Annotated in this window: 35 protein-coding genes and 1 pseudogene (1 of these 36 running past the window's edge); 19 read left to right on the forward strand and 17 right to left on the reverse strand. The window is 70.0% G+C overall.

The annotated features are described in order from the left end of the window. From glgA to BLQ76_RS04395, 9 genes are all read right to left on the reverse strand, one after another. Nucleotides 1-486, reverse strand: partial view of a glycogen synthase GlgA gene (gene glgA / locus BLQ76_RS04355; RefSeq protein WP_170842472.1) — the 5' end (the start) only. Its footprint begins 960 nt before the window's first position; the window shows 486 of its 1446 coding nt (coding positions 1-486); it begins with the start codon at nucleotides 484-486; its stop codon lies beyond the left edge, outside the window. Beyond that, the gene (glgC, locus tag BLQ76_RS04360; protein WP_090669272.1) at nucleotides 486-1757 is read right to left on the reverse strand and encodes a glucose-1-phosphate adenylyltransferase; all 1272 of its coding nucleotides are present in this window, start codon (nucleotides 1755-1757) and stop codon (nucleotides 486-488) included. The genes glgA and glgC overlap by 1 nt, the downstream gene beginning before the upstream one ends. Before the next feature lie 153 nt (nucleotides 1758-1910). Continuing rightward, nucleotides 1911-4385 (reverse strand): glycogen/starch/alpha-glucan phosphorylase, encoded by a 2475-nt coding sequence (locus BLQ76_RS04365; protein ID WP_090669274.1) that lies wholly within the window; start codon nucleotides 4383-4385, stop codon nucleotides 1911-1913. Between the two features lie 6 nt (nucleotides 4386-4391). Next, nucleotides 4392-6044 carry a glucose-6-phosphate isomerase gene (gene pgi / locus BLQ76_RS04370; RefSeq protein WP_090669276.1) on the reverse strand — a complete coding sequence of 551 codons (1653 nt, stop codon included), beginning with the start codon at nucleotides 6042-6044 and terminating at the stop codon, nucleotides 4392-4394. Nucleotides 6045-6214: 170 nt separating this feature from the next. Then, entirely contained in the window at nucleotides 6215-6442 is a 228-nt protein-coding gene (locus tag BLQ76_RS04375) for a hypothetical protein (RefSeq protein WP_090669278.1), read from the reverse strand. 82 nt (nucleotides 6443-6524) lie between these two features. Next, nucleotides 6525-11888, reverse strand: coding sequence for a translocation/assembly module TamB domain-containing protein (locus BLQ76_RS04380; RefSeq protein WP_090669281.1), 5364 nt, complete (start codon nucleotides 11886-11888; stop codon nucleotides 6525-6527). Then, on the reverse strand, nucleotides 11888-13867 hold the full coding sequence (locus tag BLQ76_RS04385; RefSeq protein ID WP_244519463.1) for an autotransporter assembly complex protein TamA: 1980 nt from the start codon (nucleotides 13865-13867) through the stop codon (nucleotides 11888-11890). Before BLQ76_RS04385 ends, BLQ76_RS04380 begins: the two co-directional genes overlap by 1 nt. 298 nt (nucleotides 13868-14165) lie before the next feature. Then, nucleotides 14166-14642, reverse strand: a complete 477-nt coding sequence (locus BLQ76_RS04390; protein ID WP_090669290.1) for a BA14K family protein — start codon at nucleotides 14640-14642, stop codon at nucleotides 14166-14168. Between the two features lie 170 nt (nucleotides 14643-14812). Beyond that, complete coding sequence (locus BLQ76_RS04395; protein ID WP_090669292.1) at nucleotides 14813-15238, reverse strand: BA14K family protein; 426 nt, start codon at nucleotides 15236-15238, stop codon at nucleotides 14813-14815. Between the two features lie 236 nt (nucleotides 15239-15474). Here BLQ76_RS04395 and BLQ76_RS04400 point away from each other — a divergent pair, with 236 nt between their 5' ends. Both BLQ76_RS04400 and BLQ76_RS04405 read left to right on the forward strand, forming a co-directional pair. Next, entirely contained in the window at nucleotides 15475-16704 is a 1230-nt protein-coding gene (locus BLQ76_RS04400) for a putative DNA modification/repair radical SAM protein (protein ID WP_090669664.1), read from the forward strand. Between the two features lie 2 nt (nucleotides 16705-16706). Next, nucleotides 16707-18185: a UdgX family uracil-DNA binding protein gene (locus tag BLQ76_RS04405; RefSeq protein ID WP_090669295.1), complete on the forward strand. Its 1479-nt coding sequence runs from the start codon at nucleotides 16707-16709 to the stop codon at nucleotides 18183-18185. Between the two features lie 3 nt (nucleotides 18186-18188). Here BLQ76_RS04405 and BLQ76_RS04410 read toward each other — a convergent pair whose 3' ends face one another. The 4 genes from BLQ76_RS04410 to BLQ76_RS04425 form a co-directional block, all read right to left on the reverse strand. Then, nucleotides 18189-18800: a LysE family translocator gene (locus BLQ76_RS04410; protein ID WP_090669297.1), complete on the reverse strand. Its 612-nt coding sequence runs from the start codon at nucleotides 18798-18800 to the stop codon at nucleotides 18189-18191. A 67-nt stretch (nucleotides 18801-18867) separates the two neighbouring features. Then, nucleotides 18868-18975: a DUF2474 family protein gene (locus tag BLQ76_RS04415; RefSeq protein ID WP_139183925.1), complete on the reverse strand. Its 108-nt coding sequence runs from the start codon at nucleotides 18973-18975 to the stop codon at nucleotides 18868-18870. 5 nt (nucleotides 18976-18980) lie between these two features. Continuing rightward, nucleotides 18981-19994: a cytochrome d ubiquinol oxidase subunit II gene (cydB, locus tag BLQ76_RS04420; protein ID WP_090669301.1), complete on the reverse strand. Its 1014-nt coding sequence runs from the start codon at nucleotides 19992-19994 to the stop codon at nucleotides 18981-18983. Nucleotides 19995-20006: 12 nt separating this feature from the next. Continuing rightward, complete coding sequence (locus tag BLQ76_RS04425) at nucleotides 20007-21440, reverse strand: cytochrome ubiquinol oxidase subunit I (RefSeq protein WP_090669303.1); 1434 nt, start codon at nucleotides 21438-21440, stop codon at nucleotides 20007-20009. A gap of 155 nt (nucleotides 21441-21595) precedes the next feature. Here BLQ76_RS04425 and BLQ76_RS04430 point away from each other — a divergent pair, with 155 nt between their 5' ends. Together BLQ76_RS04430 and BLQ76_RS04435 are read left to right on the forward strand one after the other, a co-directional pair. Further along, nucleotides 21596-22282, forward strand: coding sequence for a D-lyxose/D-mannose family sugar isomerase (locus BLQ76_RS04430; RefSeq protein WP_090669305.1), 687 nt, complete (start codon nucleotides 21596-21598; stop codon nucleotides 22280-22282). 404 nt (nucleotides 22283-22686) lie between these two features. After that, nucleotides 22687-24201: a helicase HerA domain-containing protein gene (locus BLQ76_RS04435; RefSeq protein WP_090669307.1), complete on the forward strand. Its 1515-nt coding sequence runs from the start codon at nucleotides 22687-22689 to the stop codon at nucleotides 24199-24201. 12 nt (nucleotides 24202-24213) lie between these two features. Here the strand turns inward: BLQ76_RS04435 and BLQ76_RS21955 are convergent, their stop codons facing one another. Further along, nucleotides 24214-24798 (reverse strand): DUF2585 family protein, encoded by a 585-nt coding sequence (locus BLQ76_RS21955; protein ID WP_170842461.1) that lies wholly within the window; start codon nucleotides 24796-24798, stop codon nucleotides 24214-24216. Between the two features lie 216 nt (nucleotides 24799-25014). On the opposite strand from BLQ76_RS21955, the gene BLQ76_RS04445 reads away from it, so the two are divergent. From BLQ76_RS04445 to BLQ76_RS04460, 4 genes are read left to right on the forward strand one after another with little or no spacing between them, the layout of a single operon-like run. After that, nucleotides 25015-26256 (forward strand): glycosyltransferase, encoded by a 1242-nt coding sequence (locus BLQ76_RS04445; RefSeq protein WP_090669309.1) that lies wholly within the window; start codon nucleotides 25015-25017, stop codon nucleotides 26254-26256. Next, nucleotides 26253-27434 (forward strand): lycopene beta-cyclase CrtY, encoded by a 1182-nt coding sequence (gene crtY, locus BLQ76_RS04450; RefSeq protein WP_090669310.1) that lies wholly within the window; start codon nucleotides 26253-26255, stop codon nucleotides 27432-27434. Before BLQ76_RS04445 ends, crtY begins: the two co-directional genes overlap by 4 nt. Next, nucleotides 27431-28921 (forward strand): phytoene desaturase, encoded by a 1491-nt coding sequence (locus tag BLQ76_RS04455; protein WP_090669312.1) that lies wholly within the window; start codon nucleotides 27431-27433, stop codon nucleotides 28919-28921. Before crtY ends, BLQ76_RS04455 begins: the two co-directional genes overlap by 4 nt. Continuing rightward, nucleotides 28918-29862 (forward strand): phytoene/squalene synthase family protein, encoded by a 945-nt coding sequence (locus tag BLQ76_RS04460; protein WP_090669314.1) that lies wholly within the window; start codon nucleotides 28918-28920, stop codon nucleotides 29860-29862. The genes BLQ76_RS04455 and BLQ76_RS04460 overlap by 4 nt, the downstream gene beginning before the upstream one ends. A gap of 51 nt (nucleotides 29863-29913) precedes the next feature. Here BLQ76_RS04460 and BLQ76_RS04465 read toward each other — a convergent pair whose 3' ends face one another. Continuing rightward, nucleotides 29914-30840 (reverse strand): polyprenyl synthetase family protein, encoded by a 927-nt coding sequence (locus BLQ76_RS04465; RefSeq protein ID WP_090669317.1) that lies wholly within the window; start codon nucleotides 30838-30840, stop codon nucleotides 29914-29916. 197 nt (nucleotides 30841-31037) lie between these two features. Between BLQ76_RS04465 and fni the strand changes: the two genes are divergently transcribed. The 4 genes from fni (at nucleotide 31038) to BLQ76_RS04485 (ending at nucleotide 35249) form a co-directional block, all read left to right on the forward strand. Continuing rightward, entirely contained in the window at nucleotides 31038-32072 is a 1035-nt protein-coding gene (gene fni, locus BLQ76_RS04470; RefSeq protein ID WP_090669320.1) for a type 2 isopentenyl-diphosphate Delta-isomerase, read from the forward strand. 70 nt (nucleotides 32073-32142) lie between these two features. Next, nucleotides 32143-33177 carry a class 1 fructose-bisphosphatase gene (locus BLQ76_RS04475; RefSeq protein ID WP_090669323.1) on the forward strand — a complete coding sequence of 345 codons (1035 nt, stop codon included), beginning with the start codon at nucleotides 32143-32145 and terminating at the stop codon, nucleotides 33175-33177. Nucleotides 33178-33180: 3 nt separating this feature from the next. Continuing rightward, the gene (gene rpe / locus BLQ76_RS04480; protein WP_090669326.1) at nucleotides 33181-33870 is read left to right on the forward strand and encodes a ribulose-phosphate 3-epimerase; all 690 of its coding nucleotides are present in this window, start codon (nucleotides 33181-33183) and stop codon (nucleotides 33868-33870) included. A gap of 302 nt (nucleotides 33871-34172) precedes the next feature. After that, nucleotides 34173-35249 carry a TerC family protein gene (locus BLQ76_RS04485; RefSeq protein ID WP_210285912.1) on the forward strand — a complete coding sequence of 359 codons (1077 nt, stop codon included), beginning with the start codon at nucleotides 34173-34175 and terminating at the stop codon, nucleotides 35247-35249. A 70-nt stretch (nucleotides 35250-35319) separates the two neighbouring features. On the opposite strand, the gene BLQ76_RS04490 is transcribed toward BLQ76_RS04485, so the two are convergent. Continuing rightward, nucleotides 35320-36225, reverse strand: a complete 906-nt coding sequence (locus BLQ76_RS04490) for a PHP domain-containing protein (protein WP_090669329.1) — start codon at nucleotides 36223-36225, stop codon at nucleotides 35320-35322. Between the two features lie 270 nt (nucleotides 36226-36495). Here BLQ76_RS04490 and BLQ76_RS04495 point away from each other — a divergent pair, with 270 nt between their 5' ends. The 5 genes from BLQ76_RS04495 to BLQ76_RS04515 all read left to right on the forward strand — a co-directional run bounded on the left by BLQ76_RS04495 (nucleotide 36496) and on the right by BLQ76_RS04515 (nucleotide 42102). After that, entirely contained in the window at nucleotides 36496-37602 is a 1107-nt protein-coding gene (locus BLQ76_RS04495) for an ABC transporter substrate-binding protein (protein ID WP_090669674.1), read from the forward strand. 83 nt (nucleotides 37603-37685) lie between these two features. Beyond that, nucleotides 37686-38603 carry an ABC transporter permease gene (locus BLQ76_RS04500; RefSeq protein WP_090669332.1) on the forward strand — a complete coding sequence of 306 codons (918 nt, stop codon included), beginning with the start codon at nucleotides 37686-37688 and terminating at the stop codon, nucleotides 38601-38603. Then, entirely contained in the window at nucleotides 38600-39424 is an 825-nt protein-coding gene (locus tag BLQ76_RS04505; protein ID WP_090669335.1) for an ABC transporter permease, read from the forward strand. The genes BLQ76_RS04500 and BLQ76_RS04505 overlap by 4 nt, the downstream gene beginning before the upstream one ends. After that, complete coding sequence (locus tag BLQ76_RS04510) at nucleotides 39421-40539, forward strand: ABC transporter ATP-binding protein (protein WP_090669337.1); 1119 nt, start codon at nucleotides 39421-39423, stop codon at nucleotides 40537-40539. The genes BLQ76_RS04505 and BLQ76_RS04510 overlap by 4 nt, the downstream gene beginning before the upstream one ends. 108 nt (nucleotides 40540-40647) lie before the next feature. Further along, nucleotides 40648-42102 carry an alkaline phosphatase D family protein gene (locus tag BLQ76_RS04515; protein ID WP_244519464.1) on the forward strand — a complete coding sequence of 485 codons (1455 nt, stop codon included), beginning with the start codon at nucleotides 40648-40650 and terminating at the stop codon, nucleotides 42100-42102. Nucleotides 42103-42425: 323 nt separating this feature from the next. Here BLQ76_RS04515 and BLQ76_RS04520 read toward each other — a convergent pair whose 3' ends face one another. Continuing rightward, nucleotides 42426-43343 carry a LysR family transcriptional regulator gene (locus BLQ76_RS04520; protein WP_090669340.1) on the reverse strand — a complete coding sequence of 306 codons (918 nt, stop codon included), beginning with the start codon at nucleotides 43341-43343 and terminating at the stop codon, nucleotides 42426-42428. Nucleotides 43344-43518: 175 nt separating this feature from the next. On the opposite strand from BLQ76_RS04520, the gene BLQ76_RS04525 reads away from it, so the two are divergent. Together BLQ76_RS04525 and BLQ76_RS04530 are read left to right on the forward strand one after the other, a co-directional pair. Then, nucleotides 43519-44325 carry an SDR family NAD(P)-dependent oxidoreductase gene (locus tag BLQ76_RS04525; RefSeq protein WP_170842462.1) on the forward strand — a complete coding sequence of 269 codons (807 nt, stop codon included), beginning with the start codon at nucleotides 43519-43521 and terminating at the stop codon, nucleotides 44323-44325. A 77-nt stretch (nucleotides 44326-44402) separates the two neighbouring features. Further along, nucleotides 44403-44777 (forward strand): annotated as a pseudogene (locus BLQ76_RS04530) (NADPH-dependent F420 reductase); the annotation flags it as partial. Between the last annotated feature and the right edge of the window lie 62 nt (nucleotides 44778-44839).

Here is a 44839-nt window from a genome sequence, read left to right on the forward strand (position 1 = left end):
GATCGTGAGGATCGTGCGCGGACGCTCGCCCTCGCCGAACGCGAGATAGACCGGGGCGAGCGCCGCCTGCCAGTCGTGGGCGTGCAGGACATCCGGCCGCCAGTCCGGCAGGAGACCCTGGCCGATCAGCGCGCCCGCCCGGCCGAGCGCGGCAAAGCGCGCCCAGTTGTCGGGGTAATCGTAGCCGTTCGGGCCGACATAGGGACCGCCCGGGCGGTCGAAGAGATGCGGCGCGTCGAGGAGCAGGATGTCGAGCCCGTCGACGGCCGCGGCGACGAGGCGCGCCGGGCCGCCGAACAGGTCGTCGATCCGCGCGAGCTCCGTACCGGCGCCCAGCGTCTCGGCCAGCGTCGGATAGGCGGGCAGGAGCGTGCGGGTCTCCACGCCCAGGCGCGCCAGGGCGAGCGGCAGCGCGCCGGCCACGTCCGCCAGTCCGCCGGTCTTCACCAGCGGGAAGACCTCGGAGGCGACCGAGAGGACCCGGATCATCGGTTGTGGAGCCGCTCGATCATCGGCTGGGTGACGAGGCACACGCCGCTCGCGGTGCGGCGGAAGCGCTGACCGTCGAGATCGGGATCCTCGCCGATCACGAGCCCGTCGGGAATGATGACGCCCCGGTCCAGGATGGCGCGGCTGACGCGGGCCCCGCGCCCGATATGGCAACCCGGCAGCACCACGGCGTGATCGAGGTTGGAATAGCTGTTGACCCGCACGCCCGTGAACAGGAGCGAGCGATGCACCGAACCGCCCGAGATGATGCAGTCGCCCGACACGAGCGAGGACACCGCCGTGCCGCGCCGGCCGTCCTCGTCGTGGACGAACTTGGCGGGCGGGGTGACGTCGGCATAGGTCCAGATCGGCCAGTCGCGATCGTAGATGTCGAGCTGGGGCACGACGTCGGTGAGGTCGATATTGGCCTGCCAGTAGGCGTCCACCGTGCCGACGTCGCGCCAGTAGGCGCCGTACTCCGCCGAGGAACGCACCACGGACGTGTTGAACGAGTGGGCGTAGGCCGTACCGTGCTTGACGATGTAGGGGATGATATCCTTGCCGAAGTCGCGGCTGGAGTTGGGGTCGGCGGCGTCGCGGCGCAGCTGCTCCGACAGGAAGTCCATCGAGAAGACGTAGATGCCCATCGAGGCGAGCGCCGTGTCGGGCCGTCCGGGGATGGCCGGCGGATCGGCCGGCTTCTCGATGAAGTCGGTGATGCGGTTTTGCTCGTCCACGTGCATGACGCCGAAGCCCACTGCCTCCATGCGCGGGACCTCGAGGCAGCCGACGGTGACGTCGGCGCCCGAGTCCACGTGACTCTGGAGCATGATCTCGTAGTCCATCTTGTAGACGTGGTCGCCCGCCAGGATCACCATGTAGCGGGGCGCGTAGGCCTCGATGATGTCGATGTTCTGGTACACGGCGTCGGCGGTGCCGGCGTACCATTGGTCCTCCGACACGCGCTGCGAGGCGGGCAGGACGTCGAAGCTCTCGTTGCGGCCGGGGCGCAGGAAGTTCCAGCCGCGGTTGAGGTGGCGGATCAGCGAGTGAGCCTTGTACTGCGTGGCGACGCCGATGCGGCGGATGCCCGAGTTGATGGCGTTCGACAGGGCGAAGTCGATGATGCGCGACTTGCCGCCGAAGTAGACGGCCGGCTTGGCGCGATCGTCGGTCAACTCCATGAGGCGGGAGCCGCGCCCGCCGGCCAGGACATAGGCCATGGTGTCGCGCGCGATCGGCGCGGAATGCCTGCTCTTGTCGGCCATCGTCCCTCGACTCCTCCCTTTACGCCTGGGCCTTCGGCCCTTGCCTGCCGCCCGGACCTGCGCCGCGCAGGATTCGTGACGGCCTGAAACATAGCGCCCGCCCGCTGCCGTGGCAGCGGGCGGGCGCTCGACCCACAAAATTTTCCCCCGCGCTCAGGCGTTGGGGCCCGCGCGCCAGATGTCGTGGGCGTATTCGCGGATCGAGCGGTCCGAGGAGAACCAGCCCATGCGCGCCGTGTTGCGCACCGCGATCGCGTCCCAGCGCGCGCGGTCGCGCCAGGCCATGTCGAGCTGGCGCTGCGTGTCCCAGTAGGCGCGGAAGTCGGCGGCGATCATCCACCAGTCGCGGTCGCGCAGCGCCCCCATGAGCCCGGCGTAGCGGTTCGGGTCGTCCTGGCTGAAGACGCCGGCCGAGATCGAGTCGATCGCCGAGCGCAGGAGCGGCTGACGCTCGATCACGCCCTGGCCCGAATGGCCTTCCGCGCGAAGCTTGGCGACCTCGTCGGCTTTCAGGCCGAAGATGAAGATGTTCTCCTCGCCCAGGTGCTCCAGCATCTCGACGTTGGCGCCGTCGAGCGTGCCGATGGTGAGCGCGCCGTTGAGCGCGAACTTCATGTTGCCGGTGCCCGACGCCTCGAGGCCGGCGGTCGAGATCTGCTCCGACACGTCGGCCGCCGGCATGATGATCTCGGCGAGCGAAACGTTGTAGTTCGGGATGAAGACGACCTTCAGGAGGTCGCGCACGCCGGGGTCGGAGTTGATGACGCGCGCCACGTCGCCGGCCAGGTGGATGATCTCCTTGGCCTGCGCGTAGGAGGGCGCCGCCTTGCCCGCGAAGATCTTGACGCGCGGCGTCCAGTCGAGATGGGGCAGCGAGCGGATCTGCTCGTAGAGCGCCACCGTCTCGAGGATGTTGAGGAGCTGGCGCTTGTACTCGTGGATGCGCTTGACCTGGATGTCGAAGATCGCGTCCGGGTTGACCGAGATCGCGAGGCGTTCCTCGATCAGCGTCGCCAGGCGCTGCTTGTTCTGGCGCTTCACGCCCGCGAACCGCTCGCGGAACGCGGCATCCTCGGCGAAGGGGTCGAGCTGCGAGAGCTGCGTGATGTCGTCCTTGAAGCCCCGGCCGATGGCCTCCTCGGCAAGGCGCGTCAGGCCGGGATTGCTCTCGAACAGCCACCGGCGCGGCGTCACGCCGTTGGTCTTGTTCTCGATGCGCGTGGGGTAGAGCTTGTGCAGGTCGCGGAACACGGTCACCTTCATGAGGTCCGTGTGCAGCGCCGAGACGCCGTTCACCGCGTGGCTGCCCACGAAGGCGAGCTGGCCCATGCGCACGCGCCGCCCGTTGCCCTCGTCGATCAGCGAGATGCCGCGGATCGTCTCGTCGTCGAACGTCTGCCCCTGCGTCGCTTCGCGCAGGACGCCTGCGTTGATCGCGTAGATGATCTGCATCTGGCGCGGCAGGAGGCGCTCGAAGAGGTGGATCGGCCAGGTCTCGAGGGCTTCGGGCAGGAGCGTGTGGTTGGTGTAGGAGAAGACGCCGCGCGTCGTCTCCCAAGCCGTGTCCCACTCGATGCCATGAACGTCGACCAGAAGGCGCATGAGCTCGGCGACCGACACGGCCGGATGGGTGTCGTTGAGCTGCACCGCGACCTTGTCGGAGAGGTTCGACAGGTCGGGATACTGCGCGAGGTGCCGGCGGATGATGTCCTGGAGCGAGGCCGAGGAGAAGAAGTACTCCTGGCGCAGGCGCAGCTCCTGGCCGGCCTGGTGCGAGTCGGCCGGGTAGAGGACGCGCGTGATCGCCTCGGCCTTGTTGGCTTCCAGCAGCGCGCCGATGTGATCGCCCGCGTTGAAGGCGTCGAGCAGGATCGGGTCGAGCGACTGAGCGCTCCACAGGCGCAGCGTGTTGACGTGGGTGCCGTGCCATCCGACCACCGGCGTGTCGTAGGCGACCGCGAGCACGCGCTCGGCCGGCCGCCAGACCTGCCGCTGGCGCCCGCCCTCCTCGATCGTCGTGACCTTGCCGCCAAAGCCGATCTCGTAGGAGCTCTCGCGCCGCTCGAACTCCCAGGGGTTGCCGTGCTTCAGCCAGGTCTCGGGCAGTTCGACCTGCTGGCCGTCCACGATCTCCTGGCGGAAGAAGCCATGCACGTAGCGGATGCCGTAGCCGAAGCCCGGAACGCCCGTGGTCGCCATCGACTCCATGAAGCACGCGGCGAGGCGTCCGAGACCGCCGTTGCCGAGTGCGGCGTCCGGCTCCAGGAGCTCCACGAGGTCGAGCTCCACGTCGTAGCGCGCCAGCGCCTCACGGATCGGATCGGTCAGCCCGAGGTTCGAGATCGCGTCGCGCAGAAGGCGACCGATCAGGAACTCCATGGACAGGTAGCAGACCCGCTTCTGCTGCTGCTGGTAGGTGTGGATCGTGGTGCCGAACCAGTTGTCGATGATGCGGTCGCGCACCACCAGCGTCGTCGCCTCCAGCCAGTCGTGCAGCCGGGCCGCGGTGGTGGTCTTGCCGATCGAGTAGGTCAGCTTCTCCACGATCTCGGTGGCGATCGTGTCGGCATCGTTGAGGCGCGGCGTCGGCTTGTCCGCGGCGGCGCGGGCGAGGGTGTCGGGCGTCATGCGGCGTTAGTTCCTGAGCGCGGAGATGGCGGCCACAAGGCCGGCGGTGGAGGAATCGCGGGACGAGGCGTCGCTCTTGCCCTGGACCACGGGCAGGAGCCCCGTCGCCAGTTCCTTGCCGAGTTCGACGCCCCACTGGTCGTAGGCGTTGATGCCGAAGAGCTGCGCCTCGACGAAGACGCGGTGTTCGTAGAGCGCGACGAGCCGTCCGAACCGGAAGGGGTCGAGGATCTCGTGCAGGATGGTGATCGAGGGCCGGTCGCCCGAGAACTCGCGGTGCGGCGCGATGCGCTCGGCATCGGCGGCGGAGCGCCCGGCCTGCAGCAGCTGCTCTCGCGCCTCCTCCATCGTGCGGCCCTTCATCAAGGCTTCCGACTGCGCCAGGCAGTTGGCGATCAGGAGGTCCTGGTGGATCCTCATGGCCTCGCCGTCCTCGTGGGCGCGAGCGCCCAGGATGAACTCCACGGGCACGATGTCGGTGCCCTGGTGGAGAAGCTGGAAGAAGGCGTGCTGGCCGTTCGTGCCCGGCTCGCCCCACACCACGGGGCCCGTCACGGTCGGTGTCGGGAGGCCGTCGAGGCCGACATGCTTGCCGTTGGACTCCATGTCGAGCTGCTGGAGATAGGCGGGCAGGCGGGCCAGGCGCTGGTCGTAGGGGATCACGGCGCGCGTCGGATGGTCCTGCGCCACGCGGTGCCACCAGCCGGCAAGGCCGAGCAGCACGGGAAGGTTCTGCTCCAGGCTCGCGTCCCGGAAGTGGCGGTCCATGTCGCGCGCGCCGGCCAGGAACTCGCGGAAGCGGGTCTCGCCGATCGCGATCATCAGCGGCAGGCCGATCGCCGACCAGATGGAGTAGCGACCGCCCACCCAGTCCCAGAAGCCGAAGGTGCGGTCCTCGCCGATGCCGAAGGCCGCCACCTTGTCGAGCGCCGTGGAGACCGCACAGAAGTGGGCGCCGACCGCCGCCTCGCCGAGCTTGTCGGCCACCGCGCGGCGCGCGGTGCCGGCGTTGGTCATGGTCTCGATTGTGGTGAAGGTCTTGGACGCCACGATGAAGAGCGTCGTCTCGAGGTCGAGCGCCTTCAGCGTGTCGGCCATGTGCGCGCCGTCGATGTTCGACACGAAATGGGCGCGCGGGCCGTCGTGGTAGGGCGAGAGCGCGATCGTCGCCATGGCGGGGCCGAGGTCGGATCCGCCGATGCCGATGTTGACGATGTCGGTGATACGCCGCCCGGTCGAGCCGGCTATCGAGCCGTCTCGGATGCCCTCGGCAAAGCGGGCCATGGCGGCCAGAACCGCTTCGATCTCGCCGCCGATCTTGTGCCCCGCCGTCTCGAAGCCATCCTCGGGCCGCGCGCGCAGCGCGACATGCAGGACGGCCCGTCCTTCCGTCGCGTTGATCGGAGCGCCCGCGAACATGGCGTCGCGCCTGGCCTCCAGCCCGCACTCGTGCGCCAGCGCCAGAAGCGCGGACAGGTCGTCGCGCGAGAGCGCGCATTTCGACAGGTCGAGAAGAAGGTCGTCGTGGCGAAAGCTGAGATGCTCGAAGCGCTGCGGATCGGCTGCGAACAGGGCGCGAATGCCGGTGTCCAGCGCCGTCTTGCCGCGCGCCTGCAGGTTCTCGACCGAAGGGGAGAGGGGCGTCGAGGATGTGTGCACGGGAGATCGGGTCCGTTGTTGCGCCGCAGCAGCCGGCGGGAGACCCGCTACATAGCGGACCTCTCGCTAAACCCAAGTTGACGCAGGACCGACGCCTTCGTCAAATCCGTAGGCGCCCCTAGGAGCCGGCGCGCGCCGTGCTCCGGCCATCCGCCGTGGCACCGGCAAGGCTAGGTGCGAAGGCCCGCCAGGCGCTCGATCGCCTGATCCAGCGTGGAGGCGGTCGGATCGATCCCGTCGGCGCGGTTGTCGGCGTCGACGCGGGCCCGCCATTCCTTCAGGATCGAGTGCTTCTCGTCATGGTCCAGTTCGGGGTGGTCGACCACGGCGTCGGGCGAGGCGTGGCTGCGGCCGTTGCTGTCGTCGAACTTGGCGTATTTCAGGGACTCGGTGCTCATCGTCAGACCTTTCGGGGAGCGAAGCGGGCGCTGCGGCCCGCCTGTCATCACCCCGTCATAACGCCGAACGGTCCGCTTCGGTTCAGGGCTTGGGATCGCCGTATTCGCGCTCGTAGAACACGCCGACCTCGCCGCCGTTCGCCCCCACCGCCGCACGCGCCTTGATGTCGGCGCCCAGTTCGAGATCGATCGACACACGGCCCGTGGAATCGACGCCGACATAGGTGTTGTCGTTGAGATAGCGCCCGACGCCGACCGCCGCCTGGCCATCGGCCGTGGTGCGGATATCGAGGTCGTCCACGCCGAGCTGCGAGCGCAGGTTGTCGAGCAGGCCCGTGGAGCCGCCGACGCCCGCCAGCTGCGCGGCGGCCGAGGCGAGCTGCGCGATCTGGAGCGGCGACAGGTCGGCCGTGCCCTGGCCGAAGATCAGGCGCGCCAGCACCTCGTCCTGCGGCAGCGCCGGGGAGGAGGTGAAGGAGAAGCTCGGCGCGTTGGCGGGACCCGTGATCGCGACGTTGACCGTCACGCCGTCGCCCGTGTCCGAGGAGGCGAGAAGGTCGAGCGTCGGCACCAGGTCGCCGTTGAAGGTCAGCGTCGCGCGGCTGAAGTCGAGACGACGCGACAGGAGCTGGAAGCGCCCGCGCTGCAGCTCGAAACCGCCGCTGACGCCCAGCCCCGAGACGGGTCCCTGGACGCGGATCGTACCGCCGAGCTCGAGATCCAGGCCCCGGCCGCGCACGAAGACGCGGGCCGGCGCGTTCACGGTCACGTCGAGGCGGATGCCGCCGCTCGTGCCGCCGGTGCCGCCCGAGCCGCTGTCGGGATCGATCTCGCGCAGCTGCCGCAGAACGGCGGGCGGCGTGTTGCGCCGCTCCAGATCGATCTGCGCCAGCGAGGTCGGCAGGTTCTCGGGAACCTGGATGTTGATCTCGCTGGCATTCACCGTGCCCGACAGAAGGGCATCGCCCGTCAGCGGGCCGGTGAGGCGCAGGGCCGCATCCAAGCGAACGGTCGCGAACTCGCCGTCCGCGTAGCGCACCTGGTCGCCGGTGATCGTGAGGTCCGCCGGGAAGCCGTTCAGGAAGCCCACGGTCCCCGATACGCGCACCGTGCCGCCGGAGCGGACGTTGGCCGTCACGCTCTGCAGCGTCGCCGACTGGCCGTTCAGCGTGATGTTGGCTTGGATGTTCTCCAGGGCAACGTTGGCGCCGGTGTCGTTGAAGGTCGCGCCGCTGGTCGTGACCGTGCCCGTGACGTTGGGTGCGGCCGCCGTGCCGGTGACGCGTGCATCGACGCGCACCACGCCGCTCACCGAGCGCCCGCCCGTCGCCAGCGTCCGGTTGGCGAGCGCGAGCGGAGCCGTTCCGTTGAGGGCGAGGTCGAAGCTCGGCGTGCCCGCCAGGCCCACCGAGCCGTTGGCGGTGAACTGGAGCCCGTCTCCGCTCAGACTGCCGTCCACGGTGACCCGTGTGCCGGAATAGGTGCCGCGCGCCGCGACGTCGAGCGGGCCGACGCCGGCCTCCCGCGTCGGCTGGAGGCTGAGGCTGGCGACGCGCAGGTCGTAGTCGACGGCCGGGGCCGAGACCGAGCCGGTGGCGCGCACTGTTCCGTTGAGCGTGCCGGTCGGCGCCAGGTCGGGCACCACCGCGGCCGCGAGCGAGACCGGAACGTTGCGGATATCGGCATTGAGGTCGAGCCGCTGGCCGACTGAGCCCGACGCCGTGACGCGGCCCGAACCGAGATCCAGCTGCGCGGTCTCGAGCTGCAGCGTGCCACCGGCATAGGAGCCCCGCGCCACCGCGTCGATCGGCGGTGCGCCGGCCTGGCGGCTCTGCGCTACCGAGACACCGCGCGCCGTGACGTCGAAGCGGGCGCTCGGGTTGTCGAGCGAGCCCGTCGCCGAGGCTTCACCCGACAGCGTGCCGCGCGCTCCCAAATCCGGGCGCACCGCATCGGCGATCGCGAGCGGCAGGCGGTCGAGCGCCAGGCGCAGGTCGAGCGTGCGGCCGAGCGAGCCGGACAGCTGCAGCGAACCCTCGCCGACCTGCACCGTGCCGCGCTCGAAGCGAACGGCGCTGTCGGCGATCGTGCCGGCGAGATCGAGGCGCACCTCGTTGATCCCGGCCTGCCGGAGCGGCGCGGCGGAGAGGCCCTGGCTGGCGAGGTCGAAGCGGCCGCTCGGATCGGCGATCGAGCCGGTCGCCTCGGCGCTGCCGGAAAGCGTTCCGCGCGCGTCGAGGCCTTCCACGAACCCGTTGGCGAGGGCGGCCGGAAGCTCGGAGATCGTCAGGTCGAGGTCGAGGTCGCGGCCGATGCTGCCGGTCGCCTCGACCCGGCCCGATCCGACGCTTGCGAGCGCGCGGTCGAGCCGCACCGTCGAGCCGCGGTAGAGGCCGGCGATCTCGACCTGGAGCGGGGGAACGCCGGCCCGCGCGACGTCGGCGGCGGTGATGTCGGCGCCGGTCAGGTCGAAGCGCACCGCCGGGTTGGCGATCGAGCCGGTCGCGGTCGCCGTGCCGTCGATGCGGCCCGAGGCGCCGAGTCCCTCGCGGAAGCCGTTGGCGAGCGCCACGGGCAGGTTGGTGAGCGCCAGATCGAGGTCGAGGCTCTCGCCCACCGTGCCGCTCGCGTCGATCGTGCCCGAGCCGAGCGAGACGCGGGCCGTCTCCAGCGTCGCGGTCCCGTCGCGCAGGCGGCCCTGAAGGTTGGCTTCCACCGGGGCGAGGCGCGCCTGGCGCGTTTGCGCGGTCTCGATGCCGGCCGCCTGCAGCGAAAAGTCGACATCGGGCGAGGATGCGGGACCGTTCAGCGCGGCCGTGCCGGTGAGAGTGCCCGAGGCGTCGAGACCGGCGACAAAGGGATTGGCGAGCGCGACCGGCAGCTGGCGCAGCGCGAGATCGAGGTCGAGCGTGTCGCCGGCGGAGCCCGACAACTCGAGCGAGCCCGAGCCGGCGTTCAGGAGAACGCGGCTGATCGTGGTGCGCACCGAGCCGAGCGTGACCGTGGCGGGCTCGGCCAAGGCGAGCGGGGCGTTCGGAACAGCGGCGGTGAGACGGCGCAACTCGACGACGGTCCCCGCATCCGTGACGGCGACATCGCCCGACAGCTCGGTCGGCACGCCGTTCAGCCGCAGCGAGGCGTTGATGGCGGTGGCCTGATTGATCGCCTCCAGCGCGGCATCGAGACGGGTGATGGCGAGCGACCCGGCCTCGATCTCGGCGGCGCGGACCGTTCCCGAGACCTGGGGCCGTTCGAGGTAGTCCGTCACGCGCAGCTGGATGCGGGCCTCGGTGAGGCTGTTCGCGTTCAGCGTGACGGTCGGCGCCGTCAGGTCGACATCGGCCGAGGGCGTGCCGCCAGGGCCCACCGCGAGGTTCACGGTGCCGCTCAGCGAGCCCGCGCCCGACTGCCCGGCGAGCGCCAGAAGCGGTGCGGCATCGGGCAGGTCGAGGCGCAACTGGCCGCTGGCGCGGTTCTCGCCATCCAGCGCGACCGTGCCCTCGACGCGGTTGCGGTCCTGGCGCAGCACGAGGTCGCGCAGCTGACGCACGCCGTTCTCGGTGGACAGCGTCGTGGTGAGCTGGAGCGGTGCGCCGCCATAGGTGCCGTTCACGGCGACCGTTCCCGAGGGGGCATCCGGCGCGAACGTGCCCTGGATCCGCGCATCGAGGTCGTCGAGACGCCGGCCCGCGACGTCGAGGCGGGTGGCCGTCGCCCGCAGGTCCACCACCGGCGCGGAGGTGGTGCCGGACGCGTCGAGCGTGAATTCGGCCTCGCCGTCGAGGCCGCTGTTCGCCACCGCCGCCTGGTTGAGGCGGCCCGAAACGGCGGCGGCGATCGTCTCGCCGTTGAGGCTCGCCTGGCCCGACAGGTCGAGCGCGTCGCCGTCGACGCGGAAGTCGTTCAGCGCCAGCGCGCCGTCGGCCGTGCGCGAGGCGCGCCCCGCGACGGCGACGCTCGGTCCCACATAGGGAACGGCGTCCGCGGCGAGCGCCTCGGTCTCGAAGCGGCTCTGGATGTCGAGCGCGAAGGTCGAGAAGTTGAGCGCCGCTTGCCCGGCGAGCGAGAGCTCGGCCGCGCCGGTGGTGAGGTTGGCGTTGTCGAAGCGGATGCCGTCGGCGGTCAGCGCGCCGCCCGCGCGCAGCGCGATCGGGCCTTCGAGCACCCGCGTCGCGATGCCGGCGGGAACGCTGGCGCTTCGCGCATCGGCCTGGAGCTGGAGGGGGCCGGCGAGGTTGTTGATGTCGAAGCCGGTGGAGCTCGCGGACGCCGTCAACTCGTTCACGGCATAGTCGGCATAGCCCGCCGAGCGCGCGGCGGCGGAGAGCTCGATCGCGGCGGCCGAAAACGCCCCGCGCAGCCGCGCGTCGAGGCGCGACAGGTCGATCGCCGTGCGCGATCCCGCCTCGCCGAGGACGATCGGGATCGGATTGCCCTCGTCGGTACGCAGCGCCACCGTGAGGTCGTTGGCGGAGCCCGACCGGTCGAGGACGCCCTGCGCCGTCAGGTCGAGATTGCCCGACACGAGATGGCCCGTGTCGATCGCGATCGCGCCGTCGGAGCGCAGGAGAACGTTGGCCTGAAGGCGCAGATCCCGCCCCACCGTGCCGAGATAGGCTTCCGGCACGAAGGGCGCGGTGAGGGCGGTGAGGTCGGCTTGGACGCGCCGTCCGTCCGCGCCGTTCTGCGTCGAGGCCTGAAGGGTCGCCGCGCGCTCCGTGCCCAGATCCAGCGTGCCGTTCGCCGCAAAGGCGTCGAGCGGGCCGTTGCCCTGGATCGAAAGCGCCACCGGCGGAGCGCCGGGGATCTTGAGAAGGCCCGCCACGAGGCCGCCGGCCGGCTCGCTGGCGTTCACCGCGATCTCCAGACGGTTGTTCGCCGGCTCGAAGCCGAGCCTGAGGTTCACCTCGCCGGGCTGGTCGAGGCGCCGGATCGCAAGGTTCGCGTCAAGAACCGCCGGATCGGCGACGAGGCGCAGCGACCCCTGCGCCGAAAGCCGGGCGGCAACGCCCGCGACCGCTTCGCCGAGCGCGAACTCGTTCACCTGGATATTGCGGATGTTGGCCGTGATCGAGGGGAGCGAGAAGCCGCCCTCGGAGGGCTCGGCCGGGGTCTGGCTCGCCAGCGGCAGGCGAGCGAGCGTGATCTGGCCGGCGGTCAGGTTCTCCACCGAGACGTTCTTGCGCACGAGCGCGAGCGGGGACCAGTCGAGCGCGAGATCGCGCGCCGTCAGCCACACGCCGTCGCGGTCGGAAACGGTCACCTCCTCGATGCGCAGCGCCCCGCTGAAGGCACCGCTGAGGCCCTGGATGCGGACCGTGCGGTCGGGTGTCGACAGGAGGTTCTCGAGCTGGCCCGCCAGAAACTGCGCCTTGGCGGGGGCGGCGGGGGCGAGCCAGGCGAGCGTGAGCGCGACGACGGCGAGAAGGGCTTTGGGAAACCGCATCAGAAGGCCTGCCCGATACCGGCGTAGATCTGGAACGAGGAGTCGCGGGGGCCGGGATCGAGCGGCAGGGCGACATCGACGCGGATCGGGCCGAAACTCGTGATGTAGCGGGCGCCCACGCCCGCCCCCAGCTTGAACTCGCCGAAGTCCGGGGCGAGGTCGTCGCCGACCGTGCCCCCGTCCACGAAGGGCACGATCTGGATGTTCTCGGTGACGCGGAAGCGCAGCTCCGCCGAGGCCTCGAAGACCGACAGGCCGCCGATCGGCGTGTCGACGAAGTTCGGGTTGGTGCCGGGAAAGGCGATCGGCGGCGTGTAGGGGCCGATCGACTGGAAGGCGTAGCCGCGCACCGAGCCGCCGCCGCCGGCATAGAAGCGCCGGTTGTTCGGAATTTCCTCGAGGTCAGCCCCCACGATCGCGCCGTAGCTGACGCGGCCGGCCGCCACGAACCGGCCCGCGTCGTCGAAGGACAGGTAGGCCGACACGTCGCCGCGCGCCTTGGCGAAGAAGGTGCCGTTCTCGATCTCGTAGGCCGGCTCTGCCGAGAGCTTGGCGAGGAAGCCCTTGGTCGGGTTCAGCTCGTTGTCGCGTCCGTCATAGGTGTAGACGCCCGGCACCGAGGCGATCAGGAACTCGTTCTCGCCGAAGTAGTCGCCCACCTTGGCGTATTCGCCGACCACGGCGAGCGTCGCGGTCTGCTGGTCGTCGATCCGGTACTCGACGCCGTTGGACAGGACGATCGCCTCGCGGTCGTAGGCGAGCGGCTGCTCGCGCAGGGCCGACAGCGAGCCGATATAGACCGAGTCGGGCCCCAAGACGCCCGGCTTGCGAAAGGTCGCGCTCGCCGCATAGTCGAAGCCGTCGAGGGGGCGGGAGTTCTCCGACAGCGTTTCGGCGCCGATGCGCGCGACCTTACCCTCGATGCGCAGCGACTCGGCGCGGCCGAAGACGTTGCGGTCCTCCCAGTAGGCGTTGGCGCCGGCGCCTTCCGTATTGGAGAACGTTGCGCCCGCGCCGAACACGAAGCGCTTGCGCTCGGCCACCACGAGCTGGACGGGAAGCGTCCCGTCGTCGGCCTGCGCGTCGCTCGCCTTGACGTTGGCGGTGGAGAAGACGTTGAGCCCGACGAGGCGCTTGCGCGCCTTTTCGAGCGCCGCGACCGAGTAGGTCTCGCCCGGCTGGATGCCGGCCATGTAGGCGACGAAGCCGGGGTTCATCCGGCTCGTGCCCTCGACATAGGTCTGGCCGAAGGGCACGACGCCGCCCGGCGACACGCGCAGCGCGACGTCGATGGTCCGCGTGGCCGAGTCCGCCACGACCTCGCGGTCGGTCAGCGCCACAAAGGGGCGGCCCTCGTCGCGCAGGTCGGTCAGGATGCGCCCCTCGGCGGCGAGGATGCGCACCGATCCCGCGTCTGAGCCCGGCGTCAGACCGTAGGGTGCCGGGTCGATCGGGCCCCGGTCGTCGCCGCTGATCGCCACCCGGCCGATCGTGAAGAGCGGACCCGGATCGACCGTGATCTCGACCGGCACGGTGCGCGAGGTGTCGAAGGTCGCGTCCGGCTCCAGCGTTGCGATGTCGCGGCCGTCCACGCGGATCTGGACGAGCCCGTCATAGCGCGCGGCCTCGTAGAGCGCGGCGACGATGCGACGGCGGTCGGTTCGTGCCTTGGCCAGCAGCCCGAGCGAGCCCGAGACCGGTTCCGCCTCGTCGGCGACGAGCGCGGAGGCGCGCTCCAGCGTGTCCTGCAGGCCGCTCTCGTCGGGCATGACGGTCAGCGTCGCCTCGTAGCGCACGGGGTCGGGAATGCCGGGGTCCTCGACTTCGGGCGAGGTGAACAGGTTGAACGGGTCGAGGAAGCGCAGCGGCGAGGCGGCGGGACGCGTGGGGGCCTGCGCTCCGGCAGGCGCGATGGTCGAAGCCAGCAGGAGCGCCGCGCAGGAAACGCGGAGCCAGGATGCCGTCAGGGTCTGTGCCAACGCGAACGCTTTCCCACCCGATGTCCGGCGCGCGGGATGGTCGGCCGCGTCCGGGCAACCCCAAGCGACCGATCGGCCGGCATTCGGGATCCACTTAGCTCTCAAGATGCCGAGTTGGCGCCCGAAGACAACCGGTCTCCTCGACGCGGAGCCACGCGCCGAAGCTTTTGTGGGACTTGAGCCACACCTTCCGCCGTCCGTCCACAGCAACCCACAGGCTTGGGTCTATGTCGTTGCAAGGGCACGAAAAAAGGCCCCGGATCGCTCCGGGGCCCTCGGGTCTTGATACGCGGTGCGCTCAGAGATTGCAGCGCCGCGCGTAGCCGTCGTAGCCGACGAACGTGTCGGTGCGCGGATCGTAGGAGCGGTAGCGCGCCAGGCAGCGCTCGACGTGGCCGCGCGGCGAGCGGTCGTAGTAGCGGACCGTGCGGGGCGCGGGGTAGGTGTCCTCGTAGGCCGGGGGCTCGACATAGACGGGCACCGGCGCGCGGTAGGCGGGCGCGGCATAGACCGGGCGGCCGTAGTAGGGATCGACATAGGCAGGCGCGGGGCGGGGCTGCGAAAGGGCCGAGCCGAGAAGCGCCCCGGCCGCCAGACCGATCGCGCCGCCCACCAGAGCGTCGCCGCCGCGAAAGCCGCGGTCGTGATGGCGATAGTAGCCGCCGCCACCGTAGTACGGGCCGGGGCCGTAGCCCCAGGGATCGGCCTTGGCGGCCGTGGCGCCGCCGGCGGTGACGGTGAGAACGGCGGCCAAACCTGCAAGAAGCATGCGCATGGCGAAACACTCCGAAGCGTTCGAAAGCGGTCCCGACCGGGTGCGCCCGCCAAGCGGGGTCCGTGGGGTCGTGCCTCGACGTTTATTGTCCGGCACCTGAACGCGCGCTGAACGCTCTGGTTTCAAGGGGATGGCGGGCCGCATCGCGCGATGCGGCCCGCCGGACGCGTTTACAGGCGGCAGACGCGGCGCTCGCCCGCGCTGTTGGCGACATAGGTGTTGGTGCGCGGGTCGTAGGTGCGGTAACGCGCGGCGCAGCGCTGCGCCTGGCTGGAGCTGTAGCCGCCACCGCTGCTGGCGGCGGCCGCACCCAGCGCCGCGCCGGCGGCCAGGCCGAAGATCGCGGCCGTGGTCGCGTCACGACGGTCCTGACGGTAGTTGTCGCGATACCAGCGCTGGTAGCGGCGATTGTCCCACCGGCGGGCGTCGCGGCGGAACTCGCGGCAGTCGCGGGCACCGGGGTTGCGGGCGCAGAAGCGCTCCACGAAGCGCTGCTGCTGGCGGTAGCTCTGGGCCTCGGCCGGAGCGGCGGCAACGGTGAGGCCGCTGGTCGCCAGAAGCGCAGCAGCCAGGAACGACGAGATCGAACGACGCATCAACTCAACATCCTCAAGGTAGGGGCCGGCGCCTTGCGCGCGGCCCGTCAAAACGTCCCACGCGTCTGAAAGACGGCAGTCCGGCAACGGTTCCCGCCGGATCACGGGGTCGAAGCGAAGGTGGACTTACGATCGTGAACCGGACCTGAACGGCAGGGCGCCGTATCCCGCGCATGGTCGGGGATAAAAGCGGGTTCCGCATGGCGGGAACGAAGGCGGAACACTATATAGGCGTCATGGCCCAGATGACGCTCAAGACCAAGCTCGCCATCCTGTCGGACGCCGCGAAATACGACGCGTCCTGCGCCTCCAGCGGGACCGCCAAGCGCGACTCCACCAAGACCGGCGGCATCGGATCGACGGAAGGCTCGGGCATCTGCCACGCCTATGCGCCGGACGGCCGATGCATCTCGCTTCTCAAGATCTTGATGACGAACTTCTGCGTCTACGACTGCGTCTACTGCGTGAACCGCTCGTCCTCGAACGTGCAGCGCGCGCGCTTCACGGTGGAGGAGGTCGTGAAGCTGACGATGGAGTTCTACAAGCGGAACTACATCGAGGGCCTGTTCCTCTCGTCCGGCATCATCCGCTCCTCGGACTACACGATGGAGGAGATGGTGCGCATCGCGCGCAAGCTGCGCATGGAGGAGAACTTCGCGGGCTACATCCATCTCAAGACCATTCCCGACGCGAGCGCAAAGCTCATCGAGGAGGCGGGGCTGTTTGCGGATCGCCTGTCGATCAACATCGAGCTGCCGACCGACATCGGGCTCGAGACGCTCGCACCCGAGAAGAACCCTCGCGACATCAAGCGCTCCATGGGGCACCTTCGGCTCAAGATCGACGAGCACAAGGGCGAAGCGCGCGACCGCGCCAAGCCGCCCAAGTTCGCGCCGGGCGGGCAGTCGACGCAGATGATCGTGGGGGCGGACGCGGCCAGCGACGACGACATCCTCGGCCGCTCCGAGAACCTCTACGGCAACTATCGCCTCCGCCGCGTCTACTACTCCGCCTTTTCGCCGATCCCCGACAGTTCTTCCGCGCTGCCGCTCGCCAAGCCGCCGCTGATGCGCGAGCACCGGCTCTACCAGGCCGACTGGCTGATGCGCTTCTACGGCTTCGAGCGCGACGAGATCGTGTCGGGCGGGGAGGGCGGCATGCTCGACCTCGCTATCGACCCCAAGCTCGCCTGGGCGCTGAAGAACCGCGGCCGCTTCCCGGTGGACGTCAACCGCGCGGACCGCGAGATGCTCCTGCGGGTGCCGGGCCTCGGCACGAAGTCGGTGGACCGCATCCTGTCGACGCGCCGCCATCGCTCGCTTCGACTCGACGACGTGAAGCGCCTGTGCGGCTCGATCGAGAAGGTGCGGCCCTTCGTCGAGGCGATCGACTGGACGCCGGCCCGGCTCGACGGGCGCGAGACGCTGGTCAAGAAGCCTCCCGCCCAGCAGTTGAGCCTGTTCTAGCGATGAAGCTCGCGCGCCTCGACCACCCGGCGGACTTTGAGGGCTGGCGCGAGGCCGCGCGGCGCGCGGTGGCCCTCGGCATCACGCCCGACGAGATGGACTTCGCGGTGGGCGACGAGGCCGGGCCGCTGTTTGCCGAGGCACTGGGCGCGATGCCCGAGGGCGCGCCCGCGATGACCGTGCCGAGGGCCTTTCCGGATCTGGCGCGCAAGGTCGTCTGCCACGCGGACCCCGAGCGCTTCCGCCTCGCCTACCGCCTCCTGTGGCGCCTGCAGCGCGAGAAGGGGCTGCTCGAGATCGCGTCCGATCCGGACACGGCGCGCGCCGCCGAGTTCGAAAAGGCGGTGCGCCGCGACAGCCACAAGATGAAGGCCTTCGTGCGCTTCCGCGAGGTCGAGACGAATGGAGGCCAGCGCCACTATATCGCCTGGTTCGAGCCCTTCCACCATGTGGTGGAGCTGACCGCGCCGTTCTTTCTCCGGCGCTTTCCCGGCATGATCTGGAGCATCCTGACGCCCAAGCGCTCGGTGCACTGGGACGGGGCGGACATGGTGTTCGCGCCGGGCGCCGACGCCTCGCAGAAGCCCGCCGATGACGACACCGAGGCGCTTTGGCTCACCTACTACTCGTCGATCTTCAATCCGGCACGCCTCAAGGTGAAGGCGATGCAGGCCGAGATGCCGAAGAAGTACTGGCACAACCTGCCCGAGGCCGCCCTGATCGAGCCGCTCGTGCGCGGCGCCGAGGCGGCCCAGCGCCGCATGATCGAAACCGCGCCGACCCTGCCGAGTTTGCGTGCCGAGAAACAATCGGAGCGCAACCAGATGGCACGAGCCGCCACCGCCGTCCCCGCCTTCAACGGCTTCAACAAGGCCCCCGACACGATCGAGGAGGCGCGCGAGCAGGCGCGCCACTGCAAGGCCTGCCCGCTTTGGGAGCCCGCGACCCAGACCGTGTTCGGCGAGGGGCCACCCGACGCGCCCGTGATCTTCGTCGGCGAGCAGCCGGGCGACCAGGAGGATCTGGCGGGCCACCCCTTTGTCGGCCCCGCCGGCAAGGTCTTCAACGGCGCGCTGGAGGCCGCCGGCATCGACCGCGCGCAGGCCTATGTCACCAATGCGGTGAAGCACTTCAAGTTCGAGCCGCGCGGCAAGCGGCGCATCCACAAGACGCCGGCCGTCAGCGAGGTGAAGGTCTGCCGCTGGTGGCTGGAACAGGAGCGCGAACTGATCCGCCCCAAGCTCATCGTGGCGCTGGGGGCGACGGCCGCTGCCGCCGTGATCGGCAAGACGGTCACGATCCGCGACACGCGCTCGCGCCTGATCGACCTGCCCGGCGGCGACACCAAGCTCCTCGTCACCGTCCACCCCGCCTATATCCTGCGCCTGCCCGACCCCGAGGCGCAGGCGCGCGAGCAGGCCCTGTTCGAGGAGGACATGGGCCGCGTGAAGGCGTTCGTGCCCGAGATCGCGGTGGGTTGAGCCTCAGCGCTCCGCCAGGGCGAGCCGCAGGCCGAGCAGCGCGAAGGCCGCCGCGAAGCTCCGGCGCATCCAGGCCATGACGGCGGGGCGCGACACGATCCGGTCGCGCACGGCGGCGGCAAACGCGCCGTAGAGCAGGAAGACCGCCAAGGTCATCGCCATGAAGACGAGGCTGAGCTCCGTCATCCGCGCGAGCGCGCCCGCCGTCTCGGGAGCGACGAACTGGGGTAGGAAGGCGAAGAAGAAGATCGAGAGCTTGGGGTTGAGAAGGTTCACGAGGATCGCGGAGAGGACCACCTGCCCGTCGCTGCGCGGGGCGGCGTCCGGCTCGACGCGAAGCGGTCCGTTCTCGCGCAACGTCATCCAGGCCATGAAGAGGAGATAGGCGACGCCGGCATAGCGGATCACCTCGAAGGCGAGCGCGCTCGCGTGAAGAACGGCGGCGAGGCCCGTGATCGCGGCCAGCATGTGCGGCACGATGCCGAGCGTGCAACCGAGGGCGGCGACCGCGGAGGCCCGGAAGCCGCGCGACAGCGCGGCGGCGAGCGTGACCACGACGCCCGTGCCGGGCGAGGCGACGATGACGAGGCTCGTGATCAGGAAGTCCCAGCCCATCCGCGTGTCCTGGCCGCAAGGATCGCCTCGAGCGTGACACGAGGCGATCGCGAGCACCAGAGGGGGCTCAAGGCATGATCGCCCAGCGGATGGCGTAGGCGACGACGCTGAGCGCCGCGATGCTGGCGAACCAGATCGCGGCGAACCACAGGAGCCTGCGCAGCGCGGGTGGCATCACGGTCAATGGTCATGCGTGTGGTAGCCCTCGCCCTCGATCACCTTCCCCCGGAACACCCAGTAGGAATAGGTCGTGTAGGCGAGGATCAGCGGGATCAGCACCGAGGCGCCCACCAGCAGGAAGATCAGGCTGGAGTCGGGCGCGGCGGCCTGCCAGATCGTCATCTCCGGGGGCAGGATGTTCGGATAGAACGAGATGCCGATGCCGATGAAGCTGAGGATGAAGATCGCGAGCGAGGCCAGGAACGGCCGGTAGTTCGAGACGTGGTCGCGCAGCGCCGTGAACAGGCTCCAGGCCGCGAACGCGACGAGAAGCGGGATCGGCGCGACAACCAGGATCTGCGGAAACGAGAACCAGCGCGAGTAGAAGGTCGGCTGGAGGAAGGGCATCCAGGCCGAGACCACCGCGATCGCCGCGATCGTCGCGATGGCGAGAAAGCCCGCATAGCGCGCCGCCAGTCGGTTCAGCGGCCCTTCGGTCTTCATGATGATCCAGGTGGCGCCGAGCAGCGCGTAGCCGACCACCACCGCCGCGCCCGTCAGCATCGAGAACGGCGTCGCCCAGTCGAACCAGCCCCCGCCATAGGCGCGTCCCGAGACCTCGATGCCCTGCACGATCGTGCCGAGCGCGACCCCTTGCGCGAAGGCCGCAACGACGGAGCCGGCAAAGAACGAGAGGTCCCAGACGCCGCGCCAGCGCACCGTGCGCCAGCGGAACTCGAACGCGACGCCGCGGAAGATCAGCGCGAGCAGCATGGCGATGATCGGCGCGTAGATCGCCGGCATGAGCACCGCATAGGCGAGCGGGAAGACCGCGAAGAGGCCGCCGCCGCCCAGGATCAGCCAGGTCTCGTTGCCGTCCCAGAAGGGGGCGACCGTGTTCATCGCCGTGTCGCGGTTCTCGTGCCGCCGCAGGAACGGGAACAGGATCCCGATGCCCAGGTCGAACCCGTCGAGCACGACATAGGCGAGGACCGCGAAGGCGAGGATGAAGGCCCAGAGCAGGGGAAGGTCCATCGTGTCCTCCCCTCAGGCGCCGGTGCGCGCGCCGGCGACCGCCCCGTCCGCGACGTCCATCGCCGGCCCCGGCGTGATGCCGGCGGTGCGGATCGGCTCGCGCGGGTCCGGGCCCGTCTCGAAGACGCTGGGCGCTTTCCCCATGGTGCGCAGGATATAGTAGATGCCGGCGCCGAACACGACGAAGTACACGACGATGAAGGCGAGAAGCGAGGTGCCGACCGCCGACGCCGCGACCGGCGAGTGACTCTCGGCCGTGCGCAGGAGACCGTAGACCGTGTAGGGCTGGCGTCCGACCTCGGTGGTCATCCAGCCCGCGAGAACCGCGGCAAAGCCGCTCGGCGCCATCGCGACCGCCGCGCGCTGCAACCAGCGGTCCTCGTAGATCGAGCCCCGGAAGCGCCGAACGAGCGACCACAGGCCGATGCCGAGCATGGCGAAGCCGATGCCGACCATGATGCGGAAGGTGAAGAAGACGATCCAGACGTTCGGCCAGTCCTCGCGTGGGAACTGGTCGAGGCCGCGCACCTCGCCGTCGAGCGAGTGGGTGAGGATCAGCGAGCCGACCTGGGGAATGCTGATCGCGTTCCGCATCCGGCCGGCCTCCATGTCCGGGATCCCGAACAGGGTCAGCGGCATGCCACCGTCGCGGTTGGTCTCGAAGTGCCCCTCCATGGCGGCGATCTTCATGGGCTGGTGTTCGAGCGTGTTGAGCCCATGCGCGTCGCCCATGAAGATCTGGGCGGGCGCGACCACGGTCGCCATCCACAGCGCCATGGAGAACATGGTGCGCGCCGCGGCGTTGTGCCGGTCGCGCAGGAGGTGGAGCGCGCCCACCCCGCCCACCACGAAGGCCGTGGTCAGGTAGGCCGCGAGAACCGTGTGCGCGAGGCGATAGGGAAACGACGGGTTGAAGACGATCGCCCACCAGTCCTCGGGCACGAACTGGCCGTTGGCGGCGACCCCGTAGCCCGCCGGCGTGTGCATCCAGGAGTTCACCGACAGGATCCAGAAGGCGGACCCGAGCGTCCCGATCGCCACCATCAGCGTCGCGAACATGTGCAGGCCCTTGCCGACCCGGTTCAGCCCGAACAGCATGACGCCCAGGAATCCCGCTTCCAGGAAGAAGGCGGACAAGACCTCGTAGGCCATCATGGGCCCAAGGATCGGCCCGGTCCGGTCCGAGAAGACGCTCCAGTTCGTGCCGAACTGGTAGCTCATCACGATGCCCGACACGACGCCCATGGCGAAGCTCACGGCGAAGATCTTGACCCAGTACTGGAACAGCGTCCGGTAGACCTGCCGCCCGGTCGCCAGGTGCAGCCCGTTCAGCACCGCCAGGAACGAGGCGAGGCCGATCGTGAAGGCGGGAAAGAAGAAGTGGAACGAGACCGTGAAGGCGAACTGGATGCGCGCCAGAAGAACGGGATCGAAGCCTTCGAACATGGCGGGCATCCTTTCGGGACCGATGCCTCGGATTCTAGCGTGTTCCGGTCGGGCGGGAACCGGACGAATTGCCCAAGCCATCGTCGCGTGACCGCAACGGTCATGCTAGGAGCGCTCCCGCCCGGCGGTCGGGCCGTCAAGGGAGGAGTGCTGCCATGAAGCGTTCGCGCGTCAACGAGATCCTGCGCGAGGGAGACGAGTTCATCCGCTCCTTCGGCTACCGCATGCCGCCCTTCGCCTACCTGTCGCCGGCCGAGATGAAGCGGCGCCGCGACGAGCTTTCGGCGGTGGTGGACCGCCGCCTCGGCTGGGACATCACCGACTACGGCCGCGGCGACTTCGACAACATGGGCCTCTTCCTGTTCACCACGCGCAACGGCGACAATGCCGACCTGAAGGCGGGCCGCGGCATGCTCTATGCCGAGAAGATCATGATCTCGCGCAAGGATCAGCTCTCGCCGATGCACCGGCACGACCTCAAGGCCGAGGACATCATCAATCGGGGCGGCGGCACGCTGGCGCTCAAGCTCTACACCGCCGCCCCCGACGGCTCGATCGACAAGTCGCTGCCGGTCAACGTCGTGACCGACGGCCTGCGCCGGCAGATGCAGGGCGGCGACATCCTGCGCCTGTCGCCAGGTGAGAGCGTCACGCTCATGCCGGGCACCGACTGGCACGCCTTCTGGGGCGAGGGCGGCGACGTCCTGATCGGCGAGGTGTCGACCGTCAACGACGACCTCACCGACAACGTCTTCGCGGAAGCCATCGGTCGCTTCGCCGAGATCGAGGAGGACGAGGAGCCCGTCCACCTTCTGGTCTCCGACTACGACAAGTGGCTCTGAGCGGGCAGCCAGCCTCTTCGGGAGCGGACGGCCCGCCGGCCCGCCGTCCGCTCCGCCACGCCTTCATGCCGCGTGCGATCCTTTTCGGCCTATAGGCCGTCGCATCCCGATGGCGGGCGGCGGCGCCGGGGTGCGGGAACGCCGGTGCGGCCCCGTTCGAGGCGCAGCGGGACGCAGCAGGGACGCGGCGTTTCCAAACAGCTGAGCCCGGACATCCCGTTCAGGACCCGCGCGGGCGTGGTGCGCGTGGCGTCAGGCGCACCGGTGTGGACAGGCCGGCCGGCGGGACTCCTTTTCCACAGGCGTCCGCGCTATGGTTGCTCCCAACCCAGACAAGGCCGAGCTGTCGAGGCGTCGCCGTCTCCGTCCGGCCCCGTTGCGCCCACGCGCGGAGTGATCGTGAATTGACCAAGGTCGCCGTCGATCTCGGGACCACCGCCACCGGCGAGCCGGCGGAGATGGATCTCGAGGAACTCCTGTCCACGCGTCTGCTCGTCCAGGGCAATTCCGGCTCGGGCAAGTCGCATCTCTTCCGCCGCATCCTGGAGCAGAGCGCCGGCTTCGTGCAGCAGGCGATCATCGATCCCGAGGGCGACTTCGTGTCCTTCTCGGAGCGGTTCGGGCACGTGGTGGTCGACGCCGACCGCACCCCGGCCGAGCTCGGCCGCATCGCGGCGCGCATCCGCCAGCACCGCGCCTCCGTCGTCCTCAACCTCGAGGGGCTCGACGCCGAGGTGCAGATGTCGTGCGCCGCGGCCTTTCTGAACGGCCTGTTCGACGCCGACCGGCACCATTGGTTCCCGATGCTGATCGCCGTCGACGAGGCGCAGATCTTCGCCCCCTCCATGGCGGGCGAGGTGGCCGACGAGGCGCGCCGCATCTCGCTCGGCGCCATGACCAACCTGATGTGCCGCGGCCGCAAGCGCGGGCTGGCGGGCATGATCGCGACCCAGCGCCTGGCCAAGCTCGCCAAGAACGTCGCGGCGGAGGCCTCGAACTTCCTGATGGGCCGCACCTTTCTCGACATCGACATGGCGCGCGCGGCCGACCTCCTCGGCATGGACCGGCGTCAGGCCGAGCGGTTCCGCGACCTCCAGCCCGGACACTTCGTGGCGCTCGGTCCCGCGCTGTCGCGCCGCCCGCTGCCCGTGCGCATCGGCCCCGTCGAGACGGCGGGCCGCTCCGGACGGCCCGTCCTGATGGCGCTGCCCGAGGCCAGCCCCGAGGCCATGGCCGACCTGATCTTCACCGCCGGCGCCGACGAGCCCGCCGCGCTCCCCCCGCCGCCGCCGCGCACGCCGCGCGAGCCGGTGGTCTCGACCCGCGAGCTTCTGGAGCGGGTCGCGGGACCGCGCTCGGCCATGGCCGAGGCCGAGCCGGAAGAGGATCCGATCGACGCGGGCGAGCACGAGCGGCAGGTCGAGGAGATTATCGCCGAACTGATGAGCGCGCCCGACGCCGCGTTCCGGCCCGCGCCCATGCTGTACCAGGACTTCCTGGTTCATTGCCGGCTCCGGCGCCTCGGCCGCTCGACGCTCGACATGGCCGCGTTCCGCCGTCGTCTGGCGCTGGCGCGCGCCGGCATCGGCGAGGGCGGTGCGGACGAGAGCTGGGCCGAGGTCGTCGCACGCTCCGAGGAACTGCCCGAGGACATGCAGGGCGTCTTCCTGCTGATCGCCCAGGCGGCCAAGGACGGCGAGCCCTGTCCCGACGACGCGACGCTTGCGCGCGCCTACGGCAGCCATTCGCCCTCGCGCGGCCGCTTCCTCCTGACCTACATGGCCGAGCGCGGCTTCGTGGCGAGCGAGACCGACTTTCGCGGCAACCGCGTCGTCACGGTGGCGGGCCCCAACTGGCGCACGGGGCCGGGCGCGAGCAAGCCGACGCCAGGCCTCACGCCGCGCATGCGGCGGGCCTGAGGCCCCCGGGCATCACACCGAGACGCCGAAGACGCGCAGCGTTCCGAGAATGAAGCCGTCTTGGATGGCGAAGGCGATCGAGGCTTCGATCGCCGCCAGCGCCAGGAGCGACACCCAGCGCGGCACCGCGCGGGCGAACACGAAGCCGAGCGTCACGAACACCGTGTCGCCGAAGGCGTTGAGCACACTGTCGCCGGAATAGGAGGGCGCGCCCGCCGCGCCGTCGAACATCGCCACGACGAAGCTCGTGTTCTCCACCATCTCCCAGATCGCGGACGAGCCGATGGCGAGCAGGAGGGTCCAGGACAGGGGCCAGTGGGGCCGCAGGCGCGACAGGGCGGCGTAGAGGCCCATGCCCAGCGCGACGTGCAGAAAGGAATACCAGTCCGCGAACTGCTGCGAGGCGCCCGGCGAATGCGGATCGCCGTCCCAGATCGCGATCGTGCCGCATTCGCACACCCACGGCCGCCCCATGAACCGCAGCCAGGCGAGCATGGTGAGGAGCGACAGGAGCGCGATCGCCGCCAGCACGAGCGGTCGCCGCAGGAGGAAACCCCTGTGTCGGAAACGCGGCAGAACAGGGGCGAGATCGGTCATGCCCCTCCAACGCGCGTTACGCGCGACGGTTGCCGGCCTTGATGTCGCAATCCGTGCGATCCTTGTGGAAAAGGCGCGGCTGCGTCGCACGGCTTCCCTTTTGCCGCGGTTGTGCCAAAACGAACGGGAGCGGCCGACCGCCGGCCCGCCCTTGTTCTTCGATTCTCCCGCCCCTTGTCCCCGGACCGGCGGCCCCGTCGCCAGTGTCCGATCCGCATGACCCGCTTCGCCCTCGTCTGCCCTCCGTTCTGGAGCCACGTGCGCGCCTTCGAGGCGCTGGGCGAGGCGCTGGTGGCGCGCGGCCACGAGGCGGTGCTGGTCCTGAACCACGGCGGCGCGGCGCTGTCGCGCTCGGCCCGCGTCCCCGCCATCGAGATCGCGGGCGAGGCGGGCGAGGCGCGGCGCCACGCGCTGGCCGGGCGGCAGGGCGTGTTCGCCACGGTTCAGGAGGCGGCGCGCCGCACCGATGCGCTGTGCCGCCACGCGCCCGGGCTCCTGGGCGATCTCGGGGTCGAGGCGATCCTGGCCGACCAGACCGAGCCGGCCGGCGCGCTGCTGGCGCGCCATCGGGCGTTGCCGTACCTGTCGGTGGCCTCCGCCCTGCCGACCGATCCCGATCCCGCGATTCCGCCGCCCTATCTCGGCTGGCCCTTCGATCCCTCGCCGCGGGGGCTGAAGCGCAACCGGGGCGGCGCCCGCGTCGCCGATCTCGTGCTCGGCCCGCAGCGCCGCGTGGTTCGCCGCTGGTCCGAAACCTTCGCGCTGCCCGGCGCCCCGCCGGAGCGTGGCCTGTCGCCGCACGGAACCCTCAGCCAGACCGTCGACAGCTTCGACTTCCCCCGGACCGGCAACCGCATCTTCGCGGTGGGACCGTTTCGGGGCGCCGAGCCGGAATGGATCGCGCCGCTCCGGCGCACGGAGGAGCGGCCCCTCGTGTTCGCCTCGTTCGGCACGCTCCAAGGACACCGGCTCGGGCTCTTCCGACGCATCGCCGAGGCCTGCCGACGCCTCGGGCTGCGGCTCGCGATCGCCCATTGCGGGCTCCTGACGGCCGCCGAGGCCGCGACGATCGACGCCGAACTCGTCGCGGACTTCCTGCCCCAGCGCGCCATGCTGCGCGAGGCCGACGTGTGCGTCACCCATGCCGGCCTCAACACGGTGATGGATGCGCTGGAGATGGGCGTGCCATGCCTGGCCATTCCCTTCGCCTTCGACCAGCCGGGCGTGGCCGCGCGGCTGAGCTATCGCGGGGCGGGCCTTGCCCTGGCGCCCCGGCGCCTGACAACCTGGCGCGTGGAGACCGCGCTGGCCCGCCTCCTGGCCGATCCCGCCTTTGCCCTTGCGGCCCGCCGCATCGGTGCCGACATCCGGTCCGGGGGCGGTTCGCGCCGGGCGGCTGCGATCGCGGAACAGCTCGTGGGCACGCCGGCGCGCCGGTTGGAGGAGTTGCGGGCATGAGCGAGTACGACCTGATCCTGGCGGGCGGGGGCCTGGCCAACGGACTGATCGCCTATCGCCTGGCCCAGCGCCGGCCGGACCTGCGGGTGCTGCTTCTGGAAGGTGCGGAGCAACTCGGCGGCAACCACACCTGGAGCTTCCACGACGGCGACCTGTCGGCCGCCGAGCACGGCTGGCTCGACCCCTTCGTCGAGCATCGCTGGCCGGACTACGACGTGCGCTTCCCGCGCCGCCGCCGGACCGTGTCCACGGGCTACAACTCCGCGACGTCGGAGCGCTTCCGCGACGTTCTCGGCCGCGCCATGGGGTCGCGCCTTCGCCTCGGCATGCCGGTCGTGGCGTTGAGCGAGACCAGCGTCACGCTGGCCGACCAGACCGTCCTGCGCGCTAAGGCCGTGATCGACGGGCGCGGCCAGCGCCGCTCGCCCCATCTCGATCTCGGCTTCCAGAAGTTCCTCGGCCAGGAGTGGGAGTTCGAGCGCCCGCACGGCGTCACGCGTCCCGTCGTGATGGACGCGACCGTGCCCCAGAGCGACGGCTACCGCTTCGTCTACGTCCTGCCGTTCTCGCCGACGCGCCTCCTGGTGGAGGACACCTACTACGCCGACGGCGAGGCGCTGGAGACCGAGCGCCTGCGCGGGGCGCTGCGAGCCTATGGCGAGGCCGCCGGCTGGGGCGAGGGGCGGCTCCTGCGCGAGGAGCACGGCATCCTGCCGATCGCACTGGGGGGCGACATCGACGCGCTGGTCGAGGAGGCAAAGGGCGTGCCGACCGTCGGGCTCGCGCGGGCCCTGTTCCACCCGACCACCGGCTACTCGCTGCCGGATGCCGTCCATGTGGCCGATCTGGTGGCCGGCGCGCCGGACCTGTCCTCGCCCGCCCTGTCGCGGCTTCTCGCCGCGCATGCGCGCAACATCTGGGACGATCGCGCCTTCTTTCGAACCCTCAACCGCCTCCTGTTCCTGGCGGGGCCGTCCGAGGAGCGCTACCGGGTGCTGGAGCACTTCTACCGGCTGCCCGACCCGCTGGTCGCGCGCTTCTATGCCGCACGGCTGGATTTCGGCGACAAGATCCGCATCTTTGCCGGGCGCCCCCCGGTCTCGGTGCGCAGCGCGCTGCGCGTCCTCGGACAGCGCGGCCGCATTCCCGTCTCGACCCCCTCGAAGGAACCCGCATGAAGCAGACCGCCCGCAGCGCCGTCGTGATCGGATCGGGGTTCGGAGGCCTCAGCCTCGCGATCCGTCTCCAGGCCGCGGGCATCGCGACGACCCTTCTGGAGAAGCGCGACAAGCCCGGCGGCCGGGCCTATGTCTACGAGGATCAGGGCTTCGTCTTCGATGCCGGGCCGACCGTGATCACCGACCCCAGCGCGCTCGTCGAGCTCTGGGCGGCCGCCGGCCGGCGCATGGAGGACTACGTCACCCTCCTGCCGGTCTCGCCCTTCTACCGCCTGTGCTGGGAGGACGGCTACGTCTTCGACTACGCCAACGACCAGGCCGAGCTCGACCGCCAGATCGCGCTGAAGAACCCCAAGGACGTCGAGGGATACCGGCGCTTTTTGGCCTACTCGCGCGCCGTGTTCGAGGAGGGCTACCTCAAGCTCGGCACCGTGCCCTTCCTCCACTTCCGCGACATGATGCGCGCCGGGCCCCAGCTCGCCAAGCTCCAGGCGTGGCGCTCGGTCTATGCCAAGGTCGCCGAGTTCATCGAGGACGAGCAGCTTCGTCAGGCCTTCTCGTTCCACTCGCTCCTGGTGGGCGGCAACCCGTTCGCGACCTCCTCGATCTATGCGCTGATCCATGCGCTGGAGCGCGAATGGGGCGTGTGGTTTCCCAAGGGCGGCACGGGCGCGCTGGTGCGCGGCATGGTGAAGCTCTTCGAGGACATCGGCGGGCGGATCGAGCTCAACGCCGAGGCAGGACAGATCGAAATGGAGGACGGCCGCGCGTCGGCCGTTGTCGCGAAGGACGGACGTCGCTTCGTGGCCGATCTCGTGGTGTCCAACGCCGACATCGTCCATACCTACGACAAGCTGCTCGGCCACGTGTCGCGCGGCGCCGAGGAAGCCAAGCGGTTGAAGCGCAAGCGCTTCTCCATGTCGCTCTTCGTGATCTACTTCGGCCTCTCCAAGGCGCAGCCGCAGCTGCAGCACCACACCGTCCTGTTCGGCCAGCGCTACCGCGCGCTGATCGACGAGATCTTCAAGGCCAAGACCCTGGCGGGCGATTTCTCGCTCTACCTTCACAGCCCCTGCGCCACCGACCCGAGCCTCGCGCCCGAGGGCGCCGGCTCCTTCTACGTCCTGTCGCCGGTGCCGCACCTCGGCAACGCGCCGCTCGACTGGAGCGTCGAGGGCCCGCGCTATCGCGACCGGATCTTCGACTACCTCGAGCAGCGCTACATGCCGAACCTCAAGCGCGACCTCGTCACCAGCCGCATCTTCACGCCCGACGACTTCCAGAGCGAGCTCAACAGCCACCACGGCTCGGCCTTCTCGCTCGATCCGGTGCTGACGCAGTCCGCCTGGTTCCGCACGCACAACCAGGACCGGCAGATCCGCAACCTCTTCTTCGTGGGCGCGGGTACGCATCCCGGCGCGGGCGTTCCGGGCGTCGTCGGCTCCGCCAAGGCCACGGCGGGCCTGATCCTCGGCGAGGCGGCTTGAGCCGAGCGGCTGCCGTCGACACCGGAGCCTTTGCCGAGCGCTCGATCGCCAAGGGCTCCAAGAGCTTTGCGGCCGCCGCGCGCTTGTTCGACGCCGCCACGCGCGGCGACGTCGTGCGCCTCTACGCCTGGTGCCGCCATTGCGACGACGTGGCGGACGGGCAGGAGGGGGGACACCTGACGGGCGCGCGGCCGGAGGTCGCCATTGCCGAGCGCGTGGCGGGCTTGCGCCGCGACACGGACCGGGCGCTGGCGGGCGACACGGCGGGCCTCGACCCGAGCTTCCAGGCGCTGGCCGAGGTCGCGCGGCGCCACGCGCTGCCGCCCGCGCTATTCCATGAGCATCTCAAGGGGTTCGAGCTCGACGCGGGCGGGCGCCGCTACGAGACGCTGGACGAGCTCCTCGGCTACTGCTGGCACGTGGCCGGCGTCGTGGGCGTCCTGATGGCGCGCGTCATGGGCGTCACCGACGAGGCCGTGCTCGATCGCGCCTGCGACCTCGGTCTCGCCTTCCAGCTCACCAACATCGCGCGCGACGTGGTGGAGGATGCGGGCGAGGGGCGCGTCTACGTCCCGCTGGCCTGGTTGCGCGAGGAGGGCATCGCGCCCGCCGACCTCGCCCAGCCCGCCCATGCGGCTGCGGTCGCGCGGCTGCGCCGGCGTCTCGTGGAGGCGGCCGAGCCCTACTACGCCTCGGCGCGGCAGGGCGTCGACCGCCTGCCGCGCCGCTCGGCCTGGGCGATCGGCACGGCCGAGCGCGTCTACCGCCGCATCGGGCTGAAGCTGGTGGCGGCCGGAGAGGCGGCGCACGGGCAGCGTGTCTCGACCGGCACGGGCGAAAAAGCGGCGGCGATCCTCGGCGGCGGCTGGGGCGCGGTGCGCTTTCGCGCCTATGGCGAGGAGCCGCGCGACCCCGCGCTCTGGCGGCGGCCCGCGATCTAGATCGTCGGCGTCGCGCCAGCGGCAGGCCGCCTCGGCCTTGCGCCGGGATGCCTAGCCGAGCGCTGCCGGCTCGGCGGCGGGCGGCAGCCCGATGGCGAGGCGCGCCTGACGGCCGAAGATGTCGTCCACCAGCGCGTGAAGCCGCGAGCGCTTGCCGAAGGCGGCGGTCAGCCGCTCGTGCGCGGCGTCGATATGGCGGTCGATGCGCCGCTCCACCTGCGCCGGGCCGATCAGGGCGACGATGGTCGACTTGCCCGCGTCCTTGCCGACGTCCTTGCCGGTGAGCCCGGCATGGGCCTCGCCGTCCAGAAGATCGTCGAGCAGCTGGAAGGCCAGGCCGATCTCGCCGGCAAAGGCGCGCAACTCGGACCGCACCGCCGCATCCGCGCCCGCCACCACCGCGCCGATCTCGGCGGCGGCCGCGAACAGGGCGCCCGTCTTCAACCCGTTGCCTTCCGCGATGTCGCTGATGGGCCGGGCGGAGCGGCCGCCGTGAAGGTCGAGGAACTGACCGGCCACCAGCCCGTGCGCGCCCACCGCGTCCGCCAGGATCGCCACGCACTCGCCCTTGGCGGCGGGCGACAGCGCCTTGAGGCGTGCGAGCGTCCCGTAGGCGGCCGAGAGCACGGCGATCGCGGCGAGCACGGCCACATCCTCGCCGTGCGCCCGGTGCGTCGTCGGCTGGCCCCGCCGCAGCGCGGCGTCGTCCATGCAGGGCAGGTCGTCGAGAATCAGCGATGCGGCGTGCACCATCTCCACCGCGCAGCCCGCGTCCAGCGCAGGCTCCGAGAGCCCGCCCAGCTCCTCGGCGACGAGCAGCGTCAGGATCGGCCGCAGCCGCTTGCCGGGCGCCAGCACGCTTTCGCGCATCGCCCGGTCGAGCTTCGCTTGGCCGGGAAGGGCGGGGGGCATCAAGGCATCCAAACGCAGGTCCACGCGGCGGCGGAGTTCGAGGCGTTCGGGCTGGGCTGTCGTCATTCTGGCATCATGTCCTTGGACGGCGTCCGGGTCCCGGTCGTGCGCGTCCGGTGGTAATTTCTAGCACGCTCCGCCGCCGCTGGAAGTCCCGCCGGTTTCCTTCCCCGATCCGATGCGACGAAACGACATAGAAGGTTTCCAACGCGCAGGATGCGGTTCAAACAGGGCCAACCGCCCCAGGAGAGCCCATCCGCCGCATGCAGCCGCCCGCCGATATCCGCGACCGCAAGGACCAGCATCTCGACCTCGTTCTCGCCTCGCGCGGGGCGGGGACACCCGTATCGAGCGGCTTCGACGCGATCCGCTTCGAGCATTGCGCGCTGCCGGAGATCGACTTCGACGCCATCGACCTGTCGGCTTCATTTTTGGGTTACCGGCTGCGCGCGCCCTTCCTGATCAGCTCCATGACCGGGGGAACGGCGCGTGCGGCCCGAATCAACCGACATCTGGCCGAGGCGGCCGAGAGCTGCGGCATCGCGCTGGCCGTCGGCTCGCAGCGCATCGCGGTGGAGGGGCGCGGCGGGGGCGGGCTCGACCGGACCCTGCGCGACGCGGCGCCCAGCGTGCCGCTTCTCGGCAACATCGGGGCCGGCCAGCTCGTCGCCGGCTGGGGCGCCGACGAGGCCCGGCGCGCGGTCGAGATGATCGGTGCCGACGCGCTGATCGTTCATCTCAATCCGCTGCAGGAGGCGGTGCAGCCGGGCGGCGACCGGCGCTGGCGCGGCGTTCTGGCCGCGATCGAACGGCTCGCGGCCGCGCTCGACGTTCCGATCGTCGCCAAGGAGGTCGGGGCGGGCATCTCGGGCCGGCTGGCGCGCCGGCTCCTGGAGGCCGGTGTCGTCGCGGTCGACGTCGCGGGCGCCGGGGGCACGAGCTGGGCGGCGATCGAGGCCGAGCGCATCGGCGACCCGGCGGGGCGGGCGAGCGCTCTGCTGTTCGCGGACTGGGGCATCCCGACCGCGCAGGCCATCGCGGACGTGCGCCGCCAGTGTCCGGAGGCGGTGGTGATCGGCTCGGGCGGCGTGCGCCATGGGCTCGACGCGGCGCGAGCCCTGCGCCTCGGCGCCGACCTCGTCGGCCAGGCGGGCGCCAGCCTGTCGGCCGCGGAACTGTCCGGCGAGGCGGCGGCGCGTCACTTCTCGCAGGTCGCCCAGGAGCTGCGCATCAGCTGCTTCTGCACCGGCTCGCCCGACCTCGCCGCGCTCCGTCAGGCCCCGCTCCTGCCGGGTTGACCTTGCGTTCCCCGCCGGCTTGAGCGATCCCGCTGTTTGTCCGGATGCGACAAACGGGAGCCCGAGCGCCATGACCCTGAGCGACTACCTGAAGGCCCATGCGGGCGCGGATCCGATCCGGCGCGATGTCGCCACGCTGGTTGAATCGCTCGCCGAGGCGGCGATCGAGCTGCACCGCGCGATCGCATCGGGCGCCGCCGACCGCGAGGGATCGGGCGGGGCCGCGGTCACCAACGGCGGCGGCGACGTGCAGAAGGTCCTCGACCGCGAGGCCGACCGTTTGTTCTCACAAGCGGCGCGGCGCGCGCCGGTCGCCTTCTACGGCTCCGAGGAGCAGGACGAGGCGGTCGTGTTCGACGCCGATCGCAGCCTCGCGCTGGCGATCGATCCGCTCGACGGCTCCTCCAACATCGAGACCAACGTCTCGATCGGCACGATCTTCTCGGTTCTACCCGTCCGTCCCGAGCACCGCGCCGACAGCGCCACGGTGTTCCGCCAGCCGGGCCGCGACCAGCTCGCGGCGGGCTTCGTCGTCTACGGGCCGCGCCTCCTTCTCGTCCTGACGGTGGGCGAGGGCACGCATGTCTTCGGCTGGAGCCCGGACACGAACACGTTCGCGCACGCCGCGCGCATGGCCATTCCCGAACAGGCCAAGGAGTTCTCGATCAACGCGTCGAACCGGCGCCACTGGGACGAGCCGGTGCTCGCCTACGTGGCCGGCTGCGAGGACGGGAAGGAGGGCGCGCGCGGGCGCGACTTCAACATGCGCTGGGTCGCCTCCATGGTGGCCGACGCCTACCGCATCTTCCTGCGCGGCGGCCTCTACATCTATCCCGGCGACCGGCGGCCGGGCTACGCAGAGGGGCGCATCCGCCTCGTCTACGAGGCCAATCCCGTGGGCTTCTGCGCCGAGCAGGCGGGGGGCGCGGCGAGCGACGGCCTCCAGCCGATCCTCGACATCGTGCCGACCCATCTCCACCAGCGCACGCCGGTGGTCTTCGGCTCGCGCGAGGAGGTTCTGGAGTTCGGCCGGGCCATGGCCGATCCGGCGAGCCGCACGGAGACCTCGTCCCTCTTCGGCCACCGGCCGGTCGGCGGGTTCTGAGCCGTGGCGAGCCAACCCGTCATCGCCCCCTCGATCCTGTCGGCGGACTTCTCGCGCCTTGGCGAGGAGGTCGCGGCGGTCGACAGGGCCGGGGCCGACTGGATCCATCTCGACGTGATGGACGGGCGCTTCGTGCCCAACATCACCTTCGGTCCGCCGGTGGTGAAGGCGCTGCGCCCCTCGTCGGCCAAGGTCTTCGACGCCCATCTCATGATCGTGGAGCCCGAGCGCTACGTCGCCGACTTCGTGGCGGCGGGCTGCGACGGCGTCACGGTCCATGCCGAGGCCTGCACCCACCTCGACCGCACGCTCCAGCTCATCCGCGAGCGCGGCGCGAAGGCGGGCGTGGCGCTCAACCCGGCAACCAGCGAGGAGGCGCTGGCCTACGTTCTCGACCGGCTCGACCTCGTGCTGGTGATGACCGTCAATCCGGGCTTCGGCGGCCAGAGCCTCGTGCCGGCGACGATCGAGAAGGTGCGCCGCGTGCGGGCCCTGATCGGCGAGCGGCCGATCCGCCTTCAGGTCGACGGCGGGGTCTCGCCCGCGACGATCGGAACCCTAGCGGACGCGGGCGCCGACAGCTTCGTGGCGGGCTCCGCGGTGTTCCAGGGCGGTGGCGAGGCCGGCTACGCGCGCACCATCGGCCTCCTGCGCGATGCATGGGGTGCGGAACGCGCGGTCAAGTCTTCCTGACGATTTCGTGAGACTTTGGCGCACGACAGCAAGTCGTGTGCCGCCCGATCGCGGGTTTTCGGGAGAATAAGTGGGGTCGTAAGGCTCGCTTCTGATGTTTTTCCAGCGCGGGACGATGGAAAACGTCGGTCGCGATGTTGCGCCGGACGAACCAAACCACATCTAAGCGGCGCGCCGCGCGGCCCGAGGGCTCCCGCGGCGCTTGCGCGTCCGGTGGGGCACCGGCGCATGCGCGGCCGGTTCGGCCGGATCAGAGGGCTGTGGGACGAGGATCGATACCGTCCCCCAAGGAGGATGTGAGTTTGGAACAACCGGTTTCCGAAGCGGCGGCACAGACGGCGATCACGGGGATCTCGCCGGACGTGGTGCCCACCTCCGTCTGGCTGGCCACGATCGCCGCGATCGCGGCCCTTTTCGTGTTCGACTTCCTGACCCACGTGCGCAAGCCGCACGAGCCGACCTTCAAGGAGTCGGCGCTCTGGTCGACCTTCTACGTCGCGCTGGCGCTGATCTTCGGCGCGGGCGTGTACTACTGGTGGGACGCCGAGCACGGCGTCGAGTACTTCGCCGGTTTCATCACCGAGAAGTCGCTCTCGGTCGACAACCTCTTCGTCTTCGTGATCATCATGAAGAGCTTCAGCGTGCCGCGTGCCTACCAGCAGAAGGCGCTCCTGATCGGCATCGTGATCGCGCTGATCATGCGCGGCATCTTCATCGCGCTGGGCGCCGCCGCCATCGAGCGCTTCTCCTGGGTCTTCTACCTCTTCGGCGTCTTCCTCTTGTGGACGGCCTGGAAGCTGGCGGCCGAGAGCCTGAAGCACGGCGCCAAGTCGACCGACGAGGAGTACGAGCCCAACTCGATTGTGAAGTACTTCCAGCGCCACCTGCCCACCGTCGACGACTTCCGCGGCAACGCGCTGACCGTGATCGAGAACGGCAAGCGCTACTTCACGCCGATGTTCATCGTGATCCTGGCGCTCGGCATGACCGACCTCCTGTTCGCGCTGGACTCGATCCCGGCGATCTACGGCCTCACCGATGCCCCGTATATCGTCTTCACGGCCAACGCCTTCGCGCTGCTCGGCCTCCTGCAGCTCTACTTCCTGCTCGGCGGCCTGCTCGACCGCCTGGTCTACCTCGGCATCGGCCTGTCGCTGATCCTCGCCTTCATCGGCGTGAAGCTGATCATCCACGCGATGGAGGCCAACACGCTGCCCTTCCTGAACGGCGGGCAGCCGATCGAGGGCCTGCCGCATATCGAGACGAGCTTCTCGCTCTCGGTGATCGTCGGCATCCTCGTGGTGACCACGGTGGCGAGCCTCCTGAAGAGCCGCTCCGACAGCCGCAAGGCGGCCGGCGACACGACGACCCGCCACTGACGGCAGGGCGAGCGAAACGACGCCAGGGGCGGGACCTTCGGGGTTCCGCCCCTTTTTTCGTTCCGGCGGATCAGGCCGCCGGCAGGCTCACGGGCCCGGTCCAGGCCGAGCGCCCGCGCTCGTCGGTGGCGACCACGCGGAACCAGTCGCCCCGGAAGCGACCGAGCGGCAGGCGCGCCGTCGTGATCCCCTCGCCGAACAGGTTGGCCGCGCGCGAGCCCCGCCCGACGACCGCGATGTTGCGCACGGCCGAGGTTTCCACGACGATCTCGTCGCCCTCGATCCGCGCGTCGACGATCTCCGGGCCGCAGCTGGCGTAGAATCGCCCGCTCTTCAGCGCGTCGAGGATCGGCTCCGGCGCGTTCGCGTCCGCCTTCACCATGACCCAGCCCTGGCCGGCGTCGGGCACGCGCAGGTGCGCGTCGTCGCAGGCGATGGCGTGGAGGAGCGCGCCCTCGTTGGCGAGCGCGTCGAGGAGGTAGGTGCCGTCGGGGCGTGCCGTCTCCAGCGCGCAGCCGGTGTTGAAGATCTCTACCGCGTGCGCGACGCCGCCGAGCGCGCGGCCGTCCTCGATGGTCAGCGAGGACCATTGCGGATGCGCGATCGCGACAAAGGCACCAGCCTCGCGGGCGCGCCGGGCGAGCGCCACGCCGTCCTCGCCGGGCGACGGCGGCGCGAAGTCCAGCGGCAGGCCGCAGACGAGGATATGCCAGAGTTCGCCCTGCGAGTTCTCCGGCGCATGGAGCTCGGCGCCGAAGATCGTCGTGAAGCCGTCGGCGCGCAGCGCCCGCGTGTCGGCCACTGGAAAGCCGTAGCGCTCGAGGAAGTGGTCCGACAGGCACAGGAAGTCGTAGCCCGCCTCCCGGTAGATCGCGGCGACCCGCTCCGGCGATTCGGCGCCGTCGGAAAGGGTCGAGTGGGTGTGCAGGTTGCCGCGCAGGAAGCGGCCGGGCGCGGCGAAGGGGGCGAGCTGCATGGGTCTCCGAAAGTCCGTTTGGTGTGCGAAGCGGCCTCTACCAGTCCCATGTTGCGCTTTTTTGCTTGCCCGTCTCCGGCAAAGGCTCTCACATGCCGGAACGCCGTCTCGTCACGGCGCGCATCGACGCATCGCGCCCGATCGAAGGGCGCGCGATGCGACACGCAAGTGTCACGCGTCGGTGATACGGGGCCCCGGCGGGCGACAAGGCCCGCCTCGAACAACAAGGCCGCGATCAGGCGGCCAGGCTGGAGCGGTCGGATGAACGAAATGTTGAAGCGCAGCGTCTGTCTCGCGGCTCTCGCCGGCGTGGCGCTCGGCGCCACGGCCCCGGCCGCGCTGGCCCAGGGCATGGACGAGCTGGTCGCCGCCGCCAAGAAGGAGGGCTCGCTCACCACGATCGCGCTCCCGCACGACTGGTGCAACTACGGCGAGATGATCTCGGGCTTCAAGGCCAAGTACGGCCTGGCCGTCAACGAGCTGAACCCCGATGCGGGCTCCGCCGACGAGATCGAGGCCATCAAGGCCAACCAGGGCAACACCGGCCCGCAGGCCCCCGACGTGATCGACGTCGGCCTGTCCTTCGGCCCGCAGGCCAAGACCGACAAGCTGATCCAGCCCTACAAGGTCTCGACCTGGAGCGAGATTCCCGACGAGGCCAAGGACGCCGACGGCTACTGGTACGGCGACTACTACGGCGTCCTCACCTTCGAGGTGAACAAGGACCTCGTGTCGAACCCGCCGCAGGACTGGGCCGACCTCCTGAAGTCCGACTACGCCAACTCCGTGGCGCTCGCTGGCGATCCGCGCGCCTCGGCGCAGGCCATCCAGGCGGTCTACGCCGCCGGCCTCTCCAAGATGCCCAACGGTTCGCCGCAGGAGGTCGCGACCGCCGGTCTCGACTTCTTCAAGCAGCTGAACGCCGCCGGCAACTTCGTGCCCGTGATCGGCAAGCCGGCCTCGCTCGCCCAGGGCACGACGCCGATCATGATCCGCTGGGACTACAACGGCCTGTCCTCGCGCGACACGCTGAACGGCAACCCGGCGGTCGAGGTCGTGGTGCCGAAGTCCGGCGTGGTGGCCGGCGTCTACGTCCAGGCGATCAGCGCCTACGCCCCGCATCCGAACGCCGCCAAGCTCTGGATGGAGTACCTCTACTCCGACGAGGGTCAGCTGACCTACCTCAAGGGCTACTGCCACCCCATCCGCTTCAACGAGATGGCCAAGGCCGGCAAGATCCCGCAGGACCTTCTGGATCGCCTGCCGCCGGCCGCCGCCTACGAGAGCGCCCAGTTCCCCTCGGTCGAGGTCCAGAACGCCGTGAAGGCCGAGGTCACCACGAAGTGGGACCAGGTCGTGGGCGCCAACGTCCAGTAATCACGACGCCTCGTGTCCCGCGCCGGTTCGGCCGGCGCGGGATCGCTCGTTGGAGCCATGGCTACGGATCACATGAGACCCTCATGACGGCGATCACGGACGGCGTTTCCACCAGCCGGGCCACCACCGGGCGGCCGCGCTTGCGCACGAAGGCGGGCGTCGGTCCGCTGGCGTTGTTGGGCGTCGTGCCCTTCTTCCTGTTCGCGCTCCTGTTCCTGATCGGGCCGACGCTTTACCTGATCCTCGGCGCCTTCCAGAACCCGGCCGGCGAGTGGACCCTCGCCAATATCGGCGCCCTGTTCCAGCCGCAGATCATGGCGGCCTACTCGATCTCGATCCGCGTCAGCCTTGCCTCCGCCGCGCTCGGCACGCTGATCGGCTTCGCGCTCGCCTACGCCATCGTCCACGGCGGTCTGCCGGGCTTCATCCGCTCGGGCGTCGTGACCTTCTCGGGGGTCGCGTCCAACTTCGCCGGCATCCCGCTCGCCTTCGCCTTTATCGCGACGCTCGGGCGCATCGGCCTCGTCACCTGGTTCCTGCGCGACGCCTTCGGCATCGATCTCTACCGTCTCGGCTTCAACCTGCTCAGCTTCTGGGGCCTGACGATCACCTATCTCTACTTCCAGATCCCGCTGATGGTGCTGATCATCACGCCGGCGCTGGACGGCTTGAAGCGCGAATGGCGCGAGGCGGCCTCGATCCTGGGCGCAACGCGCTGGCAGTACTGGCGCATGGTGGCGCTGCCGGTGCTCTTCCCGAGCCTGATGGGCTGCTTCCTGCTTCTGTTCGCCAACGCCTTCGGCGCGATCGCCACGGCTTACGCGCTGACCGGCTCCTCGCTCAACATCGTGCCGATCCTCCTTTACGCACAGATCCGGGGCGACGTTCTCTACAACCCCAATCTCGGCTACGCGCTGGCGGTCGGCATGATCGCGATCACGGGCCTTTCCAACATCCTCTACATCGTCCTTCGATCGCGCTCCGAGAGGTGGCTGCGATGACCGCCCGCCGCATCGGCGCGGGAGCGGTCGTGCTCCTGGGCGCCCTCTACTTCCTCCTGCCGCTCTGGGCGACGTTCCAGTTCTCGCTCGGCATGGTACGCGGCACCTGGAGCTTCCAGAGCTACCGCGTCGTCTTCGCCGACCAGCGCTTCCAGGAGACCTTCCTGTTCTCCACGGTCTGCGCGCTCGCCACGATCGTGCTCGGCGCGCTTCTCGTGGTGCCGACCGCCTACTGGGTGCGTCTGCGCCTGCCCAGGCTCCGGCCGATCGTCGAGTTCGTCACGCTCCTGCCGCTCGTGATCCCGCCGATCGTGCTCGTGTTCGGGTACCTGCGCCTCTACAACTCGTCGTCCTGGCTGCCCTTCACCGCGACGCTCTGGGGCACCAACGTCCTGATGGTGTTCGGCTACACCGTCCTGTCGCTGCCCTACATGTACCGCGCGGTCGACACGGGCCTCCAGGCGATCGACATCCGCACGCTCACCGAGGCCGCCGAGAGCCTGGGGGCCAAGCGGCACGTCGTGCTCCTGCGCGTGATCCTGCCGAACGTGCGGGCCGCGGTCCTATCGGGCGCCTTCCTGACCTTCGCGATCGTGATCGGCGAGTTCGTGCTGGCGAGCCTCCTCAACCGGCCGGCCTTCGGTCCCTACCTCCAGAATGTCGGCGCCAACCGCGCCTACGAACCGGCGGCCCTTGCGATCATCGCCTTCGCGGTGACCTGGGGCTGCATGATCCTCCTGCAACTGGCCGGCGGCGGCGCACCGGGGCGCCCGCGCGCCTCCGTGCGCGCGCTCCTCAAGATTGGAAGGCGCGGGCGATGAGCTTTCTCGAGATCGAGGACGTCCAGAAGAGCTTCGGCGCGACGACGGTCGTCCACCACTTCTCGCTGTCGGTGGAGCGGGGCGAGTTCGTGTCGTTTCTCGGACCGTCGGGCTGCGGCAAGACCACGATGCTGCGCATCGTGGCGGGCTTCGAGACGCCCAGCGCCGGCACCGTTCGCATCGACGGGCAGGACGTGACGCGCCTGCCGCCCAACGAGCGGCGCATCGGCATGGTGTTCCAGGCCTACGCGCTGTTTCCCAACATGACCGTGCGCGACAACGTCGCCTTCGGCCTGCGCATCGCCGGTATGGGCCGCGAGGAGCGCGCGGCGCGCGTCGAGGAGATGCTGCGCCTCATCGGCCTGCCGCACGTCGCCGACCGCTATCCCTACCAGCTGTCGGGCGGCCAGCAGCAGCGCGTGGCGCTCGCCCGCGCCATCGCGCCGCGCCCGCGCGTCCTTCTTCTCGACGAGCCGCTCTCCGCGCTCGACGCCAAGATCCGCGTGTCGCTTCGCGAGGAGATCCGCGAACTGCAGCGCTCGCTCGGCATCACCACGATCTTCGTGACGCACGACCAGGAGGAGGCGCTGTCCATGTCGGACCGCATCGTGGTCATGTCGGAGGGCCGGGCCGAGCAGGTCGGCACGCCGTTCGAGATCTACAACCGTCCGCGCACCCGCTTCGTCGCGTCGTTCGTGGGAACGCTCAGCCTTCTGGAAGGGGAGGCGGCCTTCGGCGACCGCGCGATCGTGGCCGGCCAGGAGGTCGAGGCGGAGATGCCCGGCGCCAAGCCCGGCGACCGCGTGACGCTGGCGCTGCGTCCCGAGTCGCTGTCGCTTCACCCCTCGCGCGAGCGCTCCAACGCCCTCAAGGGCACGATCAGCGACGTCGCGTTCCTCGGCTCGGTGGTGCGCGTGCGCGCCCGCTTCGGCCAGGGCGAGCTCCTGATCGACACGTTCAACGACCCCGCCGCCCCGCCGCCCCAGCGCGGCGAGCCGGTGACGGTGTTCTTCTCGCCCGCCGACGTCCAGTGCCTGGATGCGGCGACCGGCGCGACGCACCGCCCGTCGGTCCGCGCGGGCGCGGGAAGCGTCGCGCAGCCGGTCGACGCCTGACACGGCCGTTTCTCGACTCCGCCCGGGCGGGGTGGGTCTTGCAGGACGCGGCGAACGCCCGACATGCACCGCCGGGGGCATTTCAGGAGCTGAAGGCGGCGGACCCGATTGAGCGACCAGACGAACCGCCTGCCGGAAACGGCGGGCCCGATCCTTTATGCGCGCGGCGCCGACGCGCAGACGCTGCGCCTGACCGCCGTCATGGTCACACGCGAGGGCGCGCCCGCACCGCTCCTCGAGCCTGACGGCGGCGAGGCCCGCCCCATGCACCGCCGCGCGACCTTGTTCGGGCGCAGCGTCTGGGGACTCGACTTCGAGCTGCCGGCGCGGCGCGAGGGGGCGCACTACGGGTTGGACGGGACTCGCTTCCGTGTCGCGAGCGACCTCACCGGCGACCTCGCCATCGCCTTCGTGTCCTGCAACGGCCAGGAGAACGGCGACGAGGACCGTACCCACGACGACCGCGACGTCCTGTGGCGGCGGCTTCTGGACGAGCACCACCGCCGTCCCTTTGCGCTCCTTCTGCACGGCGGCGACCAGCTCTATGCCGACGAGGCGGTGGACAGCCATCCCGAGACGCGCCGCTGGAACGACCTGCCGAACGAGGAGCGGCCCGGCGTCGCCTGGACGGCGGAGATGCGCGAAGCGGTGCGGCGCTACTTCTTCCGGCGCTACCTCGCGCTGTTGCGGCAGCCCGCCGCCCGCGAGCTTCTCGCCCGCGTGCCCTCGATCATGATCTGGGACGACCACGACATCTTCGACGGCTGGGGCAGCCACCCCGCCGCGCTCCAGGCAAGTCCCGTGGCGCTCGGCCTGTTCGAGGCCGCACGCGAGATGTTCGTCCTGTTCCAGCTGGGCGCCGAGCCCGGCCGGCTGCCCGACACCTGCCTCGATCCAAGCGGGACGAGCCTGTCGCAGGGCGCGGGGTTCCCGGGCTTCGGCGTGGTCGCGCCGGACCTACGCTCCGAACGCCTGCCCGATCGCGTCATGGGCGAGCCCGGCTGGCGCGCCTTCGAGCGGTCGCTGGAGCGCTTGCCGCGGGGCGAGCGGCGCATCGTCGTGTCCAGCGTTCCGGCGATCGGTCCGCGCCTGTCGCTGGTGGAAGCGCTTCTCGACTTCTATCCCGGCGTCAACAAGTACGAGGACGACCTGCGCGACCAGTGGCAGAGCCGGGCGCATCGCGACGAGTGGCGGCGCTTCCTCCTGCGCCTAGCGCGCGACGGTGAGGCGGACGGTGCTCCCGTCACCGTGCTGTCGGGCGAGATCCACCTCGCCACGCGCGGCACGATGCGTCTGAAGACCGGCGCCATGCTGCACCAGCTCGTGGCGTCCGGCATCACCCATCCCCGCCCGCCGCGCCTGTTCTCGGCCGGGCTCGGCCTCCTGTCGCGGCTCGGTCACTCGCCGCTCCCGGACCGGCCGATGCGGGTGCGCCCGTTGCCCGGCCGCTCGGCGCCCTACACCGGCCAGCGCAACTTCCTGGTGCTGGAACGGCGCGCGGGCGCCTGGCAGGCCGAATGGGAGCTCGAGGACGACGGCCGCACGCCGCCCCTCGCGATCTGACGATCCTTCCGCTCCGGTCCCGGACGGCAGGGCCAGCTGAACGGCGGGGCTGGGGGGAGCCAAGGCCGCCACCGCCAACCGGTGCTCGGGATGGTTTGCCGACTGTCCGCATTTGATCGCGAGACGAGGGAAAGCGGACGTTCCTGCAAGGTCGCCCGCTGCCGAAGGCCTAGCCGAGGTCAGCATCGCACACCGTCAACGTTGGCTTGCAGGATGCGGCTAACAGGTATCGAACGGCTTCGATGGGTTGAAGGCGGACGAGACCCTTTCTGGTGTCCGCTTCCTCCCCGACAATCGTCAAAGGTCGTCAGAACGCGCTTTGTCTATGCGATAGAGTCGCTTCGACCAAGAAGCTCCGTAACGAAGTCGATGAAGACGCGCACCTTGGGCGCGAGATGGCGGTTCGACGGGAACAGCACGGAGATGGGAGGACCGGGGGCCGCATATGGCTGGAGAACCTCGACAAGCCGTCCCGATCGCAGGTACGGCTCCGCCATATAGGTGTGAAGCTGGACGAGACCGGTTCCCGCGAGCCCGGCGTCCAGGATGACGTCATTGCTGTCGAAACTGAGCGTCCCGGCGACCTCGACGGTAAGTGTCGCACCCCCGCCCGCCGGCACAAACCTCCACGGCGCATAGGTGCCGGAGCCATGCGGCAGGCGCCGAATGCAGTTGAAGCGCGTCAGGTCCGACGGGTCTTCCGGCACGCCATGCGCTTTGATATAGGCGGGTGAGGCGCAAACGATATAGTGGACGGTGCCGACGCGCTTGACCATCAAGCGCGAGTCTCGCGGTTCTCCGATCCGAACCACGGCATCGAGCCCGGCTTCGACGAGATCGGTGAGCTCGTCATCGAACGATGCATCGACCCGAAGATCGGGATACCGGCCGGTCAGCGTCCCGAGTTGCGGCGCGATCACCATCCGTCCAAGGGCCGTCGGCAGCTCGACCTTCAGAACACCTGTCGGCATCGACGCACGTTCGCGCATGTCACGCTCGGCCTCGTCCAGTTCCTGCAGGATGGCCGCGCATCGAAGGAAGAATGCGCGCCCTTCCTCCGTCAGGCTGATCGCCCGGGTCGTGCGCTGGAAGAGACGCAGCCCCAGCCGGCCTTCCAACCGGGCGACACTCTTGCTGACCGCCGATGGCGAAAGGCCGAGCACCTTTCCAGCCTTCGCGAAGCTGCCATGGTCCGCGACGCGAACGAAAGCGAGGATGCTGCCGAACCGATCCGGTGCCATCGACGCTGTCCTCCCGTGCTCACTAGAACTCCCGCCGACCACCTTCCGTGGATTAGTGAATTCGGAGCACGAAAGCCATGACCGTAGCCCTGGTTCCAGCCCCAGCCCCGATGCCTCACTTCATGAGGGGACAAAAGGGATGCCGACGCGGCATCCGGAACTTCGGAGCATGTCGATGGAAACGCTTCTTGCGGGGCGAGTCGCCCTGGTCACGGGTGCCAGCCAGGGTATTGGCGAAGCGATCGCCCGGGCACTTTATCGCGAGGGCGCGAAGGTCGCGTTCCTGTCGCGCGATGCAGGCAAGCTAGACACCCTCGTTGCCGAACTTGGCGGCGGCGCCCTGGCTGTCGCCGGCGATGTGACGAAGGCCGATAGCCTGGCTGCAGCTATCGGAAGGGTCGAGTCGGAACTCGGCCCAATCGACATCGCCGTCAACAATGCCGGCGGCCTTCGGTCGTCGACCGGGGAGCTGTTCCGGGCCTTCGAGGACGTGCCCGACGAGGATTGGCAGGCGACATGGGAACTGAATGTCATGTCGGCGGTGCGCGTGGCCCGCGCCGTCCTGCCGGGCATGACGAACCGCGGTTGGGGGCGCATCATCAATATCTCGTCCGAGAGCGCGGTGCAGCCTGACCCGGTCGCGGTCGAATACGGCACCTCCAAAGGGGCGCTGAATACGCTGACCAAGGCGCTCGCCAAAGCCTATGCCGGGCGGAACGTTCTCGTGAACGTCGTTTCGCCAGCTTATGTGGATACGCCGATCCTGCGTGAACTGCTGGCCCAGCAGGAAGGGGCGGAGACGCTGTCGCCCGACGCCCTGGCCGCGCATTTCTTGAGCGCGTTCCGACCCAATATCGGTCTCGGCCGTCCCTGCCGCCCAGAGGACGTCGCGGAGGCCGTGGTCTTCCTCGCCTCGGAGCGCGCCTCCTTCATCACCGGCACCAACCTGCGTGTCGATGGCGGGTCGGTGACAACGCTCTGAATACGCCTGCTTTCGAGCCCCGCCCGGCAGGGCATCCCCGTGGACGCAGCGGCTGACCGGGTTGCGATGAGCCACCGCCCATCAGGAAATCTTCCATGAAAATCGGCATTGTGGGGTCCGGCCATATCGGCGGCCTCATCGGAACACTGTGGGCGCGGGCTGGCCATGAGGTCCTGTTCTCATCCCGCAACCCGGCATCGTTGGAAAGCTTGGTTCGAGCTGCAGGCGGCGACGCCCGAAGCGGTACGCCGGACGAGGCAATCGCCTTCGGCGACGCCGTTCTCCTTTCGATACCCTTTGGGGCGCTGCCCGAGTTCGGGCGAACGAAAGCCGAAGCCCTTCGCGGCAAGGTCGTGCTGGAGACCGGCAATCCGAACCACAAGCGCGACGGAGCCATGGCCGAAGCGGTGACGCGCTCGGTGGTCTGCCCCCTGAAAAGTGGTCCTCCCTGAAGTAGGCTTTCGAGCCGATGGAGGATGCCCAAATGGGACAGAAGAAGCACAAGCCGGAAGAG

Origin of the sequence: Aureimonas jatrophae (genome assembly GCF_900104035.1) — a bacterium.
In the GTDB taxonomy this organism is placed as follows: Bacteria; Pseudomonadota; Alphaproteobacteria; order Rhizobiales; family Rhizobiaceae; genus Aureimonas; species Aureimonas jatrophae.

Coding starts and splice junctions, on each gene's coding strand:
- cydB (WP_090669301.1), bottom strand. CDS start 19,994: ATGGACCTTCCCCTGCTCTGGGCCTTCATCCTCGCCTTCGCGGTCCTC.
- BLQ76_RS04490 (WP_090669329.1), bottom strand. CDS start 36,225: ATGCAGCTCGCCCCCTTCGCCGCGCCCGGCCGCTTCCTGCGCGGCAAC.
- BLQ76_RS04475 (WP_090669323.1), top strand. CDS start 32,143: ATGACCCTGAGCGACTACCTGAAGGCCCATGCGGGCGCGGATCCGATC.
- BLQ76_RS21955 (WP_170842461.1), bottom strand. CDS start 24,798: ATGACCGATCTCGCCCCTGTTCTGCCGCGTTTCCGACACAGGGGTTTC.
- BLQ76_RS04365 (WP_090669274.1), bottom strand. CDS start 4,385: ATGACGCCCGACACCCTCGCCCGCGCCGCCGCGGACAAGCCGACGCCG.
- BLQ76_RS04445 (WP_090669309.1), top strand. CDS start 25,015: ATGACCCGCTTCGCCCTCGTCTGCCCTCCGTTCTGGAGCCACGTGCGC.
- BLQ76_RS04505 (WP_090669335.1), top strand. CDS start 38,600: ATGACCGCCCGCCGCATCGGCGCGGGAGCGGTCGTGCTCCTGGGCGCC.
- BLQ76_RS04455 (WP_090669312.1), top strand. CDS start 27,431: ATGAAGCAGACCGCCCGCAGCGCCGTCGTGATCGGATCGGGGTTCGGA.
- BLQ76_RS04380 (WP_090669281.1), bottom strand. CDS start 11,888: ATGCGGTTTCCCAAAGCCCTTCTCGCCGTCGTCGCGCTCACGCTCGCC.
- BLQ76_RS04430 (WP_090669305.1), top strand. CDS start 21,596: ATGAAGCGTTCGCGCGTCAACGAGATCCTGCGCGAGGGAGACGAGTTC.
- BLQ76_RS04500 (WP_090669332.1), top strand. CDS start 37,686: ATGACGGCGATCACGGACGGCGTTTCCACCAGCCGGGCCACCACCGGG.
- BLQ76_RS04525 (WP_170842462.1), top strand. CDS start 43,519: ATGGAAACGCTTCTTGCGGGGCGAGTCGCCCTGGTCACGGGTGCCAGC.
- BLQ76_RS04510 (WP_090669337.1), top strand. CDS start 39,421: ATGAGCTTTCTCGAGATCGAGGACGTCCAGAAGAGCTTCGGCGCGACG.
- BLQ76_RS04465 (WP_090669317.1), bottom strand. CDS start 30,840: ATGACGACAGCCCAGCCCGAACGCCTCGAACTCCGCCGCCGCGTGGAC.
- BLQ76_RS04405 (WP_090669295.1), top strand. CDS start 16,707: ATGAAGCTCGCGCGCCTCGACCACCCGGCGGACTTTGAGGGCTGGCGC.
- glgC (WP_090669272.1), bottom strand. CDS start 1,757: ATGGCCGACAAGAGCAGGCATTCCGCGCCGATCGCGCGCGACACCATG.
- BLQ76_RS04400 (WP_090669664.1), top strand. CDS start 15,475: ATGGCCCAGATGACGCTCAAGACCAAGCTCGCCATCCTGTCGGACGCC.
- fni (WP_090669320.1), top strand. CDS start 31,038: ATGCAGCCGCCCGCCGATATCCGCGACCGCAAGGACCAGCATCTCGAC.
- BLQ76_RS04390 (WP_090669290.1), bottom strand. CDS start 14,642: ATGCGCATGCTTCTTGCAGGTTTGGCCGCCGTTCTCACCGTCACCGCC.
- BLQ76_RS04415 (WP_139183925.1), bottom strand. CDS start 18,975: ATGCCACCCGCGCTGCGCAGGCTCCTGTGGTTCGCCGCGATCTGGTTC.
- crtY (WP_090669310.1), top strand. CDS start 26,253: ATGAGCGAGTACGACCTGATCCTGGCGGGCGGGGGCCTGGCCAACGGA.
- BLQ76_RS04410 (WP_090669297.1), bottom strand. CDS start 18,800: ATGGGCTGGGACTTCCTGATCACGAGCCTCGTCATCGTCGCCTCGCCC.
- BLQ76_RS04520 (WP_090669340.1), bottom strand. CDS start 43,343: ATGGCACCGGATCGGTTCGGCAGCATCCTCGCTTTCGTTCGCGTCGCG.
- BLQ76_RS04495 (WP_090669674.1), top strand. CDS start 36,496: ATGTTGAAGCGCAGCGTCTGTCTCGCGGCTCTCGCCGGCGTGGCGCTC.
- BLQ76_RS04425 (WP_090669303.1), bottom strand. CDS start 21,440: ATGTTCGAAGGCTTCGATCCCGTTCTTCTGGCGCGCATCCAGTTCGCC.
- BLQ76_RS04395 (WP_090669292.1), bottom strand. CDS start 15,238: ATGCGTCGTTCGATCTCGTCGTTCCTGGCTGCTGCGCTTCTGGCGACC.
- BLQ76_RS04375 (WP_090669278.1), bottom strand. CDS start 6,442: ATGAGCACCGAGTCCCTGAAATACGCCAAGTTCGACGACAGCAACGGC.